The sequence below is a fragment of the Micromonospora sp. DT62 genome, assembly GCF_049847285.1.
Lineage (GTDB): Bacteria > Actinomycetota > Actinomycetes > Mycobacteriales > Micromonosporaceae > Micromonospora > Micromonospora reichwaldensis.
Map to the genome: position 1 here is coordinate 57,672 of NZ_JBNCOB010000014.1, position 57,671 is coordinate 115,342.

General features: G+C 67.7%; 37 protein-coding genes (2 of these 37 cut by a window edge). 30 read left to right on the top strand and 7 right to left on the bottom strand.

Annotated elements, in window-relative coordinates:
* The 16 genes from ACPXCB_RS19760 to ACPXCB_RS19835 form a co-directional block, all read left to right on the top strand.
* Positions 1–590, top strand: the 3' portion of a protein-coding gene (locus ACPXCB_RS19760; RefSeq protein ID WP_425877102.1) for a DUF4192 domain-containing protein. The gene continues 421 nt to the left of window position 1, outside the view; only the last 590 of its 1,011 coding nucleotides appear in the window; its start codon lies beyond the left edge, outside the window; it ends in the stop codon at positions 588–590.
* Positions 591–620: 30 nt separating this feature from the next.
* The gene (locus ACPXCB_RS19765) at positions 621–1,073 is read left to right on the top strand and encodes a hypothetical protein (RefSeq protein ID WP_425877103.1); all 453 of its coding nucleotides are present in this window, start codon (positions 621–623) and stop codon (positions 1,071–1,073) included.
* 214 nt (positions 1,074–1,287) lie between these two features.
* Positions 1,288–1,983, top strand: a complete 696-nt coding sequence (locus tag ACPXCB_RS19770) for a GGDEF domain-containing protein (RefSeq protein ID WP_425877104.1) — start codon at positions 1,288–1,290, stop codon at positions 1,981–1,983.
* Positions 1,980–3,275 carry a hypothetical protein gene (locus ACPXCB_RS19775; protein WP_425877105.1) on the top strand — a complete coding sequence of 432 codons (1,296 nt, stop codon included), beginning with the start codon at positions 1,980–1,982 and terminating at the stop codon, positions 3,273–3,275. The genes ACPXCB_RS19770 and ACPXCB_RS19775 overlap by 4 nt, the downstream gene beginning before the upstream one ends.
* A gap of 428 nt (positions 3,276–3,703) precedes the next feature.
* Positions 3,704–5,047 (top strand): helix-turn-helix domain-containing protein, encoded by a 1,344-nt coding sequence (locus ACPXCB_RS19780; protein ID WP_425877106.1) that lies wholly within the window; start codon positions 3,704–3,706, stop codon positions 5,045–5,047.
* Positions 5,044–5,709, top strand: coding sequence for a 2'-5' RNA ligase family protein (locus ACPXCB_RS19785; RefSeq protein WP_425877107.1), 666 nt, complete (start codon positions 5,044–5,046; stop codon positions 5,707–5,709). The genes ACPXCB_RS19780 and ACPXCB_RS19785 overlap by 4 nt, the downstream gene beginning before the upstream one ends.
* A gap of 1,231 nt (positions 5,710–6,940) precedes the next feature.
* Complete coding sequence (locus ACPXCB_RS19790; RefSeq protein WP_425877108.1) at positions 6,941–7,675, top strand: GOLPH3/VPS74 family protein; 735 nt, start codon at positions 6,941–6,943, stop codon at positions 7,673–7,675.
* Positions 7,676–7,714: 39 nt separating this feature from the next.
* Positions 7,715–9,208, top strand: coding sequence for an APC family permease (locus ACPXCB_RS19795; protein ID WP_425877109.1), 1,494 nt, complete (start codon positions 7,715–7,717; stop codon positions 9,206–9,208).
* Positions 9,209–9,220: 12 nt separating this feature from the next.
* Positions 9,221–9,877, top strand: coding sequence for a GNAT family N-acetyltransferase (locus ACPXCB_RS19800; RefSeq protein ID WP_425877110.1), 657 nt, complete (start codon positions 9,221–9,223; stop codon positions 9,875–9,877).
* A complete protein-coding gene (locus ACPXCB_RS19805) occupies positions 9,874–10,497 on the top strand; it encodes a hypothetical protein (RefSeq protein WP_425877111.1) in 624 nt (207 codons plus the stop codon). The genes ACPXCB_RS19800 and ACPXCB_RS19805 overlap by 4 nt, the downstream gene beginning before the upstream one ends.
* 80 nt (positions 10,498–10,577) lie before the next feature.
* Positions 10,578–11,516 carry a hypothetical protein gene (locus tag ACPXCB_RS19810; protein WP_425877112.1) on the top strand — a complete coding sequence of 313 codons (939 nt, stop codon included), beginning with the start codon at positions 10,578–10,580 and terminating at the stop codon, positions 11,514–11,516.
* Positions 11,516–12,550 (top strand): hypothetical protein, encoded by a 1,035-nt coding sequence (locus ACPXCB_RS19815; RefSeq protein WP_425877113.1) that lies wholly within the window; start codon positions 11,516–11,518, stop codon positions 12,548–12,550. The genes ACPXCB_RS19810 and ACPXCB_RS19815 overlap by 1 nt, the downstream gene beginning before the upstream one ends.
* Before the next feature lie 11 nt (positions 12,551–12,561).
* Positions 12,562–13,587, top strand: coding sequence for a thymidylate synthase (locus ACPXCB_RS19820; protein WP_425877114.1), 1,026 nt, complete (start codon positions 12,562–12,564; stop codon positions 13,585–13,587).
* Complete coding sequence (locus ACPXCB_RS19825) at positions 13,587–14,105, top strand: nucleoside-diphosphate kinase (RefSeq protein ID WP_425877115.1); 519 nt, start codon at positions 13,587–13,589, stop codon at positions 14,103–14,105. The genes ACPXCB_RS19820 and ACPXCB_RS19825 overlap by 1 nt, the downstream gene beginning before the upstream one ends.
* Positions 14,102–15,346 carry a hypothetical protein gene (locus ACPXCB_RS19830; RefSeq protein WP_425877116.1) on the top strand — a complete coding sequence of 415 codons (1,245 nt, stop codon included), beginning with the start codon at positions 14,102–14,104 and terminating at the stop codon, positions 15,344–15,346. The genes ACPXCB_RS19825 and ACPXCB_RS19830 overlap by 4 nt, the downstream gene beginning before the upstream one ends.
* A gap of 15 nt (positions 15,347–15,361) precedes the next feature.
* Positions 15,362–16,018 (top strand): 3'-5' exonuclease, encoded by a 657-nt coding sequence (locus ACPXCB_RS19835; RefSeq protein WP_425877117.1) that lies wholly within the window; start codon positions 15,362–15,364, stop codon positions 16,016–16,018.
* A gap of 270 nt (positions 16,019–16,288) precedes the next feature.
* Here ACPXCB_RS19835 and ACPXCB_RS19840 read toward each other — a convergent pair whose 3' ends face one another.
* From ACPXCB_RS19840 to ACPXCB_RS19870, 7 genes are all read right to left on the bottom strand, one after another.
* The gene (locus ACPXCB_RS19840) at positions 16,289–16,918 is read right to left on the bottom strand and encodes an AAA family ATPase (RefSeq protein ID WP_425877118.1); all 630 of its coding nucleotides are present in this window, start codon (positions 16,916–16,918) and stop codon (positions 16,289–16,291) included.
* Positions 16,915–18,153 (bottom strand): methyltransferase, FxLD system, encoded by a 1,239-nt coding sequence (fxlM, locus tag ACPXCB_RS19845; RefSeq protein WP_425877119.1) that lies wholly within the window; start codon positions 18,151–18,153, stop codon positions 16,915–16,917. The genes ACPXCB_RS19840 and fxlM overlap by 4 nt, the downstream gene beginning before the upstream one ends.
* Before the next feature lie 798 nt (positions 18,154–18,951).
* On the bottom strand, positions 18,952–21,276 hold the full coding sequence (locus ACPXCB_RS19850; protein WP_425877120.1) for a UvrD-helicase domain-containing protein: 2,325 nt from the start codon (positions 21,274–21,276) through the stop codon (positions 18,952–18,954).
* Positions 21,273–28,004: a DEAD/DEAH box helicase gene (locus ACPXCB_RS19855; RefSeq protein ID WP_425877121.1), complete on the bottom strand. Its 6,732-nt coding sequence runs from the start codon at positions 28,002–28,004 to the stop codon at positions 21,273–21,275. Before ACPXCB_RS19855 ends, ACPXCB_RS19850 begins: the two co-directional genes overlap by 4 nt.
* Positions 28,001–33,520 carry a class I SAM-dependent DNA methyltransferase gene (locus tag ACPXCB_RS19860; RefSeq protein WP_425877122.1) on the bottom strand — a complete coding sequence of 1,840 codons (5,520 nt, stop codon included), beginning with the start codon at positions 33,518–33,520 and terminating at the stop codon, positions 28,001–28,003. The genes ACPXCB_RS19855 and ACPXCB_RS19860 overlap by 4 nt, the downstream gene beginning before the upstream one ends.
* Positions 33,517–36,510, bottom strand: coding sequence for an SNF2-related protein (locus ACPXCB_RS19865; RefSeq protein WP_425877123.1), 2,994 nt, complete (start codon positions 36,508–36,510; stop codon positions 33,517–33,519). The genes ACPXCB_RS19860 and ACPXCB_RS19865 overlap by 4 nt, the downstream gene beginning before the upstream one ends.
* A gap of 47 nt (positions 36,511–36,557) precedes the next feature.
* Positions 36,558–37,706, bottom strand: a complete 1,149-nt coding sequence (locus ACPXCB_RS19870) for a serine/threonine-protein kinase (protein ID WP_425877124.1) — start codon at positions 37,704–37,706, stop codon at positions 36,558–36,560.
* A gap of 354 nt (positions 37,707–38,060) precedes the next feature.
* Here ACPXCB_RS19870 and ACPXCB_RS19875 point away from each other — a divergent pair, with 354 nt between their 5' ends.
* From ACPXCB_RS19875 to ACPXCB_RS19940, 14 genes are all read left to right on the top strand, one after another.
* Positions 38,061–39,206, top strand: a complete 1,146-nt coding sequence (locus ACPXCB_RS19875; protein WP_425877125.1) for an exonuclease SbcCD subunit D — start codon at positions 38,061–38,063, stop codon at positions 39,204–39,206.
* On the top strand, positions 39,206–42,253 hold the full coding sequence (locus ACPXCB_RS19880) for an AAA family ATPase (protein WP_425877126.1): 3,048 nt from the start codon (positions 39,206–39,208) through the stop codon (positions 42,251–42,253). The genes ACPXCB_RS19875 and ACPXCB_RS19880 overlap by 1 nt, the downstream gene beginning before the upstream one ends.
* A gap of 1,341 nt (positions 42,254–43,594) precedes the next feature.
* Complete coding sequence (locus ACPXCB_RS19885; RefSeq protein WP_425877127.1) at positions 43,595–45,436, top strand: hypothetical protein; 1,842 nt, start codon at positions 43,595–43,597, stop codon at positions 45,434–45,436.
* A 569-nt stretch (positions 45,437–46,005) separates the two neighbouring features.
* Positions 46,006–47,007 (top strand): hypothetical protein, encoded by a 1,002-nt coding sequence (locus tag ACPXCB_RS19890; protein ID WP_425877128.1) that lies wholly within the window; start codon positions 46,006–46,008, stop codon positions 47,005–47,007.
* Complete coding sequence (locus tag ACPXCB_RS19895; RefSeq protein ID WP_425877129.1) at positions 47,004–47,567, top strand: hypothetical protein; 564 nt, start codon at positions 47,004–47,006, stop codon at positions 47,565–47,567. Before ACPXCB_RS19890 ends, ACPXCB_RS19895 begins: the two co-directional genes overlap by 4 nt.
* Complete coding sequence (locus tag ACPXCB_RS19900; protein ID WP_425877130.1) at positions 47,498–48,097, top strand: hypothetical protein; 600 nt, start codon at positions 47,498–47,500, stop codon at positions 48,095–48,097. The genes ACPXCB_RS19895 and ACPXCB_RS19900 overlap by 70 nt, the downstream gene beginning before the upstream one ends.
* An 86-nt stretch (positions 48,098–48,183) precedes the next feature.
* Positions 48,184–48,525, top strand: coding sequence for a hypothetical protein (locus tag ACPXCB_RS19905; RefSeq protein ID WP_425877131.1), 342 nt, complete (start codon positions 48,184–48,186; stop codon positions 48,523–48,525).
* On the top strand, positions 48,522–48,839 hold the full coding sequence (locus tag ACPXCB_RS19910; RefSeq protein WP_425877132.1) for a hypothetical protein: 318 nt from the start codon (positions 48,522–48,524) through the stop codon (positions 48,837–48,839). Before ACPXCB_RS19905 ends, ACPXCB_RS19910 begins: the two co-directional genes overlap by 4 nt.
* Before the next feature lie 318 nt (positions 48,840–49,157).
* The gene (locus ACPXCB_RS19915; protein WP_425877133.1) at positions 49,158–51,506 is read left to right on the top strand and encodes a hypothetical protein; all 2,349 of its coding nucleotides are present in this window, start codon (positions 49,158–49,160) and stop codon (positions 51,504–51,506) included.
* A 504-nt stretch (positions 51,507–52,010) separates the two neighbouring features.
* Entirely contained in the window at positions 52,011–53,027 is a 1,017-nt protein-coding gene (locus ACPXCB_RS19920; protein WP_425877134.1) for an RNA-binding domain-containing protein, read from the top strand.
* 411 nt (positions 53,028–53,438) lie between these two features.
* On the top strand, positions 53,439–53,801 hold the full coding sequence (locus ACPXCB_RS19925; RefSeq protein WP_425877135.1) for a hypothetical protein: 363 nt from the start codon (positions 53,439–53,441) through the stop codon (positions 53,799–53,801).
* Between the two features lie 554 nt (positions 53,802–54,355).
* Positions 54,356–55,633, top strand: coding sequence for a hypothetical protein (locus ACPXCB_RS19930; protein WP_425877136.1), 1,278 nt, complete (start codon positions 54,356–54,358; stop codon positions 55,631–55,633).
* Positions 55,626–57,635 carry a hypothetical protein gene (locus ACPXCB_RS19935; RefSeq protein ID WP_425877137.1) on the top strand — a complete coding sequence of 670 codons (2,010 nt, stop codon included), beginning with the start codon at positions 55,626–55,628 and terminating at the stop codon, positions 57,633–57,635. Before ACPXCB_RS19930 ends, ACPXCB_RS19935 begins: the two co-directional genes overlap by 8 nt.
* Positions 57,632–57,671, top strand: the beginning of a protein-coding gene (locus ACPXCB_RS19940; protein WP_425877138.1) for a helicase-related protein. 3,413 nt of this gene lie beyond the right edge of the window; the window shows 40 of its 3,453 coding nt (coding positions 1–40); its start codon is at positions 57,632–57,634; its stop codon lies off the right edge, out of view. The genes ACPXCB_RS19935 and ACPXCB_RS19940 overlap by 4 nt, the downstream gene beginning before the upstream one ends.

The window sequence follows — 57,671 nt, forward strand, 5'->3', positions numbered from 1 at the left end:
CCACCACCTCCCTCGTCGCGGTGCAGGCAACCGCTGCGGGACTGGTCGCGCTACCGGACAGGGCAGCCGTGGCAGCCCGCTTCGCGCCCGTCGCCGGGGCCGGCCGCGACGGCATCCGCCGGGCCACCAGGGCGGCAGCCACCCGCTTGAAGGCGCTGAGCGCCGCCGGGAGTAGAGGCGGGGACGAGGCCGGCGCACAAGCGGTCCGCGACGCGTTACGACAGCACGACGGCGGGGAGCGTCTCACCGACGAGGAGGTGGCCTGGCTCACGGTGCTCCTCAAGCGGCCTTCGGTGCGCGACCTTGCCGTGGACCTCACCCTGCCGCACGACGGGCACGTCACGTTCTGGGCCGACGTCACCCGCCGTGCCGAGGAAGCGCTCGTTCCTGCACCGGCCACCCTGCTTGCCGTCACCGCATGGCGCTGCGGTGACGGCGCCCTGGCTGCCATGGCAACCGAGCGGGCCCTGCAGGTCGACCCCACATACCAACTCGCCGAACTGTTGCAGCAGGCGCTGCACGCCGGGCTCCCGCCATCGGTGTTCGAGCAGGCAATCGCCACCGACGCGACCGACCCCGGAACCAAATAGCCGAAGCCCTTCGACACCAGGAGGAACACGATGGATCCCACGCGCCGCATCCTGCTCGCCCTCGCGAGACAGGCCGAAGAAGCTCGGCTGCGCTGGCACGCCGATCGCGCCGCCGTGCGGGCTCGCGGCGAGACGCCGGCCCGCGCTGAGGCCTACGCCTACCACGTCCAGGCCAACCTCTGCCTGACCACGGCGATCAGCGCAGCGGACCTTCCCGCGAACTTCCGCCTCCACGACGTGACGCTCTCCCGTGACCCCCTCGCTGCGGCTGAGCAACTGCGTCAGGGCGCCACCGCCTACGACCACAGCGGCCCGATCGAGGCCGCACACGAGGCAGCACGCCTCGCGTACAAGGCGGCGTTCGCCGAACCCGTCACCGCACAGGAACAGCAGTTCGTTGAGCTGCTCGCCGGCCTCTCCACCCCGCGCCGCGACAAGATCATTGAGCTGGCCGAGGAGCGCGCAAGCCAGCCCGGATCGTGAGGCCCGGTCGATCGGCTGGCAGACCGGCCTTCGTCAGCCGCCTGCTGTCGCTCTGCTGACGGCGCCTCTCATGTGAGAACCACGGCCGCGACCCGGCCGGCACATACAGAAAGAACGGCCCGCCCTCAAGGCGGGCCGTCGTCGTATCAGGACCCGGGACGCCCCGCCTCGACAACGTGTGCGTCCCGGGTTCTCCCTGAACTGGAGGACACCAGTGTCCCTACCACTGATCATGATCGCCACCGCCTTGGTGGCGTTCATCCTCGGCAGCCTCACCATGTGGCCACTCATCTGCCGACTCGGCGACCGACTCACCGACGCTCTCTGGCAGCTGGAACACGACCCGGCCACCGGCTTGCTCAATCGCGCCGGACTGCGCGCCGCTCACGCCTCCCTCGCCGAGGCCCACAGCGCCGGGCCCATCATCGTCGTCCTGATCGACCTCGACGACTTCAAGTCGGTCAACGACACCCACGGCCACGGCCGAGGAGACGACGTCCTGGTCGAGATCGGCGGGCGCATCCGCGCCCTCGTCACACTTCTCGGCGGCACAGCCGCGCGGCTTGCCGGTGACGAGTACGCAGCACTGCTGCCCGTCCGCACCGACGGCCTGGCTCGCATCGCCGACACCATCGTGAAGCTGTGCTCCAAGCCCGTCGAACTCACCGCGGACGGCGAACCCCTCGCGGTCACCGTCACCGCCAGCGTCGGCCTGGCGCTTGCTGAGGCCACCGACCCGTTCGAAGAGGCGGCCCTACGCCGGGCCGACATCGCCATGTACCACGCCAAACACCACGGTCGAAACCGCCACGCGATCTACGAGCCCGGCATGGCGATGCCTGCCCCCGACGTCCGTCGAGGGCCTCGCCTGCGCGACCGAGGGCAACCGAATGGGGAGGCGACAGCATGACGTCCGCCCACGAGGACATGGCCTGCGGGACTTGCCTCTCCCCGCTGAACACCACCGGTATGCCGCCCACGTACGCGCATCCGGCCCAGGTCGCCACCGACGGACACCAGCCAGTACCCATTCCCGTCAACCAGCTCGACGCGGTGCGCCGCACCTGCGACTTCTGCGGGGACCCCCACCCGACGTGGACGCTCCTCGGCGGCGAGGTCGCCGCTGTCCTCGTCGGCGAAGCCGGGGGACTGGTGCAGAACTTCGGTGACGCATGGGCGGCGTGCGCAACCTGCCAGACCTACATCGACGAAGGCAGAAACGACAAGGTCGTCGACCGGGCCGTACGGGCACTCGGGCTCGGCAACCACATGCAGGCCCGAGAACGTATCGAGCAGCTGCACCTGGCCTTCCTGAACGCTCGGGTCCCGGGACGAACGCTCATCACGACGACCGTGTGGCCCGCCACCCTGATGACCGCCAGAGAGTTGCCCAAGGTGCGCGACCGGCTCGCCCGCTTCTACCGGGGCGACGACGGCCTCCCCGGCACGCTCACCAGCACCGACTCACGTCAGCAGATCGCCGCCGGCCTGGACCGGTCACGCCTGTTCTGGATCGACAGCGACTTCACCGACCTGGCCGAACACGCCGCAGAGCTACTTCCCGCGGTCACCGTCAGCCGCGACCTCATGCCCTCGACGGACGGACTGCTCGTGTGGTCACGACCGGTGACAACGCGACAGATCACCGCCGTCTCCTGGACCGCCGACGGCGACGGCTGGCAACTGGTCAACTACCGAACAGTCGGCGGGGGACTGGACGGGAAGCCGCTCCAGCGACTCCGCGAACACGTGGGCTGGCTCGCCCCGGTGAGTACCGACCAGGTTCACGAGCGGCGCGTGCTGCCTGGCGACCACCCAACGGCAGCACTGCTCGCGACGTGGCTGCTGATCGCGCAGCGGGCCGCTGAATTCCGGGCGGCAGAAATCGACAAGGCCGTCCGCAAGATGTACGCCCGGAGCAACCGGCCTACGCCCGAGGTGCAGACCGTGCACATCCGCGCCAACAGCAGCACCAGACCGACCAGCAGCCGAGTGGCGCCAGGGGATTCGGGGCGCTCCCAAACCAACCGGTTCTGGGTGTCCGGCCACTGGCGCAACCAGCCCCACGGGCCAGGCAGGGCGCTCCGACGCCCCGTCTACATCAACCCCTTCCTCAGGGGCCCCGAGAAGGCACCGATCAAGCTCAGCACCACCGTGCGCATGCTGAGCAGTCGCAAACCGGAGCGAAAAGATCGTGAGTAGAAGCTGCTGACGAGGTGGGGCAGGGGCAGAGGTCCCTGCCCCACCTGCGCTTCCTGGACCGGGGCTTCGCCCGCATCCGCTCCAGTAACGGCAGGACCTCCTGCGGCACCGCCAACATTTGGTTGTTTGGATGCCGTCGATGGCCAGTTCCTTCGAGGGGGTGACGCCCTTGACGGTGGACGGGGGCCGGGTTACGACATTGTCGGCATCTGCCGACACCAAATCCGACAAACCTGGACGCCCGTGAGCTGTCCCGTAGGGTGCTGCCATCGCACAATGGACCGACCGCCGGACGCGCTGGCAGGGCGCGTGACCCTGGCCCTGGCTGCGTTCGGCAGCGGCACGCGGCGCTGGTAGGACCGGGATCGGCTGACGGCTCCGGTCTGGATGCGTCGTCCCGCAGCGTCTGCAGGAGGAGGTTAGCGACAATGGCGAATAGCGACGAGACCAAGACCGCCCGCTGTGCGCTCGGCCGCCAACTCGCCGAGTTGCGAAAGGCCGCCGGACACACCCAGCACGGCCTCGCCCGGCTCGTGCAGTATGGCCGCAGCTCCGTGGCTAGCACCGAGACGGGGCACCAATACCCCGACCGGGAATTCTGGGTTCGCTGTGACAGCACTTTGCAGACCGGGGGCAAGCTCGTTGCCGAGTACGACCGCATAGCCGAGCATCGTCGCCGATCTGCCCTGCAGGTGGTGGGCCCCGCGTCGAGGCCGATGGCGCTCTCTCCCACCAGCTTCGACGCACCTCGCGCGGATGACGCTGCTGGTCTCTGGGAACACGTGGACAGCATCGACGCCCGTCGACTGGCGCTGAAGGCCGCTGTCGACGACGACGCGCGCCTGTCGTACCTCGAAACGGAGATCCGCCAGGCGATTCATGACAACGAACGCCTCGCGCCGGCCATCCTCACGACGCGTATGCGACCGTTGCGCGCCTACGTCGACCAACTCATGGCAGGCCGGCAACACCCGCCACAGCGAGCTCGGCTCTACACCGCCGCCGCCCACCTGTCCGGGCTTCTCGCCGCCCTCGCCTTGGACCTCGGCGCTTTCCGTGTCGCGCACGCCTACGCCGCTGAAGCCTTCGACCTCGCCGACGCCGCCAGCGAGCCCGAGACGCAAGCGTGGGCGCGGGCGACCCAGAGCTTGATCGCCTTCTACACCGGCGAGTACCACGACGCCCTGGCCTACGCTCAAGACGGGCTGCGCCGCGCCGGCACGAGTCCGCAGCGCATCCGCCTTACGATCAATGGACAGGCACGGGCCCTCGCCCGGCTTGGCGACCGCTACGGCGTCGACAGCGCCGTCGACCGAGCATTCGCGATGCTGTCCGACCATCCATCCGTCACCCAGGTCAGCACGAGCCTTGCTCTTGGGCCGTACTGCGAGGCCCGGACAGCGGCCAATGCGGCAACCGCCTACCTGGCCCTCGGCCGCACCGCAGACGTCGACGATCACCTCACCGTCGCCATCGCCGCGTTCGACACGGCCGGGCTACGCGGTCCGCAGGCACTGAGCCGCCTCGACCTGGCCACCGTGCACCTGCACACTGATGACCCCGAACCCGAACAGGCAGCTACGCTGGCGATGCAGGCGCTCACCCTCACTGCCGATCAGCGCCTCGAATCGGTTCACCAACGTGCTCGCCAGTTCCTTGCCGTCGCCCGGCCGTTCGCCCGTCAACCGCAGCTGCGACAGGTTGCGGATCTCCTCGCGGAGCGCACTCAGGTCAGCATCGCGACTCCTCCGGCTCTACCATCGCCATCATGACCAGTCGGGAACTGGCCAGCCTGAACCAGCGCTGGGCCGCCTACCGGGAACTACCCGAGCTCACCGGCCACTGGTACTGGCGCCCGGGCTGGCGAGCCGATCGCCAGTTCTACACCTGGCATCTCACGTTCGAGCACCAGCCCGAACTCCATCACCTCGTCACCGACCTGCAGCGGCACCTGATGATGCCGGGGCTGGACCTGGTGCCGCTCGATGGCCTGCACCTGACGATGCAGGGCCTCGGCTTCACCGACGAGGTCGACGGCTCGGACCTCAACGCAATCGTCGCCGAAGTTCGGCAACGATGCGCCGTCCTGCCACCGCTGGAACTGTCTCTCGGCCCCGTCGACCCCGACGCCGAAGGAATCGGCATGCTGGTCCAACCCTGGGACCGCGTCGAGCATCTTCGCGCCACCATCCGGGACGCTGTCGCTGCGGTGTGGCCAACCGTTCCCGAGCCGGCGGACGGCTTCCGACCGCATGTCACCATCGTCTACAGCGGCTCAGCAGCGCCCACGGATCCGATACGCGCTCGGCTGGCTGACCTTCGTGACAGGCCTCCGGCCCGAGTAACGATCAGCGAGGTTCGGCTGATCGCGTTACGTCGAGACGACCGCGCCTACAGCTGGGCGACTGCGGCAACAGTGCCTCTGGCCGGATGATCCAGGCGCCGTCCCTGGATCGCTCCGCGTCGGCCCATCATCGTTCCGCATTGCGTCAGCTTCTTTCCAAGAACCACCCGAGATTCGATCGCTGCGTCGGGCGTCGGTTTTTCGCCAATCGTGACGGAAACGGCTCGGATCATGTCGAGGGTCTACCCTCGACGGGCCGGTAGGCGAAGCTAATGGTGATCGTCTTTAGCCGGCTCGCGCCAAATCCCGCAGCGCAACCGTCGTTGCCGGCAGGCATGCTGCACTGATTCTCCAACGCCAGTAACAAGCTCCCTCCAGCGTCATCGAATCGTCGAGACTTCTCCGACGACAACCGACGGCTGTCCTCTCTCAACATAATGCGGCAGGGGTGGCCGGAGGCAATCGTCTGATCCCGAGCCTCAGGAGCTGCGGAAGCGTCAGGCGATGTCGGCAAGATGTCGGAACGCGGCGGCAGGGGTGGACGACATCAATGGGTTCGATCTTTAGTTATTTGCAGTAGAAGTTATGGGCGATGAACTTGTTCGTCGCTCGCCAATTCGTCGACTTGCCCGCAGGGTGGCCCCTGCGCCTGACCGGGCGGGGCGCGGTCGGTGCCGGGGAGGGCCGACAGTGCGTCCAGTGCGTCCCATTGAAGGAGGTAGCGCCGATGCGGCACAAGTGGTTCGCCCCCGCCAGCGACGGCCAAACCTACAGTCCCTTCGGCATCGATTGCGAAGGCGCCGCCGCACCGTCCGGGCGCCGCAGCGGCCGGGCCCTCACACAAACGACCGGACCCGACGAGCAAACGAGCCCCGCACTCGTAGAACCCAGCTCTAACTACCGAGTGGTCCTCGACCAGATGCAGACCGTCCCGCCGCCGCGCGGGCGGCCGATGCCGCGTCTTCATGAGGGACGGTCGACGTGAACCGGGCAGTCGCGGTCTTTCAGGTCGTCGCAGTCACCCTCTCGCAGTTCCGCACCGACCTGGCGCACCTCAGGGTTTGCGTTGCCGCGCTACGTCAGTATGCGGGCGCGGCATGAGTCGGTGCGACGAGCCCTGCGGCCCAGCCGACAGGTATGCATCCGCGCGCATGACTGAAAAGCAGCACGCCGATGGTCGTACCTGCTTCCACTGCAAGCCCGACGGCAGCTGTGAACAGAACGCCTGGGCACACCAGGAACTCGCCCGCCATCCCGTCCGCCGTCCAGAGACTGCGGCCGCTGAAGGCCCCTCGACGAGTGCCCCAGAAAGGTCAGCCCCGTGTACACACATCCCGGCGTAGCCGACGAGGCCCCTCGGCATTTGGGCGGTCAGCCCGCCGCGCCGCAGCGTCACGTCCGAGCTGTAGGCAACGCGCCTGCTGGGCCGACGCTGCTCGCCGACGAGTTCTGGTTCATGGCCCACGACGACCAGAATGGCCGGCCACGCCTGTTTGAGTCCGCGCTGAACCACGGCCTGGCCGCCGCGTTGCTCGCCGAGCTGTACGGCGAAGGCCGGATCACCTTCAAGCAGGGGCGAATCGAAGTGCTCCAGCCCTGGCCGCCGAGGGACTGGCTGCAACACGTCGTCCTCGACCGGCTGATCGCACAGCGGCAGCACAACGACACCCGGACGTGGTTGGCGTTCCTGGCCACCACTGCCAGCGAGCAGGTCACCGACCGCATGTGGCAGGTCGGGCTGCTGCGTCAGCAGCAGGTCGGCCGGCTGTGGCGTCAACGCACCATCCACGTGCCGACCGACATGAACGTCGCTGCTTCGTCGTGGGCGCGGCTGTCGGTCGACCTGCGCTTCACCCGCCGCCTCAACTCCTTCGACGTGGTGCTCGCGGGCCTGGCCTTGCACACCCAACTGGACAGGGCCCTGCTCGACGGTGCGTCGCTGGCCGTCCGTACCCACTTGCGTCAGGTGGTCGCGCAGGCCCCGCAACCGGTGCGCGACCTGCTTGCCGACCTCGGCAGCGCGGTCGGCGGAAGCGTCCTGAGTCACCGCACCTGACGTGCGGTCGATCCCACCATCCCTCTCGAAAGAGGCTTCATGCGTACATCGAAACCCGACACCGTCTCGGCTGTGCTGGCACGCGGCCGTCTCGGGATCCCGTCCGTGGTGTTCTTCGTCATCGCCGCGGCGGCGCCGCTGACCGTTGTCGCTGGTGGCGCGACCACCGGGTACGCCGTCACCGGCGTCGTCGGCATCCCCGTGTCCTACCTTGTCGTCGCCGCGATCCTTGCTCTATTCGCCGTGGGCTACGTGGCCATGTCCCGACGCATCGTCAACGCCGGCGCGTTCTACACCTACGTGACGCACGGCCTCGGCAAGCCGGCCGGCGTCGCCACCGCCTTCGTCGCGCTCCTGGCGTACAACGCGATGCAGATCGGCCTCTACGGCGGGTTCGGCGCGGTACTGGCGCAATTCCTGCAGGACCGCTACGGCTGGAACATCACCTGGTGGCTGTGCGCGCTGGCCGCCTGGGCTGCCGTGACCGTTCTCGGGCTGTTGCGTATCGACCTCAACGGCAAGGTGCTGGCCGTCGTGCTCGTCGCCGAGTGCGCCGTCGCGGTCGTCTTCGACGTCGTCATGGTCAGCAACCCGGCCGCCGGCGGTGTCAGCTTCGACACCCTCGCCCCGTCGCACATCTTCGCCGCCGGCATCGGCGCGGCGCTGGTCACCGCGATCACCGGTTTCGTGGGCTTCGAAGGCACCGTCGTGTTCAGCGAGGAGACGAAGGACCCGCAACGCACCATACCGCGAGCCACATACATCGCGGTGGCGGTCATCGGCCTGCTCTACGCGCTGTCCGCATGGGCGATGTCCGTCGCCACCAGCCCCGGCAAGATCGTCGACGCCGCCCGCGCCGACGGTACTGACCTCATGTTCAACCTGGTGTCGCCGCACCTCAGCACCAGCATCGTCACCCTCGGCCGGGTCCTGTTCATCACCAGCCTGTTCGCCGCCCTGCTCGCGTTCCACCACACCGTCGCCCGGTACCTTTTCGCCCTCGGCCGCGAGCGGGCCCTACCCGCGTGGCTGGGGCGTACGAGCCGCCGCACCGGCGCACCGAAGGCCGGCTCGATCACCCAGAGCGTCATCGCGGTAGCCGTCCTCGCAGGCTACGCGGCGGCGGGCGCCGACCCGATCGTGCACCTGTTCTTCTGGATCACAGTCACCGGCGGCCTCGGTGTCCTGATCCTGATGACCGTCACCTCCGCCGCGGTGGTCGCCTTCTTCGCCCGCACCCCGCACCACGAAGGCCTATGGCGCACCGCGATCGCGCCGCTGGCCGCAGCCGGCGCGCTGGCCGCCATTCTCGTCGTCACCATCCAGGAATTCGACGTTCTGCTCGGAGTCGCCGCGACGTCGCCGCTGCGCTGGTGGTTCCCCGCCGCCTACGGCATCGCCGCCGTCGTCGGCACCGTATGGGCAGTCACCCTGCGCGCCACCCGCCCGGACGTGTTCACCGCGATCGGCCTCGGTGCAGATAGCGCCACCGCACCGGTTCGCACCCCCGACGCCACCCGCCAGCCGGTCTGAGCAGGAGAGTCCATGCAGACGAACAGCACCATCACCGTCCGCCAAGCCACACCCGACGATGCCGGCGCCCTCATCACCGTACTCGTGGAGGCGTTCCTCGACGGACCCGTCGCGGACTGGCTCGTGCCCGACCGCAACGACCGCCGCGCGGTCTACTCCCGGTACTTCGAGCTGATCTTCAAGCACGGGCTCCGGCACGGGCGAGTGGACACGACCTCCGACCTGTCGGCCATCGCGATCTGGTACTCCCGTGACGAGGCCCCCCTGGCAGGGGCGCCCGACCACTACTACGAGGTGGAGAAGGCCACCGGCAAGTACGCACCGAAGTTCTTGCTGCTCGACGCCATCTTCGAAACGCACCACCCACTGGCCCCGCACGACTACCTCGCCTATGTGGCTGTTGACCCGCGGCACCAGGGCCGAGGCGTCGGCTCTGCGCTGCTCGCCACCGCGCACCAAACGCTGGACGGGGTTAACCGGGCGGCGTATTTGGAGGCCAGCAACGCCCGCAACCGGGATCTGTACCTGCGCCTCGGCTACCGCCAAGGCGCCCCGATCCATCTGCCAACCCAAGGACCGCTGATCTGGCGAATGTGGCGCGGCCAACCGACCGACGGTACCCCCGCGCCGTTCCCGACGGACCTCCTACCGCGTAGGCGGCCACTGTGAGCGGGTCCGCTTCGGGCATCCGCCGGGCGACACCCCAGGACGTCGCCGCGATCACGGTGCTGCTGGCCGGCGCACTCGACGGCGACCCCGTCGTCCAGTGGCTACTGCCCGACCCCATAGAGCGCGTCACCGTCCTGCACCGCCTGCTCGCCGTCGACGTCGACCACGCGATCGAAACCGGGACCGTCGACGTGACACTGAACCTCTCGGCGGTCGCGGTATGGCGCAGACACAACCCAGAAGCCCCGCGCTGGCCGCTCGGGGACCACCATTTGAAAACCTTCGCCGGCACCGCAGCCCACCGCCTGGCGGAGCTCAACTCCGCCATCGACAGTTACCGATCATGGGCGCCGCACCACTGGCTGTCGTGGCTCGCCGTGCACCCCGCCTACCAGCGACAGAGCCTCGCCGGCGAACTGCTGCGCCGACACCACCCCGTCGTAGACGGCACCGGATGGCCGGTCTACACCGTGGTAACTACCGAAGCGGCTCGGGACATGCTCAGCCAGCAGGGATACCACGTCGCCATGCCGCTGAACCTGCCCAGCGGACCGAAGCTCTGGCCCCTGAGCAGAAGGGCCTGCCCGGTCCGCCCGACAGCCGCTTGCCGCCACTGCTGATCAATGCGTCCCGCCGATCGGCGCCAGGCCGCCGCCATTCTCCGGCGCCGTATCGCCACCACCCAGGGAGGAACCACAGCATGCTCATGCCCCGACAAAACGCTCCCACCCGCCTTGTGGCGGGTCTTCTCGGCAGCGTCCTGCTCACCGCCTGCCAGTCAGGCCCGCCAACCGGCCGGTCAACGTCAACACCAGCAACGCAACCGCAACCGCCCACCCTCTTGCCGCCCTCGGTCGACACCGGACCGAATCTCACCGCGCAGCAACGCCTGACCGCCTTGGCCGCCAGCATCGCCGCCACCCCCGCCGACGACACCACCGACCGGCCCTACACCTACCTACACCTGCAGACGTGGAACCGCGCCACCAACGCGATCACCCGCACCGACCTGCGACGCTGGCGACGCGGCGCGGACAACTCCGGACGCGAGACCACCCGCCGCCTACCGGACCTGCTCGGCGTCGACCACCACCCCGACCCCGACGAGCGAGAACTGTTCGCACACGCCCCACAGAAGACCACCCAGTACGGGCGGGGCACGCTGCGCCACTACCTGCCCGAGCCGCCGCCCACCGACCCCACCGCACTGGCCCACGCACTCGCGCCACCGATACTGGCGAAGGAACCCGCGTACCCCCTCCTGCTCGCCTCCGGCATCGTCGGCCTCGCCACCAGCCAATACCTCAACCAGGAACAACGGACGGCGACCCTGCGACTCCTGGCCGGCATCCCCACCATCACCTACCAGGGCAAGACCACCGACATCGCCGGCCGCACAGGCCTGGGCTTCGCAGTGACGGCCGACGAGTCAACCTGGCAGCTGATCTTCGACGGTCGCACAGGCGAACTCCTGGCCGCCCACGAACGTGTGACCGGCAAACGACCGGGCCTGTTCTCGTACGTGCTCATCCTCGAACGCGGCCACACCACCACCGACGCTGACTTGCCCGGAAACCACGTGGGCGACGTCCTCCGAAGCACTGCCCAGAACGCTGCCAGGACCGCAGGGCTGGTCTGATGAAGCGGCTACGTATCGGCTACAGCTGCTGGGGCTTTCTGGGCGACGGCGTGGTGGATACGCCCGACGGCTCGCGGTCATATCGCCGGCCGCTGCTCGACGAGCTGCAAGCCGCCGGCCACCGGGTCACCTTGCTGCAGGCCAACCGCGACCTCACCGAGGCTGGCCTGGACCTTCGTAACTACTACGATTTCAGCGACGCGGCGCCCGACCTCGACGTGGTGATGTTCGAATGGCGGTGGCCCCTGCCCGGGCGCAACACCACGGCGTGCGAGTCGCCTGGGCACACCTGCGATCTGCACCGGCAGACCGAGCTGATTGAGCGCTACACACTCGCCGGCGTACCAACCGTCATCTGGGACCTGGACCGGCAACTCCGCGCGGATGACCCACTGCGCAGACTACCGAACGTTCGCGTGTGCGAGTTCGCTGTCCGGCCCACACCCGGCGGCACCACCATGCTGTGCCCGGTACCCGACCAGCTACTCGACAAGGCCGACGCATTCGAACTGGCCAGAATCCACCGTCCGCTGTCACTGGTCTACATCGGCAACCAGTACGCCCGCGACGACGCGTTCGACCGCTACTTCGCCAAGGCCGCCACACACCTCAGGCACCAGGTCGCGGGAAAGTGGACCCGCGTCGACGCATGGCCACACGTCAACTTCACCGGCCGGTGCGCCTTCAGCGAGGTCGACGCCATTCACCGTCGGGCCCTCGCCACGGTCATGCTGCTGCCGCAGCGGTACGCCCGAGTCGGGCACGTAACGCAACGCCTGTTCGAGGCTCTTCTGGCGGGGTGCCTGCCGCTGATGCCCGCCGACGTCGTCGACGGCGAGAACTTCGTGCCCCGCGAACTCATCGTCGCCGACAGCCACGACGTCGTGAAGCGCGTCGAGCACCTGCAGCGCATTGCCGGCACGTTGGAGCACGCCGGTCAGCTGTGGCGCGCTCTGCAGTACCTCCAACCGATGCGGCTGTCCCGCCAGGCAGCCGTACTCCAAGAGGTCATGTCCGACCTCACCGCCAAGTAGGGGAGACGCCCATGGTCTTCGGACCCACGTACACCAACCTCGAGCAGGCGTACCTAGCCGTGCTGAACGAGGTGGCCAACCGGCATCAGTTCGACACCGCCGGCCGCGGCAAAGACGCCATGGAGGTGATCAACACCAGTTTCACCATCACCCATCCGACCGACCGGATCCTCTACCTGGCCGCCCGCAAGGCGAACATCGTGTTCAACCACGCCGAAGCCCTGTGGTACCTGACCGGCCGCGACGACGTCGACATGATCGGCTACTACGCACCGAAGCTGCAGGCGCTGTCCACCGACGGCATCAAGCTCACCGGCACCGCGTACGGGCCGAGACTGTTCCGCACCACCCGACCCGACACCCGCAGCCAGTTCGACCGCATCGAGGAACTGCTGCGCAACGACCCGGACACCAAACGGGCCGCGATGCCCATCATGCGCCCAGACGAGCTGGTCGACCCGGCCAACCCCGACGTCGCCTGCACCCTCGGCCTACAGTTCCTCCTGCGCGGCGGCGAGCTGCACATGTCGGCCTACATGCGAGGCAACGACGCCGTCATCGGCCTGCTCGGCGACACCTTCGCCTTCACCTTCATCCAGGAATTCACCGCCGGTCGCCTCGGCGTGCCCGTCGGCACCTACTCCCACCACGTCGGGTCGATGCACGTCAACAAACTCGACGCCGGCAAGGTCCACGCCATCCTCGACGAAGCCGCGCTGCCCGCACCCCGCCGCCACTTCCACATCGACCCCATGCCCCCCACCAGCTGGGACGACATCCGCGAGGTCGCTCGCTGGGAAGAGCTCCTGCGCACCGACCACGATCAGCTCACCCCAGACGGGCTCGCCAACCTGCCCATCGCACCGTACTGGCGGCGCATCCTCGCGCTGTTCGAGGTGTACCGGCAGATCGTGCACCGGCCCGGCACGGCGGTGACCCAGGAAGCCGTCGCCGAGCTGCACCCCGGACACTGGTGGCTGGCCGCCGAAAGCTGGCCCAGCCGCGTACCACCGCTCGTGTCCACCCGGCGGCCGTGATGGGCATTCCCGTGAACGTCGACTGGTCCCGGTGGAGCGTCATCCTGCTCAAGCCCGACTGCGTCCGCCGAGGCCTTACCACCGAGGTTCTCGACTGGTGCAGCCAGCTCGTCACCATCATCGACCGGCGCATCGTCATCCCCACCGAAGACCAGGTCTTCGCCCACTACGACGACATGCTGCCGCTGTCCGACCAGCTCGGCCGCGACGTGCCCGCCGAGCTACGCCGCATCTTCATCGGCAACCGCGTCGGCGTCGCGCTCGGCTACGGCCAGGACGCGGCGCCGAGACTGCGGCGCATCGTCGGCCCCACCGACCCCGCCAGCGCTGCTGCCACCACCGTCCGAGGCCGGTACGCCAAGGACAGCCTCGACAAGGCCATCACCGAAGGCCGCCTCGTCGACAACCTGATCCACACGTCCGACACCACCGACGTCGTCGAGCGTGACTTCCACATCTGGTACGGCCCCGAACACGCGCACCTGCTGCGCGAGCCCACCCATGGAGGCACCCGATGACCCTCACGCCCACCGACCTCACCGGCGGCCCCCGATACCTGCCGCTGCTGGCTGCGGAGAAGCAGGCCACGCTCGACCCGTACATGGCCCAGTGGGCGGGCTACCGCAAGTCCGGCCTGTCGCTGAACCACATCATCGGCTGCCCACTGGACTGCGGGTACTGCGTCAGGCACTTCTGGGGCAACTTCGATGTGAAGAAGCCACACCTGCTGGTGCCCACCGACGAGGCGATCCTCGGGCTGATCACCCACGAGGCGTTCCGGCCGCACATCACCCCAATCCAGCTCTTCAACAAGGCCACCGACCCGTTCCTGCCCGGCGTCAAACCCCACCTCTTCCAGGTACTCCGGGCCCTCGACGAACGCGAGTACACCAACCACGTCCTGATCATCACCCGTTTCAAGGTCACCGCCTCCGACATGGCAGCGCTGGAAGACCTGAAGCATCTGAGGGTCACCCTGCTGTTCACGTACTCCGGCATCCAGGACGACCGGGTGGAGCCGATCACGAAGAGCGCCATCACGATCAACTCGATCTACACCGCGGTCGCGAACAAGAAGCGCACCGGCGTGGTCTTGTACTGGCGGCCCATCGTCCCGGGCTGGAACACCGCCCCGGAGACCATCGACCACGTCCTGGAGATCGGCGGCGACGTCGACGCGATCGTGTTCACCGGCTACTACCACAAGCCGGAGAACGCCGAGTACCTGCGCTCCCTCGGCGTTACTGTGCCGTACGGTGACGACTACGCCCGGCGCAAGACCATGCCCGCCGACATCGACGAGCTGATCGTCAACGCCTGGCAGACATCCGGGATCAGCACCCCGCTGTTCCGCAAGACCTCCTGCGGCGTCGCCTACGCCCACGGCGTCGCCGACTACAACGGCCACTGGGGCGTACGGGAAATCTGCGACATCTGTCCGCAGAAGCAGAAAGACCTGTGCATCGCCGACTACAAGGAACCCACCGAGCAGGAGGTGCTCCAGGTCCTCGCCCAACTCGGCTACGACAGCAGCGTCCTCGTCGAGCCAGGCCACGTCTGGACCCACGGCCTGGGCGAGCAACGCCGGTACGCCGTCCAGCACGCCATGCGCCACCAGATCTGGGAACTCGACCAGCCCCACTTCCTGCACGCCCACGGGCGCCAACTCCTCGGCCACGAGATAGACCCGCAGCAAGCACAGGAGTTCGAAAACGTGCGGGCGGCGTTCGCACACAGCGCGCAGTACGAAGACGACTGACCAAGGAAGACGAGCATGAGCGGCAGCCCGAGCGACCCATGGACCCTCGCACACCTTGTCGCGATCGACCTGGAAGGCACCGGACCCCAGGACGGCGACAACGAGGCAATCCTGGAGATCGCGGTCGTTCCGATCATCGCCGGGCTGCCGCACCTGCCCACCGCCCTGAACACCCTCGTAAACCCCGGCCGCCCCATCGGCCGCCGGCCCTGGCTGTCACCCGACCTCACCGACACCGCAATGCGTACCGCGCCGGCCCTCGCCGACATCGCGCCGGCTCTCGCTGCCCGGATCAACGGTCACTACCTCGTCGGCCACAACGTCACCGTCGACTGGCGGCTGCTGCACCGACGCCTTCCCGAGCTACGCCCAGCCGGCCTCATCGACACACTGCGTCTATCCCGCGCGCTCACCCACGGCCATCGACACAGTCTGGGTGCCCTGATGGATCGACTGAAACTTGCCGCCGCCGTCAACGCCGCTGCCCCGGGCAGCCAGCCGCACCGGGCGCTCTGGGACACGGTCGCCGCTGCATTGCTGCTGCCTGCACTGATCAAGCAGCGATGGGAGCGCCCCCCGGTCCTGGGCGAACTCGTCGCCAACGCTGGCGTCCCGATGGACACGCGGATGGCCGGTGATGCTCCGCCCCTCCAGCAACCGGGACTGTTCTGATCCTGAGAAGTCCAGGTGGTGGATGGGCTACATCGGCCCCGGGTACCAGGGCCGCCAGTCATCGGCCGTGTCCTCGCGCACCTGGCGGGTGCACTCCGCGACTTCCTCCTCCACGCACGTCGGCGTGTCGGGCCGGGTCGGACGGCTCTCACTCCGGCGACGAGAAGTCGGCCGCGTCAGGAGTGTCGTATAGCTCGCAGTGCTGCTCCCGCCAGCGCTGCAACGTCGCAGCTTCGATTGACGTGAGCGAAGCGTGTGCGGCTCGCTGGTTCAGTGAGCCGGGGCGGCGGTCGGGGCTCCCTCTTTGTGGGCGCAGTGCCGGCAGCGGCGTGGGCAGGGCGTTTGTGGGGATGCTGTGATGAGGCCGCTGCCGTGCAGGATGGTGGTGACTGTCTGTTCGAAGGTGCTGGTTTCGGGGATGACGGTTTCGGTGGGGACGTTGAGCAGGTCGCGGTAGGTGTACCACTGGCGCATCTCGTCGGGGGTGACGGGGATCGGTTCCGCGCGGGTGAGGTGGCGGTGGACCGTTTCGTCGTAGGACACGTCGAGGTAGAAAACGGCAAGCGGCCCCAGGTTGCGGTCGATGAGCTGGTGCAGGGCGTTGGCGTAGCGTTCGGTGTGCAGGATGCCTTCGAGGATGACGTGGTAGCCCAGGTCGAGGGCGGTGCGGGCGGTCGCGGTGATGAACGCTGGCGCTACGGGGTCGATGTGGGCGCTGTCATGTTCTCTGAGGACGACCCGGCGTAGGTGGTCCTGTTCGAGTAGGGCGATCCCGCGTCCGTAGCGGCGTCGCGCTTCTCGGGCTGCGGTCGTCTTTCCGCTTGCCGAGTTGCCGCGAACGATCACCAGGACCGGGAGCTGCGAAGGAAACTGTTCGATGCGCGACGGGTCGGCGGTCACTGCGGCACCCCCGAGGCGGGCCAGGTGACGGCAATCGTGGCGTGACGGCGGGTCACAAGCAGCTGAGATCCATCGGGTTTAGGCGGGGGTGTGCCGTTGGTATGCACGGTGATCTTCGGATCGGGGCCGTGCCTATGGCGGTGTTCCCAGACCATGATGAGGTCGAGCATGTCGGTGGTGAGGGTGTCGGCATCGGGTCCGAAGCCGTGGGCACCGAACTGCCAGGTGGTGTCGTCGATCTTCCGCATCGCGAGGTAGGCGAAGCTGTCGGCGGTGAGCAGGGTCGGGCAGACGAAGCGGTCTTGAGGGTCGACCAGGCCGGCGTACCGCTCGCGGTCTACGGCGAGAGTGCCGAAAAGCCGGGGTTGGCTGCCAAGCCACAGGTGCAGCGACTCGAAGGAGGGGCCTTCCTGCATCGTTATGGTGACCGGCGACCAGGCATCCAGCCGCGGCGATTGCAGGGCCGCGGTGAGTGCGTCCAGGCTCACCTCGGGAGTGGTGTCGTCCAGGACCACGACGACGTCGTCGCGCAGGACCAGGCGGCGGGTGGGGTTGCGTCCGTCGCCCTGCATCGACACGAACCCGCATTGCAGTGCCGCGGTGGCGAGAAGATGATCCTCGTGACGTTGCAAGGTGAGGCATCGGGTCATGCCGCGCATCCGCAGCGGCACGAGGAGAACACCCGCCGGGGCGAGTTGGTCGAGCCAGGCCGGCGGAAGGTCCGCTGTCTCCACGGTGACGATGATTGCGTCATAGGGAGCGCTGGGCTGGTGTCCGTACTCGCCGTCACCGTGTATTACCGTCACCTGTCGGTAGCCGGTACGGTTCAAGCCGGTTCGGGCGCGGTCAGTGACGTCGGAATCGATGTCGACGGTGACGACCATGCCGCTTGCGCCCACGACGTCGGCGATCAGCGCGGCGTTGTAGCCGCCGGAGCCAACTTCAAGGACCCGGGCGCCGAGCGGCAGCCCGGCCTGTTCCAGCATGTAGGCCTGTAGCCACGGCGCGGAGATCGAACTCGCCGCGCGCCCGTCTGGGCCGCGTCTGGTGATGACCGCGTCGTCGGCGTAGGCGGCGTCGATGCTGACGCTTTCGGTAGCGAACAGATGCCGCGGCACCCGGCGAAACGCCGCTTCCACCGCTAGCGAGGTGATCCTCCGGTCAGCGAGGAGCTGGTCGACGAGCCGGGCGCGGGCCTCATCGGCCGAGCTGGTGTCGAGCATGGAACCGGCCATGGTTTGACCTCCGGTGGGTGGACGTCGGTGGTATGCAGGGCATGTGCTGACAATATCGGGCGCATGTGACAAAACGCGCCGGCCATGGAGTCGCCTCCAGGAAGGCACCGGCCCTCCACCGTCGCCTTACCGAGAAGGCCGGGAGGAGCGGCCGGCTGTCAACTGAGCCTTCCGTCGCACAGGGCGTTCGGCCAATGGCAACGGGGACGCTGTCGGCGACCGCACGGTAGAGCTCGGTGAGCAGCCGGTGTGCACTATCTCCGTCGCCGGCGCAAATGTGAAGGCGGCGAGATTGACGACTGGTTCGAGGGCAAACCGGACGGTGTATCCGTTGAGGGGACGCGGTCGAAGTTATGAGGCGTACTTCACTTTGATCAAGTGCACCTGGGAGGCCACTCCCGCTGTGCTTCAGGCCGAGATGGTCGCGGAGCTGTCCCCAGCTCATCGAGGACGATGGGCAGGGTCCTCTGTACGAGGGCTTCCCCATGGCAACCAAGATCACCGAGCTTACGCTCATCGGATCTCGCCACCTGTGACGCGATCTAAGGGGTGTACTGCCTAACATTGGCAGGGCACTCGAGGTAGTCCCGGTGTTCCAGCACCTCGGAGTCGTTCTGCCGGGCTGGCCGGCGGTCGTGCCAGCAGCGTCGGGCCTTCGCCTGCAAAGGGACGTCGGCGTCGAACGGGTCCCGGATCCGGCCGACAACACAGCGGGCTCTGCCTCGGAACCCTCGGCGGGGTGGCGGACGTGGCGAAGGGGGCCGAGTTCGCTCAATTAACTTGTAATGGCGCGCTGGATCAAGTGCTCCTGCTGCAGCTGGTACCACAGCCCTCTTGAACCTTCCCTGTAGCAGCAAAGAGCGTGCTTGGTTGGGCGTGCCAGCTGATGGCGAGCACATCTCGTGCGCGGGTGGCGGCGACGAAGAGTAGGGAGCGTGCTTTCCGCTGTTCGTGCTCGTACCGCTGGGGGTCGTGGTGGCGGTAGCGCTCGACGTGCGCGCGGGGGAGGATACCGTGGCGTAGCCCAATGATGGCCAGGCGCTGGTATTCGAGTCCTTTGAACCTGTGCATCGTTCCGACGTGGATGTCTCCGTCGTCCTGGGGGCCGTCTTTGGTCAACTCGGCGCAGGTGAGCCCGCTATGGGTGGCGAGGTGATTGATGACCTGGGCAAGTTGTTCGTGGTCCGCGACGGCGACGGCGATGTGGCCGGCCGGGTCCCGGTGGGCGCCGTGTTCGTCAGTGGAGAGTTCGTCCTTCCAGGTCTTGAGCAGCGTGCCCAGGCCGAGGAGTTCCTCGTCCCAGTTGCGGTAGGCCGTGAGGATCGGTGCGGGGCCGTTCAGGACGGAGCGGTAGCTGGTGAGCTGGTCGGTGCCGTCGTCGAGGTCGTCGTAGGTTGCCTTGTCGCCCTCGGCGATGCGTGTGGCGTGCATGAGGATCTGGCGGGTGGTGCGATAGCTGAGCGTGAGCCGGGTGGAGCGGCCGCGGATGTTGATGCCGAGGGCGCCGAGGGACACCTGGTGGTCGTAGATGCGTTGGTGCGTGTCGCCGGCGATGAAGAGGTCGTTGCGTTGGGGCGCGACCATGGCGCGCAGCATCTTCCAGTGGGCGGCGCGCAGATCCTGGGCCTCATCGACCACGACGTGTCGGTACCGGTGGATGGTGGGGCGCGAGCCGGAGCTGCTGCCGGTTGGTTCGGTGGAGGTCCGCTGCTTCTCGGCTTCCGCCGCGCGGTCCATCTCGAAGCGGGCGGCCCGTTCGGCGGCCTGCCCCCAGGTCTCGACTTTGAGTTTGTCCAGCCGGGCGGTGAACTGTTCGATGAGCTTCCAGATCTGGCTGCGTTCGGGGCGGGTGAGGGCCCGGCCACGCCCGGCCCGTCGGGCCTGGAAGTAGGCGCTGCGGGTGAGTAGCGCCTGACCGAGGATGACCTGATTCCACTCGTCGACGAGGAACTCGGCGTCCCAGCGTTGCTCGTCGACCTCGACCAGAAGCTGCCGCAGCTCCGTCAGCGCCGCCTGGTCGCTGATCCGCTTCCGACGGTTGTGGTTGCCGGAGTTCTCGCCGATGACTCGCGCGGCTAACTGGTCGATGTGCATGACGTCGACCTGCTCGAGCAGCTTCGGGGCGTCGATGAGGGAGGTGAGCCGGAGCCGCAGGTCGGCGGCGAGGTTCGCGGTGAACGTGGTGAGCAGGATCCGCTCGTTGTCACCACTGAGGTGTTCGGCGAGGTACTTGACCCGGTGTAGGGCAACGACGGTCTTCCCCGTGCCAGGGCCGCCGGAGACACGGGCCGGGCCGGTGTAGTCGTGGTACGCGATCTTGTCCTGCATGGGGTGGAGGAAGAGCTTCCATCGCCGGAAGCTGCCCTCGTCGAGGGCAGCTTGGACGTGGTCGTCGATGGAGGTGACCTTGGTGCGGCTGAAGGCGGCTACGATGTCGGCGGGGTCCGGTTTCGTTTCCAGTTGGACCGGTCGGGTGACCTCTTCGAGGACCGAGTCGATGCCCATTCCGGCGGCGAGCCCGTAGAGCACGTCCTTGGACAGCAGCGGTGCGCCGGTGAGGAGCTGGTCCAGCTCCTCGTCGGTGGACACGGTCAGCGCCAGGTCGATGAGTTGCTCGGCGACGCCGAGTTCGCGGAGCTGGTCGGCGCTGTACGCGGCGAGGAGTGCTGGACGCTCCGGCACGTCGGACGGCTCCTGCGAAGGAGGCGCCGGCATGGTCGGCGTGTTTCTACCAGGCTCGGCCGGAGTGAGGGTGATACCGGCTCGTCGGAGCGCGCTGTCGCCCACGACTGCAAGGTCGACGAACTCGAGTTCGCCGGTGACGCGGTTGACGGCCACCTGGAGTTCGTCGTAGATGTCCTTGCGGTGGCGTACCGCGATGACGAGCCAGTGTTTAGTGCCCCGTTGGTCGGTCTCGATGGGGATGAGGAGTGCCCGGTAGGATTGGCTGATCTTGGCGCGGTGGATGCGTGAGTCGCCCTTGAGCTTCTTCAGGTCGAGGCTGGGCCGGTCCGGTTCCTCTCGGAAGCGGTGGCAGAAGTCGTAGAACTGGCCCTTGACTGTCCGGTCGAGCCTGTAGAGCTCTTCCTCGGCCTTGTGATGCAGGCTGAGTCGCGCGGTCATGCCTCGGAGTCTTTCATGTCGGGAAGAAGCACCACGAGCTCGTCGAGGTGTGCCAGCCACTCGGCGGCGGAGCGTAGCGTCCAGCCATTTTCGGCATACACTTCGTCGCGGCGCTGTGCGTCGTCGTCGTGAGCTGTGGGGGTTTGGACGACGGCCACCTTGATGCTCGACTCGGCCCAGGCGAAGTCGGCCTGCCAGCGGCCGGTGCCGAGTTCGTAGCCGAACACCGGCGCACGCTTGCCCAGCTCGGCCAGCCGTCGGGCAAGGACTCCGAGGTCACCACCCTGCTCGGGCTCATCCCGCAGGATGTCGAGGATGTCCTCGTCCCAGGTCGGGTCGTATTGGCCGCCGGGGTGGGGTGCGGTGCCGCTGCCCGTGGACTCGGCTGACGGCGTCGGTGTGGCGGTCGGGCCGCTGAGGGTGTCCAACTCGCCGAGCCCGCCACAGACGGTGAGCACATCGAGGTCAAACTCGGGTGCCGTGCTGTAGGCGAGCTGGACCCCGTCGCCGCCGACGAAGGAGAGGAACTGGGTGAGGTTCGTCCAGTACAGCCAGGCACGCCACCGTGCGTGGTGGGCGTCGGTGCCGAGGACGTCGTCGCGATCGTCGAGGACGGCGAGGGCCGACCAGCGTGGCTGGTCGGGGTCGGTGGCGTCCAGCGTGGTGACGATCGGTAGGCCGGTGATGTCCTGCGAGCGGAAGGCGTGCATCGTGGGGTCCGGGCTGGGGGAGGGCGGTGGCTGTGGTGGCTGGTCGGTGGTGACGCCGACGAGGTCGGTGTGAAGGGCGCGGGCGAGGTCGCTTCGCCGGTTCGTCGTGGCCACCGCTACGCTGCTCGGTGCCGCGAGTAGTCCCGTGACCATCGCTTCGACGCGGCTACCCCACCGATGGTTGTCCGGTTCCCGCAGATACGCGATCAGGGAGCCGATGGGATTGGTGAAGACCGTGTTGGCCAACTGGGCGCGTTGACCGCCGTATTGCTCGTAGGTGTTCCTGGCCAGGTCTTGAGCGGTACCGGAGTAGGGCGGCCAGACGGGCGAAGCGGTGCCCGGTCGCTGCTCGAAGTGGTCGATGTCGGCCCAGGTGATCTGGAAGACCAGGTACCCGTCGGCGCGTAGCTGCGTACGCTTCTGGGCGTCGGCCGCGATGCGGTTGTGATCCCGGCTGGCGTGGAACTGGAAGCCCTCCAGGAAGACGGTGACGGTCTGGTGCGGCCCGTCTACCCGGGTGAACGTGAAGTCGGTCCTGGTCCGGTGCAGCGGTTGCTGAGCGGTCAACCGCCAGTGGACGACGTCGGGTCCGCGGGTGAAGCGGAGGTGCCCGCTGGCGTGGCCGTCCTCGTCCAGTGAGACGTCGTCGGTCACGGTCACCCAGTCGCGGAGGGCGGCGAGGAACCGGGCCTCGAGGTCGGACTCCACCTGACGGTCCAGGCCGACCTCTCTGGTGCTGCTGACCGGCTGGGTCTGCCAGCCCTCGCCGTCGAAGAGGAGCGTTTCCATCATCCGGAGCGCGGTGGCGCGGGAGACCACGTCCTGCAACTGCTCCGGGATGTAGCGGTGTAGGCAGCGATGGCAGGCCCGTCGGTGCTCGTCTTTGCACTTGCACTCACGCAGCGCGTCGTACGCCTTGACGAGCACGTCGCGGAAGTCGTCGGCTCTGGTGAGCCGGTCCAGGTAGCCGGTGCCGCCGGGGAGGCTGTCAAAGAGTACGAGGAACCAGCGACGTTCGCCGCTTCTCCGGTCCGGCATCGAGGCGACGGTGGTGTCCAGGTGCTGTGGGTCGCCACCGAAGTGCAGGTCGACTCCCATCCGGAGGGCGGCTCGGAAGGAGTGCACCCGCGTGTCGACGTCGGCGGTCGCCGCCGGTAGCAGGATGCGTAGCGCCTCGGTCTGCAGTTGGTGTGCCAGCAGCACGGGCTCCTGGCGTACGCCGTCGGGTTTGCCCCGGCGCAGTGGGCACCACGGTCGGTGGTGTTTCAGGGCGGGGTTGCGGGCCTGGGAGGAGGTCACCGCGTCCGTGTCGTGGTCGAAGACCGGGCGTCCGTCGGCGCTGGCGGCGCCGCAGCCGGTGCAGACGTGGAACGGGTTGATGCGGACGGTGTGCCCGGCGAAGTCGTCGCGGGGTGGCGCGTCGAACCGGGCGGGCCCGACGTTGATCCGTCGGATCAGGGCCCGCCGGCAGTAGTCGATTCCGAAGGTCTGCGTCGCGTGTCGCCACGATGAGCTCGGGGCGATCTGGTCGTCGGGAAAGTCGACGGCGTCGACGACGGTGTAGAAGCGGCGGTCCCGCTCGTCCTTGTCGTCGCGGATCCGGGCGTCCTCGCGACGGTCACGGGAGGTCACCGTGGTCGGTTCGACGACCTGGAACAGGCACCCGTCATCGGCGATGTGGCCGCTGTCGCAGCGTGCGCAGGGCGTACGGTCGTTGTTCGCGTTCTCGGTGCGGATGTAGCCGCAGTCGGGACACACCCGCCAGGCGTGCCAGTCCGGTCGCCCGGCCGTGGTGATCTCCAAGCCGGTGATCTCGTGCCGGTAACCGTTGACGTAGAAGTTGTTGCCTGGTGCCAGCTCCGACAGCGCGTAGCGGCGTGGCCGTTCGTAGCTGAGCGGTTCCGAGGTGAACCGTGTCTTGCCGGTCTTGGGGTCGACGCCGTCCGGGCCGTAGAGGGTGGCGGCCAGGGTGGTGACGGTGTCCACCAGCGCGTAGTTCGGCAGCAGTCCGAGGTCACAGAGAATGTTCTGCGCCGACGTGTTGCCGATGGCGCTGAGTTGCTTGCCGAGCCCGCGCCGTTCAGCGTCGAGTTCGGCCTTCTGCTCGGCCTGCTCCGGGTCGGAGTCGTGCAACTCGTCGTGGGCTTCGCCGATCGTACGGATACGTGCCCGGATGGCATCGTACCGGCGGTGCCATTCCCGGTCGGCTTCCTCCAGGGCGGCCCGCAGGCCGTGCTGCGCGTACGCCTTCAGGTCTTGCCGCGCGTCCTCGCTCACCCCGCGCGGAAGCACATCGGCGCCGTCCTCGCCAGGGAACAGGCGGAGGAACCGCTCCACCAGTTCAGCCCCCTGCTCCATGGCCACCTCGATCAGGTCGACCAGGTAGCCGGAGGGGCCGAAGAGCGCGGGTGCCCGGTCCGGCAAGGGGCGCAGGACGACGCCGTCGACGCGCCGTAGTCGGCCGGCGGCCGCCAGGTCGAGCAGGTGCGCGAGGTACTGCCGGCGCAGGATCTCCACGGCGGACAGGTAGCAGCCGGGCGGCACGATCGCCCCGGCGATGAGCTCCTTGGGCTGGTCCAGGAAGTAGAGGTCACGCCGTGACCGATCGGGAATGGTCAGCAGGAAGGCGTTGCCGGTGCGGCGTCCGGCGCGTCCGGTCTGCTGCGCGTAGCTGGCCGGTCGGCGGGGCAGCGCGGCGAGCACTACCGCGGACAGGTCACCGATGTCGATGCCCATCTCCAGGGTCGGGGTGCAGGACAGGACGTTCGGGTTCTTGAACTCGATCACGCCGTGATGGTCGGGCTTGCGGCCCTGCTTGAACGCCCGCTCGACCTGTTCGCGCTGAGGTCGGGTGAGCATGCCGGTGTGCTCGGCGGTCACCACCTGGTAGGTGCCGGCCCGCCGGTAGAGCCGCCGGTAGTAGTCCTGCGTGTAGTCCCGGTCCCGCTGGTGCCGGCCCAGTTCCTTGGACTGGTCACCGGCCACCAGCTTGCCGATTTGGCACCGGTACGCCGGGCAGGGCTGGCCGTGCCACTGCTCCAGCAGCGACGGGTGCACCGTCTGCTCCCAGAAGCAGACCGGACAGCGGACGAACGCCTCCCGCACTTGGGCGTCGTCGAGCAACAGCGCCTCGATGTTTCCTGGTTGCAGGCCGTAGATCCGGGTGGAGGTGTCGTTCGGGGTACGCGTCGACAGCAGGCCGATCGAGGTCAGCTCGGGCAACAGCCGGCTCCAGAAGTCCGCCGCGTCGGTCCGGGGCAGGTGCAGCTGGCGATCCGCCCATCGCTCGTACCAGGAGAGGCGGCCAGCGGCGACGTCGAAGTCACTGCCGTTCTTCGGATGCTGCAGCAGGTACTTGGGTGCCGCGACCCGGCTCGGGAAGGCCCGCATGCCCGATGGCCGCTGTCCCCAGATGAAGTACCGGCTCGTTCCGGACTCGTCGATGTACTTGCTCAGCCACTTGTGTGCGACTGCGCCACGGCTGCGTAACCGTTCCAGGAGGATCCGCAGGAATCCCAGGTACGCGTCGTCGTCGACGGCTGAGATCGGCTGGTCGCCACTGCCCAGGCCCAGATGGACGTCGCGGACCAGCGCGACCGCCGCAGCCGGGTCGGGGATGCGTACGTGCGCCGCTGCGGTGCGGGTCAGTTCCAGGGTGCGCCCGTTGCGGGAGCGGAAACCAAACTCCATCAGCGCCTCGAAGGCCAGCCGTTGCCCCACCAGTTCCCAGGTGGCGAGATCGCCGCCCCGCCCCCGTCCGGACAACATCCGATCCACGCCCCTCAGCCCGTGCAGATCGGGGGGCACCACCGCGGCCAGGGTCTCCGGGTCGGTGGTCGCGGTCACCACGTCGGCGATCAGGTCGTTGAGTGCTGTCCCGGACTCCTGTCGCAGATGCGCGACGAGCAGCGCCCTCAGGGAGAAGGTGTATGACCGGTTTGCGACGAACCCGGCCCGATGCGCCGCGTCCTGGACCGAGTCGTTGAACATGAGGGTCTTGTCCTCGTACAGCTCCTTGTCCAGCTCTCCGGCGGTGAACAGTTGGGTGGTCGCCGCCGCGGCCAGGGCGGCCGCGCCGGTGCCCAGGAACCGGATCGCGTTGCGTTCCCCGCAGGCGGGGCACCAGTCTTCCGCCGCTGCGGTGTTCGCTGTCGACCCGAGGTTGACCAGGATGAACGCGGAGTCGCGTGCGGTCAGCGCCGGCTCGCCTGTACGCCCGTAGTCGCTGGCCGGGTCCGGCAGCCGTAGCCGTTGCCGGACGGCGTCCAGCACCATCAGCGTGCCGCCGGGCCCCTGCTGCGCTGCCGAGCCCTTGCGGGTGTGCCGCCCCGCGCCGGTGAGCACGTTCTGGCCGGCGCCCTCGGTCGCCTCCCGGTCGGTCGCGGCGATCAGGTAGCGGACCCGCACCTTGTCCTGGCCGACCGACGCACGGCGAATCTTGTAGCTGTCGAACTGGACGTCCCGGTCGTCGCTTTCCGGTGAGAAGACGGCCCAGCCGGAGCGGCCGCAGTCCCGGCAGTAGACCGCCGGCAGGAACAGGTTCGCCAGTTGGCCGGCCGTGGCGGTGGTGACGGGCACCGTTGCGGCGCCGGCGTTCACGTCGCGGGTGCCGGCTACATCCCAACGGAACTCCGCCTTCGGCCACGGAAGCACCCCCCGCAGGAGCCGGGTGACCGCCCGGGCCCACTGGTGCACCTCGACGTGTACCAGGGGTCGTGGCTCGCCGGGCCGGGAGTCGGGGTCTCTCGCGTGCGACAGCAACGCCACGAATCGGGCGAGCGCCTCCGCTGCTTTCTCCGGCTGCCGGGTGATCGTCGCCGACCAGCTCTGCGCTCCTGCCCGCCACATCAGCCGGAGCACCTCGGCCCCAGTCTTCACCTCCCCGCCGAGGGCGATCAGTAGTGCCCTGGTGAACAGGTGCTTCTTCAGCCGCCGGCCCAGTTCGATGGGCTCCAGGGTGTCGACTCCGGTGATCGCGTTGGCCAGGAGCAGCAGCGCGGCGTCACCGGTCGTCGGGTCGGGCAGCGCCAGCAACTCGTCCGGCGACGGAGTCGGCTGCGGATCGATCGCTTCGAGGGGGATGAAGTCGTCGACGGTGAGCCGGTCCTCACCGATGACCGCCTCGGCGGTGAACTCGGTGCCGAACACCGCCGTCGCCACCTTCAGGAGGTCGGGGGTGCTGCTCGGGTCGGTGACGGAGGCGAGGGTCGCCGAGGTCGCTACCGGGCAGATGCCGCCCAGGGGGCGGTCTTCTTCGTCGACGCCGACCACGGCGGCCAGTCGACGCAGCAGCATCGCCACGTCGGTGCCCTGAGCCCCGTCGTAGGAGTGGAACTCGTCGACCACCACGTAGCGGATCTGCGCATCCTGCCACAGCGGCGCGTCGTCGATCCGCTGCAGCAGCAGGTCCAGCATCTTGTAGTTGGTGATCAGGATGTCCGGCGGGGTCAGCTGCATGTCCGACCGGCGGGTGTGGACGCGCTCGTACGAGATGGCGGCCCGGTCGCCAATGTAGAGGCCGGCCGTCACGTTGCCGAGGTCGTCGCGGTGCCCGATGAGCAGTTCGTTGATCCGTTGCGCCTGGTCAGTGGCGAGCGCGTTCATCGGATACAGGAAGACCGCTTTCACGCCGGCCCGACCGGACTCGCGTTCCCGCCGGCAGTGGTCCAACACCGGGTACAGGAACGCTTCGGTCTTACCCGATCCGGTGCCGGTGGTCACCAGCGTCGGCTGTGGCACATTTCCGTTGGCGGTGGTCAGCCGGGCGAACGCTCGCGCCTGATGCGCGTACGGCGTCCAGCCCTTCCGACGCCACTCCAGATGCCGTTCCCAACTCGAATCCGCCATGGTGAAGGGAGTCCGGATCCGCAGGTACGGGCCACGGAACATGCCTGAGGTCTCGTCGCCGAGGAACCGGTGCAGCGCCTCCCGGGCACCCTCGTCGGCGAGTGCGTAGGTGGTCGAGAGGTACTGAAGCAGGCTTTCCTTGAGCCCGCGCGCCTGCAGGGTCGGCCTCATTCGGTCGTCGCCTTCCGCGTTGCCGGATCCCACTCACCACGCGCGATCGCCGCATCCAGGCGGGCCTGAAACACCGCGTGCGCCGCCCGCATCTCCGTCTCGCGGTCGGCCTTGTGGAACGGGGGCGTGTAGCCGACCGGCGGCGATACCGTCTTCGGCTCGGACCTGTCGTTCCGGTACGCCTCGAACTGCGCCCAGCTCTCCTTGGTTTGCCGCTGGCCGATGGTCCGGGCGTTCCCGGCGAGCTTCCATCCGTCCGCGTCGAACCAGGTCACCGCCTCGTACTTCTGCAGCACAGGGAAGCGGCCCCGGTAGGCGGCGATCAGCGCGTCGACGCTCATGCCGAGCCAGACCGCTACCAGGGCGTCGATCTCGACCAGCGCCGCGCGCCGGGCCCGTTCGGTCCGCAACGGCGTGGCGGGCGTCCATTCCGGCTCGGTCTCCGCCAAGGGTGGCAAACCCGGCCATTCACATGCCCACGCCTCGGTATCACGCCAGCCCGGGTCGTGCAGTTCCGCCCACAGATCGGCGTACGCCGAGGTCAGGCAGTTCAGCCGCAGCGTACGAATCAGCAAGGCTGAGGTGAGGGGATGATCCGGCGACGGAGCCGGGAGTTTGCCCGCCCGGCCGACATCCAGATGACCCGTTCCCGTGATTCGCAGCAGGTAGTCGATCGGGATGGACGCCCACATTCCCGAGAGCAGAGCAGTTGTGCGGTTACCCATCAACGATGCGCTGCGAACGCCGTGGGTATGGGCTGGTCCTGGTGGGATGATTGCGTTGTACAAGCTGCGCTCGGTGTTAGGCGCGACCATTTCTCGCCACGCTAACCGGTAGAAGTAAACGTAGGGGCGTCGGGAGCGTTTCACGAGTACCCCGTCGATCTTGTCAGCCGGCACATCTGCCTCTGGGATTCCGGAGGTTTCCGAGATCCAAGAGCGCGCATCGGCGATCGCGTTCTCGCTGGCCCTTAGTCGTGTCAGCTCGACGTGATCGATCCACGGGTCGTGGGCTTCGTGATACGCCGCGTCGCGTCCGGGGCTCATCACATATTGGGTATCGGGGATGAAGTCGGGTGGCAGGCTGACCAGGTCGATGCCATAGGGATCGTTGCTGTTCGCGTCGTGCCGCTTGAAGATCGGGGTCGCCGTGCTCAACTGCGTTCCCTTGAGGATGACCTCTTCCCAGCTTGTCGGCTGATGCTCGCGACCGGTCACGGGGTCGATCCGGTTGTAGTCGATCAGGTTTGCCTTCTTCGCGCCGGATTCGTGAAATCCAGGCGAGACCTGCGGGTCTAGAGAGCCCAGCCGGAGCGGGTAGGCGGCAAGGGCCTCGATCGCGGCGGCCTCGGCGGTGCTGACCGGGAACAGCAGGCGCGCCTGGGACAGTGGCCGGTGCTCCTCGTCGAGCAGCCGTCGCCAGACGGCAAGCACCTCCTCGTCCACGGTGACGACCCGAGTTCGGTGAGGGCGCTCGTCGAACTCGCGGTTCTGGTAGCGGATACCCGGCACCTCACCGGAGCCGTCATGGTCGCGCGACAGCCGCAACGCGTCAGCCGACACCAGCCAGGAGAGGTGGTCAAAGCGGATCTCTCTCGCTTGTCCGTAGACGTGTATCCCGAAGTGGGCGGTGTCGCCGACCGGGCGTGGGAAGAAGCGCTGGCCGGAGTTGACGAAGTCGCCGTGGATGCGCAGTCGGCGGTAGGCGGCCTCCCGCAGCGGCCCCTCCTTCTCGCCAGAGAAGTGGGTGTCGGGGTGCAGCATTCCGACCGTTCCCCGCTGGGACGTGTGGGCCCACACCTGACACATGAAGGCCCGGTAGAGGTCAGGCTGGGTGCCCGTCAGGAGGGGATAGAACTGCGACGAGCCCAGCATTGCCACCGCTGCGCTGGTGCCGGTCAGTTCGCCGAGCACGTAACGCTTCACGGCCGGCTCCTGGAGGAGATCTCGGCGACGTCGTTCCTTCTCGGCCTCGGACGGCCGGTCGGCGAGTTCGAACCAGGGTTCGTGCTCGGCCAGGACGGCGTCGGCATCCCATCGTGGCCGCACCCACGGTGGGTTGCCGACCTGGAGGTCGAAGCCGCCTCGATTGGCGAAGATCAGCGCGAACTCCAGCTCCCAGTGCAGGAAGCCCTGCCGGTCTGCTATGTCCCGGACTACCCGCAGCCACGGGAACCGTTGTTCTGGAGGTGTCAGGTCCATCCGCATCTCAAGGACGAGCCACTTCTCGAAGTCCCGGAGCTGTTCGAGGCTCTCGAAGGAGTCGATCACAGTGCCGCCCGGCACGTCCGCGGTGCCGAGCATTGCTTCGAGGAAGTCGAGCCAGTCGCCGAGATTCTTGAGGGGAATGGCCCGTCGCAGCGGGACGGCTCGGGACTTCGCGGGCTTCTTTGCCTCTGCTCGGGGCTTCGAGACGGGCGGCTGCGGATCGGACAGCCCCCAGCCGACCTCGTCCAGGGTCGTCTGCTCACCGTCGACAGCGAAGAGCGCCTGCTGGAAATTTGGCAGCCCGTTGGTCGGGATCAGCGGCGGGGACGTCGCCCTGTCCGTGTCTACCGTCCGGGCGACGGGCTCCGGGAGCGCGAGCGCCTCGCTCTCCGGGGCCACCGCGCCGACCAGGTCCGCGAGGCTGCCCTGGACGGCGGGGTCGAGGGGCAGGTACTCGTCGTGCGTGCCGTCGAGCAGATCGACCTGGTCAGCGGGCCAGAACCAGAGCGCGCACCAGGCGTCCATCACCATTTTGAGCCGCCAGTACGGCGTGTCGACGGCTTCGAAGAGATCCTCCAGCACCTTTTCCTTCGGCGCCGGACTCTCGGGCTGCCGGATGAAGGCGAACTCGGGATCGTTCGGGTCAGCCGCCCAGATCGGGATTTGCCGGGCGATGTCCCGTTCGGAGAGTTCCATTCGCTTGACGACGACGGACCAGAGAAACTCGGCGCGCCGGGCTGCGTCGCGTAGCCGCGTGTACTGGGAAGGCCGCTCCGGCTTCGGTTGCCTGGTGCGGGGGTTGAGCTTCGGTGTGCCGTCCGGGTTCAGGTGCGCCGTGCTTCGCGTGGGCCGTTGGAGGATGCCCTTCTTCCAGACGGCAAGGTCCGACGTCTGCTTGGTGGCGAGTTTCTTGGCCTCGATGGAGCCGGCAACCGCCCCCCAGCCCGGTGCGGGCAGCAGGAACTGGTGCACGGTGTCCTGTGGTAGCGCCTGGGGCTGACCGTCCTCGTCGCGCATCGGCAGCGGTGTCGGCGGCAGGCCCCCCTTGGCCTTCAGCCACTCCTTCGCCGGCGACCAGATGTCGTCGGCGAAGAAGACGGCGCGACGGGCGCCGATGATCGAGTTCCCGCGACGCAGGTGCAGGCCGAACCATGGGGCGCGCATGCCGGGGTGCATGGTGTTGAGCCACAGCGACACCTCAGCCAGCTCGACACCAGTGTCGTTGAGGTCGACGCCGTAGGCGTTGTGCAGGGCGATGTACGCCTTGACGCGTTGCTTCTCGGTCAGCACGTCTGCGGACGGGATCGAGCGTTGCAGCTCGTCCTGACGGCGGCGTAGGTACTCCTCGGCGACCTGGTTGATCGCCTCGTTGAGGAACGCGCCGGAGCCGAGCGCCGGCTCACAGAGCTTGTACGAGAGCAGCTCGGCCGCCCGGGTCTTGATCACGTTGCCATCGGCATCGCGCTCCTGGTCGAGGCGCTCCTTGAGCGCCAGCTCGACGGTGACCCTGGTCAGCGACTCGGGTGTGTAGTAGGAGGCGGAGGTCTCCCGGTCACGTCCGGCGAGCCGGTAGACGAAGGAGCCCTTGTTGTACTTCTTTACGCCGCGCAGACCGCGTGGGGCGTCCTCTTCGCCGTAGTGGACCAGGCTCTTGTCGGGGTAGTCCTGCTGGCGGTGCGCGGGAATGAGCCAGGACCCCTGCTCGGGGTCGCCGCTGCGGGCGACCTCGCACAGTTCCTCGTCGGCGATGATGCCGGTGTAGGACATGAGGCCCTCGTAGACGGCGCCGAGCTGGTTGATGCCGAGGTTGCGGTAGGAGACGAAGCCGCCGCGCTGGCCCCGCTTGCCTTTCTTCATGGTGAGCAGGCGCAGCACCTCGTGCAGGGCCTTGTTGCGTAGCCGAAGGTCTAGCCAGCGCGGGTTGGTCTCGTCGTCGCTACGGGGGTCGAGGACTCCGGTGCCGATCAGGCGGATGGCCTTGGGGTCGAAGAGTTGGCTGCGGAGGGCTTCGAAGCGCAGGCCGTGGTCCTCGCTGCGACGGGCGACCTTCTCCTTGCGGGTCGCTTCGTCGTCGCCGGGCTGATCGTCATCGGGTTCCGTGCCGTATCCCCGATGCCCGTAGTTGACCTTGTTAAACAGCAGGTGCAGGGAGAGGTAGAGGTGAAAGCCCTGCTTTGCCTCCTCGTCGACCAGCTCCTCGTCGCGGGCGACCAGCTCCCGGAGCCGGGCCATCGAATAGCCGCTCTCGTAGCTGCCGTCATCCGCGGGCAGGATGCCCAGCTCGGGGCGAGCCTCCGCGTACAGCAGGAACAGGATGCGGTAGAGGTAACGCAGGCATTCGCGGGTGAGTTCGCGGGCGAACGGAAGCTTCGAGCCCTGAATGTCGACGGGGCGTACGTTGTTGGCCGGCTCCGCCATCCGCTGTAGCACCTCGTTGGCGATGATCTCGACGGAGCGCTGCAGGCCGTGGCGTAGGTCTTTGTCGACACCGACGGCATTCGTGCTGGACTTCTTCAACAGCTCGTCGATCCCCGGCGAGCGGTCGTTGTCGCCGGGCCGGAGCATCTCGTGGCTGAACAGGGCGGCGATGGTAGCGAGCTCGCCGGTCTGGGACCGGTCGTAACGCTCCAACGCGGCGTCGAGGTTGGCGGCCAGGTAACGGCCTTCGGCCCAGGTGTACCGGTCGGCGAGGATGATCACGCCGCCGTGTAACAGGAGGATGAATCGGGGGTGGGAGCCGTCGGGACCGCCGATGGTGCCCTGGAACAGCCACGAGGCCAGGGCCGCGCCGGTGTCGTACCGTTCGGTGCCGCTGACCCGCAGCGGGCGGAGCAGCCGTCCGGCACCGACGGGGTCGAGAGCGGCGTCGTTGGTGGCGGTCCAGCCGCAATCGAGGGCCAGGATGCCGTCACCGTGGAAGGCGACGGTCACCGCATGCTTGCGACCTGCCCGGTGCACGACGATCTCAGCTGGTGCCGCCTGGTGGCCGAGCGCCCGGAGAACGTCCTGATGCCAGTCGGTGAGCCGCTTGCACCACTGCGGGTTGTCGTAGGTGGCCAGCCAGGGGGGTCCGTCCTCGTCCGATTCGGCTGAGGCGGCGAAGTACCGGCGCCCATCCTCGTCGAGGTAGACGCCGCGCAGCGAGCGGACCATCTCACGCGGGGTCCTACGCGGATCGTTCCTGTCGGTTTCCCGGGTTGTCCAGGTGGTGAAAATGCCCTTCTTGAGGTCGGTGCTCAGCTCCTCCGCGACGTAATGCGCCGAGAGATACTCACCGCGGTTGGTGAACGTGTCGTAGACCGCGCTCATTGCTCTCCTGCCCCCGTCTGCCCGGTGAGCGGTTCCAGGACGGCCAGCAGCCGCATCATCGGCGCACCGACGGACTCCAGCGAGGCCACCATCTGACGCAGCCGTTCGGCGGTCGAGTCGACCTGGTGTCGACTGGCCGGCGGACCGGCGAAGAGGGCCTCCTGATGCCAGCGGCTGACCCGTCTGCGGTACGGCTCCAGCGCCTGTTCGATGTCGCGGCGGTAGTCGCCCTCGATTGTGCTGATGTGCCGCCGGGCCTCGTCAATCGCGGCCGGTACCAGCTTCCTCAGCCCTGCCAGGTCACGCGGTACGGCGCGCGCCGGCATCCGCGGTCCAAGACCGTAGCGGCCGAGCAGCTCCGGGGTCAGCGTCACCGTGACCGCGTCGGACGGCAGCCCGGTGACCGCCATCCACTCCACGATCGTGGGTCGACCGAGTTTGTTCGACGCGATGCCCTGCACGAGGAACACCGGCTCGGGTACGTCGGCGGCCAAGACCGGCGCCTCGTGACGGCCGATTTCCACGAGCACCTTGTCGGTCAACCACTCCAGCACCGGGTGCACGTCCGTCACGTACGAGACGGTCGGCCACTGGGTGTCGGAGCTCTCCCGTGCCGCCGTCAACCGCCTCTCGGCGAGCTGTTTGGAGAAGGTGATCCGGAGGCGCCCGGGGTGGTCACGCCCCGGCAGGATTTGCTGCTCCTTTAGGTACGACTGAGGCAACGACCGCAGCCGGTAGAGCAGGTCCGGCGGCGGCTCGAACGCGATGGTCCCGTCGTCGTCGCGGTACAGCGAAAGCTGGTCCTCGGGGTTGGGTCGGCAGACCAGCCGCAATCCCTCCTCGAAGTACTGCGCCGTCGAGGCGAAGAGCGTCAGCACCTCGGCCTGGCGCACCTCGGGACGCTCGGGAACCGCGCCGACCTGACCGACAAGCTGGGCGAGGAACGCGGTGTTGCTCTGCCGTGACGTGGCAATCGACTGCTCGATGGTCCGGCCCGCCGCCAGGTCCTTGATGAAGCGGTTCTCTTCCTCTCTCGCCCGGAACAGGCCACTCGACGCCTCGGCTGAGCCGTCGATCTTGTGCGCCTGCTCTTCCCGGGCCAGCAACTTTTCACCGACCAGACGGTCGTCCAGGGTGCGAGGCTGCCCGCTCTCCGGGTCGGTGCGCCAGGGCAAATCGCAGGTGAGAACGACGGCACGGATCTGCGGAGAGCGCGACTGCCCGTACCGGTCGATCCGGCCGTTACGCTGCTCGATCCGGATCAACGACCACGGCAGGTCGTAGTGGATGAGATGGTGGCACTGCTGATGGAGGTTGACACCCTCGGAGGCGATGTCCCCGGTGAACAGCAGCCGTACCGGATCGTCGCGCAGGCCGAACCGCTCCACGAACTCCTGTTGTTGCTCCTCGGACGTGGCGTCGCGGTGCATCACCTGCGCCACCCCGCCGAAGGCCAGCCACGGCCTGCGCCTGTCCTTCGTCGCGCCGTGAGCGAAGCCGAGGGCGGCGGGTACGGCTCCGGCCAGCCAGGTCAGGGTCGGGATCCGCTCCGAGAAGATCACGACCCGGGTCTCCGAGCCGGGGCCGACCCCGATCGTTCTGAGGTACTCCACCAGCGCGGCGAGCTTCGCGGAGTCCTGGTCGGTGATCGCCGCGGCGAGAGCCCGGAGACGGCTCAACGCGTCATGCTCCGCACTTCGCGTCTCGTCCGTGACGCGTCGATCCACGGAATGCTTGGTCGCATGTCTCCCAGAACTGTCGGCAGGTGGGCCGCCGACGGTTTTCAGCCGCGTGTCGATGGTCGCCAGCAGCGCCAGGTGCGAAGAGAGGAACGACTTCAACAACTGGTACGGCACGAGCGGCGCGGTGCTCACCGAGGTGCCACCCTCGGCGGGGATCCACCGCTCGATCAACTCCGCGAAAACCCTGGCTTCGGCATCACTGGCAGGCGCGGCAATCGACAGCGAAGGGCCACGTTCGGCCCAGGCGCCGGTGAGGCTGTCACGCACCTCCGGCGAGGTCTTCGTCCGTCGGATGTACAGATGCTCCAGGTCGGCGACGTCATACCTGGCCGGGTCGGCGATCGCCGCCTCGTCGAGCATCCGGATGAGTTCGGCGAACGACTCCGGCTTGCCGTTGTGCGGGGTGGCCGAGGCGAGGACCAAGGCGTCGGTCTTGCGGGCGAGCAGCTTTGCGAGCTGGTTGTTCTGCGTACCCCGATTGAGGAGGTTGTGTGATTCGTCGATCACCACCGCGTCCCAGTCGGTGCGCTCCAGGTGATGGGCGTAGACGTCGCTCTTCAACGTGTCGACCGAGATGATCGCCCGTTTGAAGTAGGCGAACGGGTTACGTCCAGCGGGGATCTCCCGTTGCAGCCGCTGGATGCCGGTCGAGTCGAGCCGCACCAGCGGGATGGCGAACCGCGTCCACAGCTCCCGCTGGAACTGCTCCAGGATGTTCTGCGGAGTGACCACCAGGATCCGCTCACCACGCCCGCGCCGGATCAGCTCGGCCAGCAGAATGCCGATCTCCAGCGTCTTACCCAGGCCGACCACGTCCGCAATCAAAATCCGCGGTTGGGGGTTCCTCATCGACAGGGCCAGTTCGGCCGGCCGTAGCTGATGTGTCTGCTGGTTCATCACGAAGCCGTCCGCCAACGCCAGACCACGTTCGGTCTGCGGCAGGGCTGTCCTGCGGAACACCGCCTCCAGGAACAGCCGCCCCCGCCGGTGGTTCGGCGAGTCGTCTCCGACCAGCCTGGTGTCCTGAGGGTCGAGGATCCGGATGTCGTCGAGGCGGTCGTAGAAGACCGCCTCCACGCCCCGGACGAACGACGACACCCCGGTGACCTCGACCATCCACGAATCCCGGGCGGTGTAGGTGCACTTACGGACCAGCCACTGCGCGTCCCGCACCTCAACCTGCGACCCCGGAGGGAATCCAGCCGACGCACGTCCCCCGCCGCCTGCGGGCCCGGCCTCGATACTCACCCTCGCTCCGTTCTCCGTCTCCGTGCGCGAACCACGTTGTACGCCTGCTACAGAACCGGTTGTGCTGCGTAGGCCGCCCGTAGTTGCTCGGCAACCCGGCTGGATGCCGGCCGTCGTTTCGGTGGTTGGGCCGGGGGAGGAGCCGGTGGTACCGGAGCGGACTGGGCAACACTTTCCGTCGCCGGCTCGTCGGGCTCGGGATCGACCGGTCGAGGCGGCACGTCCAACGGTCCGGGCTCCGCGTCGGCGGATTCGTCAATCAGCTCTGCGAGCCGTGCCTCGACGTCGGCGGGTGGGACCTGGTCAGCGCGGAGCGATGGGTGTACCCCGACTGTGCGGCCGATGAGCGCCACGCGTGCGTCTGCGGGGCTGATCTGCAGTTCGCGTAGCAGTGCGGCGCATGACTCGGCCACTGCGGTGACCGCCGGTCGCGCGCCTGGTTCGTGCGCGAGCATCGACCGCAGTAGTGGCAGCAACCGGGACGGAACTCCGCCGAGATCCGGCTCAACGGCTGGATTGGTTACCTGGTCAACGATGTCCCGCCAGGTTCGTCCGTCGTACGGATAATGTCCGGAGGCGGCGTAGAGCAGCACCGTGCCGAGCGCGTACACGTCGGCGGCCGGACTGACGCGAGGGTTTCCATCCGCCTGCTCAGGTGGCATGCACCGGACCGAGCCGATGATCATCCCGCTCTGGGACACGGAGTCGTTCGAGGCCGACGCATCCACGAAGGCGGCCAACCCGAAGTCGATGATTGTCGGTCCCTCGCCGCCCAGGATGACGTTCTGCGGCTTGAGGTCCCGGTGCAGCAGCCCGGCTGCGTGTACCGCTTCCAGCCCCTCGGCAAGGAGGGCGACAAGACTTGCCACCAGCGGCGCTGGCAGGATCTCGTGCTGGTCCACGTACTCCAGCAAGGTGTAGCCCGGGACGTACTCCATGGCGAGCCAGGGGCGATCGGCGTATGGGTCTGCGTCGAGGAAGCGGGCGATCCGGTTCGTACCGATCACCGTGCGCGCGATTGCTGCTTCGCGTTCGAACCTCGTACGGGTGTTCGGATCGAGCCGGTCGGTGCGGATCAATTTTACCGCGACCGGTGACCCGGCCGCTGAGTAGGCGAGGAACACCTCGCCCATCCCGCCCTGGCCGAGGCGACGGCTGACCGTGTAGCGACCGATCTGGGTGGGAAGATCTCTCATGCCCCGCTTTGCGCCTTTCCCACCGTCCGTCCAAACCAGACTCAATGCCAGCCTAGTCTGCCGGATTCGGACGTAGCGACGCGAGTCACCGCTTGGTCTACACCGGACGCTTTTCACCCGAGGCGTCCCCACCGAAGTGTCAGACAGCGCGACCGGTCGGCTGTGGCGGTAGGGCACGGGCCCTCCAAGGCCAGTGGCGCCAGCATTTCCAGAGGGACCGCCACGCCGGCCCTCCAGCCATGCCATAGCAAAGGGTTCCCGTACGGACTGCCGGGACACACCCGATTTTCGGCCGGGAGTGTGGTCGGCTGGGTTGATGTGCTGCGGTCAATGGATGTTCTAGCGTCTCGGCTCGTGCGTTTTCTTCACACCTCGGACTGGCATCTGGGCCGCCATCTGCACGGCCTCAGCCTGCACGGCGCGCATCAGGCGTTCATCGACCACCTCGTTGAGGTCGCTCGGAGCGAGCGGGTCGATGCGGTGCTCATCGCGGGTGATCTCTACGACCGGGCGGTGCCGCCGCCGGACGCGGTCGGTCTGTGGGATCAGGCGCAGACCCGGCTCGTGCTGGAGGCGGGGACCCAGGTGGTCGTCATCGCCGGGAATCACGATTCGCCGGCGCGGTTGGGTGTCAGTTCCCGGTTGCTGGAGCGGGCCGGTGTGCATGTGCGGGTGGGCACGGGTGCGGTGGGTACGCCGGTGCTGCTGGAGGACGAGGACGTGAGGGTCGCTTGCTACCCGGTGCCGTTCCTCGAACCGGCGTCGGCGGTGGCCGACTGGGGGGTCGAGGATCGGAGTCACGCGGCGGCGCTGCGTGCCGCGATGGGTAGGGTTCGGTCGGATCTGGCCGTTCGCCCCGGTTATCGGTCCGTCGTCATGGCGCACGCCTTCGTGTCTGGTGGGCAGGGTTGTGACACCGAGCGGGACATCAGTGTGGGTGGGGTGCAGCATGTGCCCGGTGCGGTGTTCGAGGGCGTCGACTATGTGGCGTTGGGTCACCTGCACGGGCGTCAGCGTCTGGCCGACGGGTTGCGGTACAGCGGGTCGCCGCTGGCGTTCAGCTTTTCCGAGGCCGCGCACGTCAAGTCGTCCTATCTGGTGGATTTTGGTGTCGACGGGCTGCGCGGTGTGGAGGAGGTTCCTGCTCCGGTGCCGAGGCGGATGGCCCGGCTCACCGGCACCGTGGAGGAATTGCTGAACAGCCCTGCCTACAGCGCGTATGAGCAGTGTTGGGTCGAGGCGACGTTGACCGATGCGGTGCGTCCGTTGTCGCCGCACGAGCGGCTCAAGCGTCGGTTCCCGCATCTGCTGAAGCTCGTGGTGCCGAGCCTGGCCGTCGAGGTGGGTGGCCGGGATCTCGCCGACCTGGATCGACTGTCACCGGTGGAGGTGGCGCTGGAATTTGTGACCGAGGTGCGTGGTCGGCCGGCGGACGGCGACGAGGTCGCGCTGCTGCAGCGGACCTTCGACGAGCTGCGCCGGGTGGAGGTGACCCGCTGATGCGACTGCACCGGCTGACCATGACCGCCTTCGGGCCGTTTCCTCACACGGTGAGCGTGGACTTCGAGGCGCTCACGGCCGACGGCCTGTTCCTGATCCACGGGGACACCGGCGCGGGGAAGACCACGATCCTGGACGGGATCTGCTTCGCCCTGTACGGATCTGTGCCCGGTTTCCGGGACGATGCCAAGTCGCTGCACTCGCATCATGCCGCCGTTGGCGTCGGCCCCCGGGTCGAACTGGATGTCACCCTGACCAACCGACGGCTATTGATCACCCGCAGCCCGGAGTGGATGCGTCCCCGTAGACGCGGCAGCGGGACCACCCGACAACAGGCCCTTGTCGAGATCGTCGAACAGCTCCCGGACCGGACCGAGTTCGTCACCAGGGACCACCGGGAAGCCGCCGACCTGACCAGGGCGGAGACCGGCCTTGACGTCCAGCAGTTCTGCCAGGTGGTCCTGCTGCCCCAGGGCGGGTTCGCCAGGTTCCTGCAGGCGTCTGCCGACGACCGGCAGGGGCTCCTGCGGCGCCTCTTCGACATCGAGATCTTCACCCGCGCCGAGGGATGGCTGGCGGAACACCGGACACAACTCGGCCAGCAGGAACGCGCGGCCCTCGGCACGATCCGCGACCTGACGCAGCGCTTCGCCGAGGTGGTCAAGGCCGAGGTGCCCGCCGATCTCGACAAGCCTGACACCTTGAGTGAGCTGGACGCCTGGGCCGCCGTACACCGAAACCGGGCCGCTGACCTGGTGGAGGCCCTGGCCCAGAACATGGCCGTGGGTACGGCGGAGGAGCAGCGCCTCGACCAGGTTCGGCAGGCCGCCGCGACCCTCGCCGGGCAGCAACGGGAGTACCGGGCGGCGGTGCAGCAGCGCGATGAGCTGACGACACGCAAGCCGGAGCGTGACCGCTGGAAGGGCCAGCTCGACTCCGCCCGCGCGGCAGCGAAGCTGAAGCCGTACCTCGACCAGGTCGACCGGCGGCACAACGACCTCGACTTGCTCCGCCGCACGACGATCGAACACCTCGCCTCGCTGCCCGCTGACGTGGCGGTGCTACCGGACCGTATCGCGCTGACTGTCCCGGACGGCGGGGAGGCCGTCGACGTGGCCGACCTCGACGTCGACGCGCTGACCCGGGCGGAACAGACCCGCACCACGCAGCTGCGTGCCGCCGAGGCCGCGATCGACAGCGAGGCGCGACGGACCATGCTGCGAGGGCAGCGGACGGCGGTCGGCAAGAAGCTCGAAGATCTGGCCAGCCGGAGCGAGAAGGTCAACGCCTGCCTGGTCGAGCTGCCGGTCGAGCATGCCGAAATCACTGCCCGGCGCGAGCAGGCCCTGGCGGTGGCCGCCGACCGGGAGGCCGCCGAGCTGCGGCTGGACGAGGCGCAGAAGCAGGCCAAGGCGTGCAAGCGCCGCGACGACCTCACCGCGCAGCTTGCGACCGCCGAGGAGGAACGGCGTACCGCCGTCGACCGCCACCAAGCCGCCGAGGCCCGGCACCTCGACGTACGGCAGCGTCGGCTGGCCGGCATGGCCGCGGAGCTCGCCGGTGAACTGCGGCCCGGTCAGCCCTGCGGGGTCTGTGGCTCCCCGGAACACCCCGAACCCGCGCAGGCAGCCGCCGACGCCGTCTCCGCCGCCGACGAGGACCACGCCAAGACGGAGGCGGGCGAACTGCTCGACGAACGTCGCAGCGCCGAGATCACCGTCGAGCGCATCAGCGCCCAGCTCAACGAAGTCACCGAGACGGTCGGTGACCTGACCGCAGCCCAGGCGAAGTCGACGGTCACCGAGGCACGCAAGGCGGTGCGGGCGGCGACCGAGGCGACGAAACTGGCCGACGAACTCGGCGCCCACCTGGAAACCCTCGACGTGATGCTGGCCGATCAGCACCGCGAGGCCGCCGACATCGGCCGCGACGAAGCGGCGGCGAACGCCCAGCAGGCCGCCCTGACCGCGCAGATCACCGAACTCGACGAGACCATCGACGCCGTCCGCGGCCAGGACAAGACCCTGCGGGTACGGGTGACCCGCCTGACCGGGGAAGTCGCCGAGGTCAGGACCGCAGCGACCAACCTGGGGCAGTGGCGACAGGCAGGAAGGGAACTCGCCGACGCCCACCGGGAGGCGCAGCACCACCTGCACCTGTCGGAGTTCGCCGACACCGTGGCAGCGCGGGCCGCAGCCCTGACCGACCCCGAGATCGTCGACCTGCAGGAGCGCATCGACGCTTTCGACGGCGATTACCACCAGGCCGCAGGACGAGCACAGGACCCCACCCTGCTCGCCGCTGCACACCAACCATCACCGGACGTCGAGGGCAGCGAACAGACCTACCAAGCCGCCCGACTGCGGGCCACCGAGCTGCACTCCCAGCACGGCCTCGCCGTCGAGCAACACGACCGACTGAAGCGGCTGGGCCCGGATCTGGTTAACGCCCTCGCTCTGTGGAGACCCATCCGCGCGGAGTACGAGATCGCCAACCGCCTCGCCCAACTCGTCGAGGGCAAGAGCAGCGACAGCGGTACCCGGATGACCCTCTCCACCTACGTGCTGACCCACCGGTTCCGGCACGTCGTCACGGCGGCGAACACCCGACTCGGGCAGGTCACCCACAACCGCTACCTGCTGCGCCACGTCACCGAGTCGGACACCGGCCGCCGCGCCGGCCGCAATGGGCTCGGCCTGTCCGTCATCGACGCCTGGACCGGCCAGGAACGCCGCCCCGCCACCCTCTCCGGCGGGGAAACCTTCCTGGTCTCGCTGTGCCTGGCGCTCGGCCTCAGCGATGTCGTCCTGGCCGAGGCCGGCGGCACCCAACTCGGCAGCCTCTTCGTCGACGAAGGCTTCGGGACTCTCGACCAGGAGGCACTCGACCAGGTACTCGACGCCCTCGACGGCCTGCGCTCCGGTGGCCGTACCGTCGGACTCGTCAGCCACGTCGCGGAACTACGTCGGCGGATTCCAACCCGCCTCCACGTCCGCAAGACAGCCACCGGCTCCACCGTGGCCGTCGAAACCCAAGCAAGCGACTGAGAACATTTGGCCTACGCCTGTTCCTCCCGGTCACGCCCAGCCACCAGGGCTTTAACGACTCCGGTTGGTAAAGCCACTACCACCAGACAACGAACCTGTAAGGGCCGGCAGTAGCCCCACCGCCGGTGCTTGCCGGGCGGCGTTGCCCTGTCCTGCGGCGGGCGGCACAAGCATCGCGCGGGGGTACCTCCGCGCGCGATGATCAGCATCCGGCCGTACCAGCCCATTCCTACCGGTTCTTGCTGCCGAATCCCGCGCAGGGGCGATGAGCGACGCCGGGCTGAACGGCACTACAGTATCGTGCCGAAGACTTCCACGCTGCCCTCCTGTCGGGTGAGCCGGATCGGGCGTTCCTGCCGAGGGCCGTTGCCGCCTCTCGTCGCAGCAGATTACTGCGTTACCGGCGGGCCCAGGTGAGCGCGGAGCGTCAAAGGGCTGGGCCAATTGAGTTCGCTGAGGTGAGGTTGATATCCTAGGACGATCTAGAAAGTGTGGGTCAGCTGCCAGGCATGTATGGACGGCAAGCGCTGCCACTCACTGGCACGCCGAAGCCAGATCCTCGTCGGTGAACCGGACGAGCCGGGAGCAGGGCATCCGGCCCTTGGGCGGGTCTACCCACACCCCGACGCCGCCCAGCAGGAGCGCCGCATCGGCCGCCGCGACCAGCGAACCACGCCGTAGAATCCTGCCGCCGACCTTGCCGTTGATTTGCGCGACGACTGGCCCCCTAAGGCAGGTGGCCAGCGACGCGACGGCTCGCGGATACCGGTCTAGCCGAACAAGTGCGGCCTGGTGCGCCGGCTACGGCGCGGAGTGGTGCTGGGTGGATGCCACACGCCTAGGTCGATAAGATCCAATGCGGCGGCTGACCGCACAGGGCATGACGAAGGCCGCGCATCTCGCCAAGCCTTGTCTATCGTTCTCGGTCGACGACTTGTTGCGGCGCGCGAGATCGGAGATCGATTGAACATGACGGGCCAATCCGCATGGACCGACGGATGGGCATTGCTGGAGCGGCTCCTCACGCAGGCTACCGATCTGTCCGGTACGGGTGCCCCTGTTGTCGTTAGCTTGGAAGATGACCCCCTATTCGGGTTCGCGATGCCCGGATGGGAACACGAGCGAGTCATGTCCCTGGAGAACATCGTGGCCGCCGTCCACCGGCGCCTCCCGGACACCCCAGTGGTTCTACTGCCACCCTGGGACCGCCTCGGACCTGAAGTGACGCGTCCACGGGGGGTAGTGGCACGACACGCCCACGAGGTAGTGCTGGCGCAGTGCCGCCCGACGGGAGATGACCCGATCCTTCTCGTGCTTGTCCCGGCGCACACGATGACCGACTTGGGTAGCAGTCAGCTCCGGGCTGTCATTGCGCAGGACTGGCAGCCGACGCTCGTGGTGTTCGCCCGCGGGATCTTGCCGCAAGTACATCCCTCTTTTGAAGTCGCAGCCATGCTGTTGCACCGACGTACGCCGGAATCTCAGCCGCTGCGGATCTTCCGCGTGCCTACGAACGAGGACGCCAACGTCGTGGAGGCGGACTTTGCCAGCCTGCTGAAGATGGCGGGCGGGCGGCGGACTTTTGGCTACGTCGTCCGCGAACCGTTGTTACCCGGTGAAAGTTTGGCATTCGACCGACACGACCCGGCGGTGCTGGAGCGGCGTGCGAAATTGTCGGATCTCGGCCGGGCCGTGGCTCTCGAGGAGGTCTTCGAACTGCCGGCTCCCGGCGTCCATCTGGTGCGCGACCACCAGCTGCTGCACAACGATCTAGTTAACGGCGGTATCCGGGTAATTGCGGGCGGAGATGTCCGGCGCAGCGGGGTCGTGGCGCCGCCTGACGACCAGACCAGATGGGCTGATGTGCCGCCTGAACGTTGCCTGCGGGTCGGTGACTTGCTCGTCCGGTCGATTCATCACGCAAGTGACCCCGGCGGACTAGTCGTAGCCGAGGTGCAGGCCGACGACTTGCCCGCGGTCGCAGCCCACACGGTGATCGTGCTGCGCCCAGACTCCTCGCTGCAGCCGTATGAACGCCTGCTGGTGAAACAGTTCCTGCGATTGCCGCTGGCGAAGACATTGGCTACCGACGGCGTCGGATTGCACATACGCCCGAGCGCCTTGCGTGAGCTCCCGGTGCCTCAACCGGATGAGGTGCTGTCGTCGGCACTGGCCGACCTCAGCGCGGCAGCCGAACAGCTGGACGAATGGCGAGCCGACGCGGTCGGCCTGGTCGAGTCCGTGCTATCGGAGGAGCCCAGGGAAGCTAGGTCTCGACTGCTCCGCTCGGGTCGCCTCCTTCGCATGCGGGCGGAAGCGGCCGCGCTGCTTGACGACCACGGCCACGCCGTTCGCACCAGGTATCCACACCCCATCGCATACCGGTGGCGCTGGGTCGAGGCCGAAATGAGCGGCGATCCGTCCTTTCAGGCATACGACGCCGTGCTGGAGGCGTCCGAAGTGCTACTAGCCTACGTGGCCATCATCGCCATGGTCATGGCAAAACACGCTGGTGTCGAGATCTCCGCACTCCGGGGCATTCGCGACAAACTCGCGGGCGGCCGGACGGGTCCGACGTTCGCCGACTGGGTCGCCATCCTCACCGAGGTGACCGGCAAGAAGTTCCGGCGCCTCCCGGACGATCAGCCGCTCATCGAGGTGCGCCACATGCTCCACACCAACGAAATGAGGGAAGCGTGCGGCCGGCTGGCCGGGTATCGCAACGATCGCGCGCACTTGCGCCGCGGCGACTTGGCCAAGCAGCTGCGGGATGCGTACAGCCAACTTCGGGTGCTCCTATCGGGGGCAGACTTCCTCAGCGACCTGCGCCTCGTCTACCTACCAAGTATCCGTTGGGATGCCCTCCGCAGGGTGGCCACGCTGCGGCTACAGGAACTTATGGGCGATCACTCCATCGTGCCGAGTCGCGTGATGGACTACTCAAGCAACGAGCTCGAGCAGGGAAGCCTCTACATCATGGACGCGGATGGCAGGCTACATCTGCTCCGCCCGTTCCTCCTCTGGAAAAACTGTCCCGCCTGTACACAGTGGTCGACGTTCCACGTTGACCTGGCACCCCGCGAGAACGATGTCGTTCTAAAGAGCCTCGAACACGGCCACACGATGAACGACGAGAGCATCCGCGAGCCCCTGCGGCAGGTAGGACTGCTCCCGCCGGAGTGACTCCCTGATCATCTCATCGGACTCCCAGCCAAGGGCTGCCACCGGTTGCCATCTCAACCTTCGAAGCGGGACGACTTACGTGGCTTGGCGGCGCGGCTGATCTACTGAGCGCTTTTCATCGTGGGTTTTGCCTGGTCGGGCCGTGATGCAGGGCGAGGATGGCCTTGATGATCGTGGTGGCGCGTCGGGGGCAGCAGCGGAGCTTGGCCAGGATCTTTCAGCCCAAGGGCGGCTGCCGCTGAAGGCAACAAATGTCTATTTGGTCGGTACCTCGCCGTCGGCTCACTGCAGGCGTCCCGCGATCTGCGACGGTCTCTCGCGTCGTCGCAGGGGGAATGTCGGTGGGGCGGGTTAGGCTGGGTCAGCAGAAGACCCCGCAGCCACGGGCGCACGGGGGCGACGGGCTACGGGGCCGTTTCTTGATTCGCACCCAGGAACATACCCGGTGAAGGTTGTCGGCGGCAGACGATGGCGCCGTCGGGCGAACTTTTTCACCCGCGCCTCCTTCTTCCTGTGCCTGCGGGGTTCCGCCATGTCCGGGTCCTCGGACCCAGAAGGAGGACGCCAAAATGTCCCTGGAAGACCAGCTCGAAGAAGGCCGCAAAAACCTCGAGGTCACACTGGAGGAACTACGTGAAGCCCGCAGACGCCGAGGCCTGCTCTGCGCGGCGCTGCTCGACGCGTTTCCCGGTGCCCGTACCTACATCAACGGGTCGATTGCGCACGGTGACGCGAACACACCGCTGACCGACGTCGACCTCGGTGTCGTGGTCGACGCCGCCGGGTATGGGCCGGACGGTGCCGGGCCGTTGCCGCTGATGGAGCAAGCCCGCGACGCGATCCGGGAGCACCTCAAGGACGAGTTCGACAACCTCACGGTCACCGTCGAGGGCCAGAAGCGGTCCGTGCTGGTGCGGTTCGGCGCCCCGGTCACCCCCGGCGAGAAGGACTTCACCGCCGACGTGATCGTGGCCCTGGACCACCCAGTGAAGGGGCTGTGGATTCCGAACACCACGATCGCGGCCGGGTGGGACCGGGCGCACCCGGAGAAGCACACCGAGATGGTCCTGCAGGCCAACGATGACACCGGCAACGTCTTCGCCCGCACCGTGCGGCTTCTCAAGCACTGGCGCACCCACCACGGCAAGCCGCTGTGCTCGTGGAACATCAAGGCCCTGGCCCTGGGCTGCATCGCGGATCAGAAGCGGTCCCTGCTAGAGGCGCTGCACGACTTCTTCACCCACGCCGCCGACGAGACGGCCGCCGGGCTCACCGAGGACCCTGCCGGAGTCGGCGGGAAGATCAAGCTGCCAGCCGGGATGACCCGCGAGGGCGCGGCATGGCGGCTTGGGCTGGCGCGGGACAAGGTAGCCGCGGCCATCGAACACGAGCAGGCCGGCCGGCACGCCCTCGCCCAGCACGCACTGCACAGCGTGCTGCCGCACGTGGTCGCGGACAGCGACCAGGGCGCCCAGATGGCCGAGCAAGCCTTGCTGACCACCGGCGCGTCGGCCGCCAGCCTCATCGTCCCGGCGCCGGACACCTCCGCGCGGGCGTGGTCGCCCCGGTGACCGACTGGTACGGCCGGCGAGCGTCGTGGTGGATCCCACTGGAAGCCGCCGCCCGGCGGCGGCTGGGGCCCACCCTGTCCCACAAGTACGTCTTCGAGCCGGCCTGCTACGCCAGGGAGTGTGAGATCCTCGCCTACCGGATAGAAGCGCTCGAGGTGGTCGGCGACCCGGAGCCGGTCGACGTCACGATCCGCTTCCACAAGCTGCCGCCGTACGACACGTACGGGCTGCCCCCGCAGGATTACCCCCGGGTCTTCGCCAAGCCGGGCGCCACCTCCAAACACCGGATGCCCGACGACGGGGCGTTGTGCATGTGGATGCCCCTGGACCCGCCGCAGCGCCGATGGACCCACGACAAAGGGCTGCTCGAACTCGTCGAGCTGACCCGCCAGCATCTGTTCCTCGAGAACTACTGGCGCCAGTACGACGGGGTTTGGCTGCTCGAAGACGCACCGCACGGACTTCCGCGAACCCAGGGGGGTGACAGCACATGGTCTACGCCCAAGCAGCGCAGAGCGGCTGGACGGCCGCCCAGACGGCGATCGTCATCGTCGCCGTGATCGCGATCCTCGGCGGTATTATCTCCGCCTCGGTCACCTACACGCTCAACCAGCGCGCCGCCCGCCGGGAACGGCAGGCCAAGGCGTTCGCCGAGGCCCTCAACGCGGTCGAGGACTACGCCGAAATGCCGTACCGGGTCCGCCGCCGCCGTGACGCCCCCGAGGCCCGCTACGACCTCACCGACGAGGTCAGCAAGATCCAGTCCCGGCTGGCGTACCACCAAGCCCTCCTGCAGATCGAGGCGCCCGAGGTGGCCGCCAGCTACGCCACGCTCGTCCGTGCCACCAAGATCCAAGCAGGCGGGCAGATGAGGCAAGCGTGGCAGCAGCCCGTGCTCACCACCGACGCCGACATGAACCTGCAGGTCCGCTACCCCCGAGACCAGATCGATGCCGCTCGAGGAACCTGCATCGCAACCATGCGAGCCGCCCTCCGACGACACCGGACTCGCCACGCGCCCACCCTCCCCACCGCCAACAGCGACCAACCCGAGATCCCTCCTCCGACCGCTGGAGACGATCAGCGCTAGCGAGCCAGTGGCACGCGTACGGTGATCGGCCCGATCGTGGCCCTCGCCGGTCCCCGAGGCTGCCCCATCCGAACGGAGACCACCTCATGCAACATCTGCTGACCGAAGCCCAGGAGATGCCGACCGCGGCTCTCGACTACACACAAGGCGTGTCGGAAGTGCGTACACCCGAACACCTCGTGCCTCTACGAGAGGTAGTCAGGCGCCAACACCGCAGCGAGCTCAACGCCCTCTTCGCGGCCATCAACGAGCGATTCGGCGCGACGGAACCCGTGACTGGCGTCTTCTACGCCGCGGGCGAGATGGCCGTCATGGCGGAGGTGGGCCGCAGTGATCTCGAGCCCCAGGACCGACGGCTGCTGCGCCAGTTGTGGACGGTACTGCGCCATGTTCAATCCGGCCCTGACGTCGAGGAGGAGACCCTATGATTCCTCAGCCCTACCCCTTGTGGTGCGCCGAAGCGTCCAGCGACCGCCGTGTCTCTGTCGGCCGCGTCATCGGCTGGGTAGCCACCAGCGAAGACGACGGTGACCTACCCAGCGGCGCCCCGGTCGCCTACCTTCCGGTCCTGCACATCGCCGACCCACGAGACGGCACCTGCGACGGCATCCACAGCCCCGTCGAATACCAGCAGCTCTTCATCGACGACGACCCAGTGAAGGTGCGGGAGCAGGCGGAGGCGTGGGCGCGCAAGCAGCCGTTGCCGCCAGCGGCGCGAGTGAAACCGCCTACGTTTGACTGACCGGCGGCTGGCAGTTGCCCAGCAGCCAGGTGGCTGCGCCCCGCCCACCCGTGGCAGCAGCTCGCCATACGTCCACGTGCGTCAGCCGCACTGTCACGCTGGGCGGAGGCCGCCGCCGAGCTCTGCGCCGCCGACGTCGGTGAGCTGGCCAGGGTGCTTGACGCGGAGAGGGAAGATCGATGAGTTCAACGTGGGGGCGGCTATGCGGTTAGGTAGGTGGCAGTGAGCCGTGAGCGGCGCCGAGCTCGGCGTATCAAGAGGCAACGGGCGGGCGAGCACCGGCCAAGGCGAGAGCAGCGTGCGCCGTCATCTGTCGAGTTGGCTACTGCGGAGACGTTTGAACGATTCATCCGGTATGTGCAGTCCTCGGCGAGCGCTGAGGATGCCTCTGCGGCAGCGCGTGCGGATCTTTTAGCTGCTGCCGAGGAGATTTCCCGTGCTGCGTGCGGCCTTGACCTGATCAGAGTTGTGTCAGGCGTCTGGGTCGGGATGATCATGAACCGCGCCGTGGGTGGAACTGAGCCATCGGCCGCTGCGCTGGAGCTGATTGCGCTGGTGCTGGCATGCAGAGACGCCACGGCTGACGTCCCCGTCGCGCCCGTCGAGTCTGAGTTTCTGCCACCGAGGGTGGAGGCAGCTGCCCAGCGAGCCTTGGCCGCGGGCAGCATGACGGCTGTGTTCGACTCGCCGCCAGCGGATGCGGAGGGCATGATCCTCTTCTATTCAGTTCACCGCGAGATTATGCTCCGCAATCCGATATACCCACACATGCTGCTCGACACCTTGCGCGGCCTGTTCGGCGATTCGGCTGTGAACGCCGACTGTCAGGCCGCGCTGGGGTTCACGGGTTTGGAAGCTGTCAACATCATGCAGGCGGTGCGCTCGCTCTCGACTGCCGAACTGGCCGAGCGCTTCGCGCGCATGGAGGCCGCGCGGGACGCGAGCCTGCCGTTCCTTCGGTCCTGGCAGCAGCGCAAAGAAAGCGAGATTGAACTGCCAGATCAAGCGCATCGCGCCGCCGCACATGAGCTGTTCGACGCGGTACAAGGCCTGACCACGCACATAGACGAAGCAACCGTTATCGATCCTGATGCCGTTGCTCAGCAAACCGGCTATGGCCTCGCTACGGTCGAGGCTGTTCTCGATGCGTACACCCTGTCCGGCCTCGTGGATGTTAGCGACACGCTCGACCATTTCTTTCGTGGCGATAACCCCTTGCGCACAGCTCCGATCATCAGTGACGCCCAGGGCCGACGCATGCTCGTCCATGAGGCATTGGCGCTGCCGGCGGTACGGGAGGTCATCGAGAACAAGCTGACCGCGGCCAAGCGGTGGGACACCTACAAGCAGCACCGCGGCGAGTGGGTCGAGAACGCCGCCGTCGATCTCTTGGCTGGGATCTTTCCCGGAGCGACGGTCTACCGTGCTTTCAACTACTTCGTCCCCGACCCGAAAGCTGGCACAGCGCAAACCGACCCCGCGAAGTTCACCAAGCGCGTTGAGGGCGATGGCCTCATCCTCATCGACGACGTGGCACTGATCATCGAGGTCAAGGCCGTCGCGTTGACTCCAGAGGCACGGGCCGGAGATCCCCGCCGACTCCGCAGCAAACTGCGTGACATCGTGACCAAAGCGGCCGATCAAGCCGGCCGGCTCCGTGAACGGATCATGGCCGACAAGCGGGTACGGCTGGACGACGGCCAGTGGATCGATGCCAGCGGGGTACGAGAGATACACACAATCGCGGTAGGGCTTGAAGATCTTTCCGGCGTTACAACCGCGACAGCAACCCTCGTCGCAGCTGGCGTCCTCAACCCGGACAACATCCCGTGGACAGTTTCACTGCACGACCTGCGCATCGTGGCCGAGATACTGGATCGTCCCAGCGAGCTGCTGCTCTACCTGCGCCGCCGCACGCAGCCCGAAACGACGTGGAAGTATCGGGCCGTCGATGAGCTTGACCTGTTCCTTCTCTTCCTCAACGCGAACCTGCACGTCGAGCCCGACCCGCGTCGGACAATGCAGGCCCTTCCCTGGTCTGGACCACCATCCACCGCAGACCTGCGTCGCTTCAACGCCGAACACCCTTGGCTGGTTGACGGCCACACTGAGCCTCTCGATGCCTGGTACACATCGAAGATCGACCCGACCGCGACGCCGGCAGACAAGCCACGGCTTAGCGCCGATCCCAAGCTTCTCAAGCTCGTTGACATGGTCTCGAAGTGTGGAGAGCCCGGCTGGTTGCCCACAGCGACATCACTCTTTGAAGGCAACGGCAAGGTTCAACGTAGGTTCGGCCTGCACTCCGCCGACCTAGCGAAGCTCGTGCGCCGTGACCGAAAGCGACACATGATTACCCAACTCATGCCCGAGACGTCAGGTACGCATATCCTCCTCGTCTGGGCATGTCACTCGCCTGATGAAGAGGCATACGACGCTGCAGAGCAACTGTCGCGGTATCTCAAGGCGAAGAAGCATCAGACCGGCTTTCACAGGGCTGCCGCTATGATCTTCGATCCAAGCGGAAGCGACCTGCTGCGGCTTCTCTACTACAACGAACCTACCGAGCCAGATTCCCAACTTGATGAAGACATCGCCCAGCTCGTGCCCCTTCAGAGGATGAAGCGCACCGTTCCTCGCCCCGGCAACCAGAGCAGGCCCCGATGAACACCGGCAATGCTTCGCCAGCTCATGGGCAACGGGGTGTCGCAGCCCGCCCGGAGCGCCGCGCCCGGGGAGTAGTCTCGATCCCGCCCTGAGACGCACCGCGGCTCTGACCGCTGCAGGCAGGGACAGTTCGTGGCGCGAGAGCCGGGCCGGATGGGTAACGGCCAAAGCCTAGCGACGGCCGAGACAGGACGACCGTATCGCTCCTCGGAAGCGCGAAAACCGGCCACGCTTGGAACGCGAGAGGTAGGTACAGACGGTGGCAGACCGGGTTCGGTTGATATCGCTGACCTAGCACTCGCCGTTGGCGACGCCGATTCCGTGGGCGTGCGACTGGCGGTTGTGCGGGAAGCCGACGAGTGGCAGCTGCGACGCGCTGATGTCGTCCTTGATGCCCCGACACCTCTCGTGCCACGATTGTGGACCTACCCACAGGAAGCGTTCATTGAGCAGCAGGTCCCCGGGACGGTGGCTGCCAGTCTGCTGAGCGGACATCCTCAAGAGGTGGCCGGGTACAAGGTGGTAGCGCCGAAGCCGGCCGCGCCCAACGCCACGTTCGAGCGAATCGCCGGGCAACGACGATTCGGTGCGCTCGTGACTGCTTGGCCGCGCACTGAGTGGCGAATCAGCGGCGAGCAGACCTCGGTGCGGCAGGATGGCCTGCTCATCGGTAACGGCCCTTCCTACCTCAACTACACAGCCGCTTGCAGCGCGTTCTTTGACGGGGCGGCGCCCGACCACCAAGGACACGGCAACCTGTGGCGAGTCATCCGGCACGACCGGCGGGCTTGGCTGCACCGAATCAAGATCACGCCTGTGAGCGTGGTGGTCGGCGTGCAGGGCGACGATCTCCGTGGCGTCCGGCTCGAATTGAGCAGCCCGACGAGCAGCGTCTCGCGACCGGTGGGTTCGACGGGACGCGTGACTATCAGGCTGTCAGGCGGACTCGGCCAACACGCCTTGCTGGTATTGCGCACTGCCGACGAGTGGCTGGACTACCGGTACTTCGATAGCCCTATCCCTGGCAGCGTTCAGGACGCCTCTGTCGTCTTTGAGCAACCCGGTGCTGATCTTGAGCTGCTGATCGCTGGCGGCGAGGGACAGTACGTCGAGTTCAAGAAGACGGTGACACGGCAGCAGGAGGACAAGCGGTCCTTCCTAAAGACCGTTGCGGCGTTCGCGTCATGGAACTCTGGAACAGTTCTAGTAGGCATCGATGATGATGGTCAGGTTGTTGGCGTGCCCCTCGACGATCGCGACAAGCTTCAGTTGCTGATCGCCTCGATCATCCGTGACAGCATCGAGCCGGAACCGACCTATGCCGTGCGATGGGTAGAGCACGACGGTAGACACGTGCTCTTGCTTGAAGTTCAGGGCCGTCCACGCTGGCACGTGCTGGAACCTAAGAGGCCCGAGTTTTATGTCCGCCGCGGCGCGAGCACCATGCCGGCCAAACGCGAGCAGATCGGCGAGGGATTCGGACAGAACATCACCGGCAACCTCAGGCAAGTCAGAGTCTGAGACTGCGGCGTTGGGTCCCCGGCCGCGCCGGCTTCGAACACGTCGCGAAAGGGAAGATCCTCGGGCATGCTCTGGCTGTCGGCGGCGGAGCGGGAAGCGGCGGCGGTGGGCCTGACCTCGACGATGTCGCCACCGCACTCTCAGCGATGACCGGACGGCCGCACCCACTCGCCATGACGGAAGGTGAGCGCGAGCATGTCGATCGGCCAGCCGTGGCCACCGGTGACATCGTAGGCACGTGCCGCTCATAGGCTTGAGCCATGACTGGACCTGCTCCCATCGTCGAAGGTATCAACGGCCACCGCCGAGTTCCTTCTGACTGGCGAGGGCCGGCCGCCGTACGTCGAGTCGAGGTCTGAGCCGTTCCCTGACGCTGCGTCCATCGAGATCCTGCTGAACGCCCGCCGTAACATGGACGACTGGCGGGAGCAGTACGGCACCGCGCGCACCGCGAACAACCTGGCGGCCGTCCACATCTGCACCGACGATCTTGAGGCAGCATTGGCGGCCTGCCAGGAGGCGGAGCCGAAACTGATCGATATGCTCCAGGAAGGCAACCCGCACCCCAAGCTGCTGACGTTCGCTGGGTTGGCGATGGTGAAGTACAACGCGGCTGTCCTATTCTGGGCGGCGGGCGACTCTGAGAACAACTGGACGTTTGCGGACGACAACCGGTTGAGTGCGCACGAGGCGCTCATGGAGGTCGGGGAAGACGCGGACGAGGACGTCGAGTTCGTCCGGTCGGCGCTGCTGGCGTTTCCGGCGTTGATGTAGCCAGTCGATCGACGCGGGCCTGATCAAGAGGACGTGTTTATTTCTGACGGTGCCTGCCGAGAAGAATCTGGCCATCTGCGATGCGGCTCGGCAGTCGAAAGTGTCGTACGCCGCTCGCATCGTGACCGGGCACAAGGCATCCCGACGGCTATCACGCCGACGGGGCCAGGGCGGCCAAGTTCGGCCCGCGGGTAGTCTCCTGTCCCCCTGAGTCATTTCTGGGCTGTTGTTGCAGCTCAGGGTGGTAGCGGCGGACCTGGTGATCGATCTGCTGGCGTGCGCGATATTGGACGGCATGCTGATCCCGAATGTGCAGGTCATCGCGGGCGGCAGGCTCAGTTCCGGACCAGCCCGTCAGGGCTGCGCCGTGCCGTCGACTGGATCCAACGCCATACTCACCAGGGGCGACGCTGATCGTCATCGACGGCGCCGGTTCCTATAGAAGATCGCACCTGCGCGTGATGCCCTGGCGGTATGTCACAGCGGTCGGCGAGCTTCCTCATCCTTTGCCCTGAAGGGGGATGCCCCGACCCGCCGCGGCTGGCGAGGATCGCATGGTGGTTGTCTTTCTCACCGAGTTGGACCCCCGTGCGCGGATCAAGGGGTCGCGGGACGGGCTCGGGGCGCAGCCGGTGTGGTCGGCGATGGGCCGGCCGCTGATCGGTAACCTGACCACCGTCACCAGGGATCTCGCCGGATTCATCACGTTGCTGGTCGGGCTCCGGCTGGCGGAGTTGAGTCCCGCTCAGGATGATGCCGGGCGGCAGGCCGCGTTCCTGGTGTGGGAGCAGATGGCCGGATACGTCCGGCACGAGGTCCACAACCACCGAGGCTTCTTCGGGCGGCAGCGGGTGGCGGCCCGCGCCGCAGGCGCCAGCGGCACTGGCGGCAAGGTAGCGCTCTCGGCCGCGCCGGATCGGCAGATCCTGAGCAACCAGAAGACCGACGGGCTGCTCGGCAACTACACCGCCCCGGCGCGGGCCTCGGCCCTGGTCGCTCCCGGCGTACCGGCGCGGCTGACCCCCGAGGCCGCGGCCTTCGTGGACGCCAACTATCTTCCCCGTCTCGCCACGGCATGGGGTCGTGCGGCCAAGGACCTGACGAAGGCCCTCGCCGCGGACACGGTCTCCTTCAACCTCCGGCCCAACAGCCGACGGGATGCCGTGGCGGCGGTGTTCGGCACGCCGCTCACCGACGACGAGCGGGACTTCTACCGCCGCCACCTTGTTGACGGCGGCCCGCACGACCAGACGGAAAGCCGGCAACGCCGGCTCGCCACCCTCATCAGACTTCGTCGCCGCCAGGACGGGCAGCTGTTCGGGGCGTACGTGGCCCAGCTCATCGCCGACGCCGAGCAACACGGGTGGCCCGACCTGGCGGAGCGGTTGCACCGCGTGGCGGTCTGCGAATCGGTGTTGGCCCCGGCGACCGTGCTGTTCAGCCACCTGCTGAGCCGGCACGACGCGCATCTCGACGAGGTGGTGACGGACCTGCGCAGTCAGTGGGGTGAGCGGCTCGGCTCGGTCCGGCCCGAGGCGGCGGTACTGCTGCCGGAGCAGCAGTGGCGGGACATCGCCGCCGCGCTGGTAGAGGGCGACTACCCGGCTCTGGTCCGGGCTTTGGCGCAGCGCAACGCGACCGTCATGCGGGAACGTGGGGGCGGGCTGCCCTGGCTTGAGGTCACCGACCAGGACCGGTTGCGGGTGCGCTTCCGAGACGAGCCAACCGACCTCCCGGCCGTCGACGAGATCCGGGACCTGTGGTGGTACCCCTACTTTCTGCCATCGTTGATGGATGTCGTCGCCTCGGTCGAGGGAGGCGCGCATGAGTGACCGCATCCCGAAGGCCGTGCTCACCGAGGCGCTGCGGGAACGCATCAAGCGGCGACGGGTGCTCGCCGCCGTGTTCTGCACCTTCCGCTTGGAGCCGGGCTTCTTCGAGCAGGAGATCCTGCCAGTCCTGTTCGACCTGCCGCTGCACCAGTCCGCCGGCATCCGCCGCCTCCAGCTCGAGAACGCCCTGCGGGACCTGGCCGGGCAGGTGGCCGTCTACTACGACCTCCGTGGCCTGGCCGTCGGCGACGGCACCGCTGCGTTGGATGTGCGGCGCGTCGCGGTCAGCCCGTCCGCCGGCTACTTCCACCCCAAGAACGCGTTCGTGCTCGTCGTCGACGACACCACCGGCGAACGGGCACTGGTCGTGCTCACCGCGTCGGCGAACCTCACGCGGGCGGGCTGGTGGGAGAACGTCGAGTGCTTCCACGTCGAGGAGATCGCGGAGCACGGCCGCTCTCGCACCGTCCCGGAGATCCAACGGTTCGTGAGCCACCTGCGGCACCTGGCGCGGCACTTCGGCCCGCAGGACGCGCTGGAACAGGTGACGGACTTCCTCACGACGGTCCAGCCGATCTTCCACCGTCAGGCCGACGGCGTCCTGCACCCGCACTTCATCGTCACCGGCGTCCCCCAGGCCAGGCCTCTGGTCGATCAGCTCAAGACGATCGCGGGCGAGTGGCTCGTCGGCGCGGACCTGGAAATCATCTCCCCGTACCTCGACGACGCCGACGCCTCGGGGCCACTTGCCGACCTCCTGGACCGTTTCCGCCCGGCTCGCTGGCGCATCCTGCTCCCGGAGGAACGGGGCACGGCCCGCTGCCGCGAGGCGCTCTACCACTGGGTCCACGCGCGCGGCGGCCAGTGGGGGAGGCTGCCGACCGCCCACACCGCCCGTGGCGGCCGGCAGAGCGGCGGGGCGACGATACCGCCGCGCACCGTCCACGCGAAGGTGTACCGGTTCCTCGGCCCGGACTGGGAGATCACCCTCGTGGGATCGTTCAACCTGACCAGGCCGGCCCACCAAGGCGGCGGCAACGTCGAGACCGGTGTCCTGGCGGAGCTGCCGGGACGGCGACGGCCCCACTTCTGGCTGGACCCGGTCGAGGAACCGCCGGCGTTTCTCGAGACGCCGGCCACCGAGGACGAGGACACCGCCCCGGACGTGGTTCCCCTGCTGGTCCGCTACGACTGGGGGACCGGCGAGGCCGAGGTCCTGTGGGACGGCACGACGGTCAGCCCGCCGCTTCAGGCGCACCACGGCGTGCCCCTGTTTGACATCCCGCCCCTGCCACCGGCCGTCTGGACCCCGCTACCTCCTGCGCACGCCGAGTCGCTGTCCCAACGGCTCCGCTCGTCGAGCTTCCTCACGATCGTCGACGGCGACCGCCGGGGCGTCGTGCTGGTCCACGAGACCGGAATGGCGCACCGGCCGTCCCTGCTGCTCGACCTCAGCCCCGCGGAGATCCTGAAGTACTGGTCGATGCTCGACGCCGACCAGCGCGCCGCCTACCTGGCCGCGCGCGGCGAGGACGTGGAGAGCCTCGCCGGCGACGACGCGCCGCGCCAGCCGGTCGCCGCCACCACCGAATCGATCTTCGACCGCTTCGCCGGCACGTTCCACGGCTTCGCCTGCCTTGGGCGGGCAGTCCGGGAGGCCCTGACCGAGGGCCGGACCGAGCAGGCCCGCTTCCTGGTCTTCGGCGCCAAGTACGACTCCCTGCCCGTGCTCCTGCAACGGATGGTCAACGACGCCAGCGGCGACCTGGTAGACCGCTACGTCATGGTGCTCTGCGCCCAGCAGCTCGCCGACCAAGTCCGCCGGGACTGGCCGACGTTCTGGGCGTCCGACCCCCGCGGTGCGGAACGGCTCGAGGCCGCACTCACCGTCCGGGCCGACCTGCGCGCGCAGATCACCGCCCGCAACGACGCCACCATGACCGACTTCCTCGACTGGTACGAGCCGCACTTCCTCGGCGAGCAGGCGGAGGCGCCGGCATGAGACTCACCGTCCGGACCGCCGAGCGGCTGCTGGACT

Coding starts and splice junctions, on each gene's coding strand:
- ACPXCB_RS19765 (WP_425877103.1), top strand. CDS start 621: ATGGATCCCACGCGCCGCATCCTGCTCGCCCTCGCGAGACAGGCCGAA.
- ACPXCB_RS19775 (WP_425877105.1), top strand. CDS start 1,980: ATGACGTCCGCCCACGAGGACATGGCCTGCGGGACTTGCCTCTCCCCG.
- ACPXCB_RS19780 (WP_425877106.1), top strand. CDS start 3,704: ATGGCGAATAGCGACGAGACCAAGACCGCCCGCTGTGCGCTCGGCCGC.
- ACPXCB_RS19785 (WP_425877107.1), top strand. CDS start 5,044: ATGACCAGTCGGGAACTGGCCAGCCTGAACCAGCGCTGGGCCGCCTAC.
- ACPXCB_RS19795 (WP_425877109.1), top strand. CDS start 7,715: ATGCGTACATCGAAACCCGACACCGTCTCGGCTGTGCTGGCACGCGGC.
- ACPXCB_RS19800 (WP_425877110.1), top strand. CDS start 9,221: ATGCAGACGAACAGCACCATCACCGTCCGCCAAGCCACACCCGACGAT.
- ACPXCB_RS19810 (WP_425877112.1), top strand. CDS start 10,578: ATGCTCATGCCCCGACAAAACGCTCCCACCCGCCTTGTGGCGGGTCTT.
- ACPXCB_RS19815 (WP_425877113.1), top strand. CDS start 11,516: ATGAAGCGGCTACGTATCGGCTACAGCTGCTGGGGCTTTCTGGGCGAC.
- ACPXCB_RS19820 (WP_425877114.1), top strand. CDS start 12,562: ATGGTCTTCGGACCCACGTACACCAACCTCGAGCAGGCGTACCTAGCC.
- ACPXCB_RS19825 (WP_425877115.1), top strand. CDS start 13,587: ATGGGCATTCCCGTGAACGTCGACTGGTCCCGGTGGAGCGTCATCCTG.
- ACPXCB_RS19830 (WP_425877116.1), top strand. CDS start 14,102: ATGACCCTCACGCCCACCGACCTCACCGGCGGCCCCCGATACCTGCCG.
- ACPXCB_RS19835 (WP_425877117.1), top strand. CDS start 15,362: ATGAGCGGCAGCCCGAGCGACCCATGGACCCTCGCACACCTTGTCGCG.
- fxlM (WP_425877119.1), bottom strand. CDS start 18,153: ATGGCCGGTTCCATGCTCGACACCAGCTCGGCCGATGAGGCCCGCGCC.
- ACPXCB_RS19850 (WP_425877120.1), bottom strand. CDS start 21,276: ATGACCGCGCGACTCAGCCTGCATCACAAGGCCGAGGAAGAGCTCTAC.
- ACPXCB_RS19855 (WP_425877121.1), bottom strand. CDS start 28,004: ATGAGGCCGACCCTGCAGGCGCGCGGGCTCAAGGAAAGCCTGCTTCAG.
- ACPXCB_RS19860 (WP_425877122.1), bottom strand. CDS start 33,520: ATGAGCGCGGTCTACGACACGTTCACCAACCGCGGTGAGTATCTCTCG.
- ACPXCB_RS19870 (WP_425877124.1), bottom strand. CDS start 37,706: ATGAGAGATCTTCCCACCCAGATCGGTCGCTACACGGTCAGCCGTCGC.
- ACPXCB_RS19880 (WP_425877126.1), top strand. CDS start 39,206: ATGCGACTGCACCGGCTGACCATGACCGCCTTCGGGCCGTTTCCTCAC.
- ACPXCB_RS19890 (WP_425877128.1), top strand. CDS start 46,006: ATGTCCCTGGAAGACCAGCTCGAAGAAGGCCGCAAAAACCTCGAGGTC.
- ACPXCB_RS19900 (WP_425877130.1), top strand. CDS start 47,498: ATGGTCTACGCCCAAGCAGCGCAGAGCGGCTGGACGGCCGCCCAGACG.
- ACPXCB_RS19905 (WP_425877131.1), top strand. CDS start 48,184: ATGCAACATCTGCTGACCGAAGCCCAGGAGATGCCGACCGCGGCTCTC.
- ACPXCB_RS19910 (WP_425877132.1), top strand. CDS start 48,522: ATGATTCCTCAGCCCTACCCCTTGTGGTGCGCCGAAGCGTCCAGCGAC.
- ACPXCB_RS19925 (WP_425877135.1), top strand. CDS start 53,439: ATGGACGACTGGCGGGAGCAGTACGGCACCGCGCGCACCGCGAACAAC.
- ACPXCB_RS19930 (WP_425877136.1), top strand. CDS start 54,356: ATGGTGGTTGTCTTTCTCACCGAGTTGGACCCCCGTGCGCGGATCAAG.
- ACPXCB_RS19935 (WP_425877137.1), top strand. CDS start 55,626: ATGAGTGACCGCATCCCGAAGGCCGTGCTCACCGAGGCGCTGCGGGAA.